The sequence below is a fragment of the Burkholderia sp. Ax-1724 genome, from assembly GCF_011752995.1.
Classification (GTDB): domain Bacteria; phylum Pseudomonadota; class Gammaproteobacteria; order Burkholderiales; family Burkholderiaceae; genus Paraburkholderia.
On record NZ_VWWL01000027.1, the window covers coordinates 57,672 to 105,704 of the forward strand.

Annotated in this window: 48 protein-coding genes (1 of these 48 cut by a window edge); 29 read left to right on the forward strand and 19 right to left on the reverse strand. The window is 65.9% G+C overall.

Annotated elements, in window-relative coordinates; all coding sequences use genetic code 11:
- The 4 genes from F3J19_RS27440 to F3J19_RS27455 form a co-directional block, all read left to right on the forward strand.
- A protein-coding gene (locus tag F3J19_RS27440) for a ribonucleoside-diphosphate reductase subunit alpha (protein ID WP_167048760.1) crosses the window boundary here: on the forward strand, window positions 1-331 show its end. Its footprint begins 2,708 nt before the window's first position; 331 of the gene's 3,039 nt are visible here — the last part of the coding sequence; its start codon lies off the left edge, out of view; it ends in the stop codon at window positions 329-331.
- A 690-nt stretch (window positions 332-1,021) separates the two neighbouring features.
- The gene (locus F3J19_RS27445; RefSeq protein WP_167048762.1) at window positions 1,022-2,266 is read left to right on the forward strand and encodes a ribonucleotide-diphosphate reductase subunit beta; all 1,245 of its coding nucleotides are present in this window, start codon (window positions 1,022-1,024) and stop codon (window positions 2,264-2,266) included.
- 85 nt (window positions 2,267-2,351) lie between these two features.
- Window positions 2,352-2,669: a hypothetical protein gene (locus tag F3J19_RS27450; protein ID WP_167048764.1), complete on the forward strand. Its 318-nt coding sequence runs from the start codon at window positions 2,352-2,354 to the stop codon at window positions 2,667-2,669.
- A gap of 29 nt (window positions 2,670-2,698) precedes the next feature.
- Window positions 2,699-3,331: a histone H1-like DNA-binding protein gene (locus F3J19_RS27455; RefSeq protein ID WP_167048848.1), complete on the forward strand. Its 633-nt coding sequence runs from the start codon at window positions 2,699-2,701 to the stop codon at window positions 3,329-3,331.
- 322 nt (window positions 3,332-3,653) lie between these two features.
- On the opposite strand, the gene F3J19_RS27460 is transcribed toward F3J19_RS27455, so the two are convergent.
- The 10 genes from F3J19_RS27460 to F3J19_RS27505 all read right to left on the reverse strand — a co-directional run bounded on the left by F3J19_RS27460 (window position 3,654) and on the right by F3J19_RS27505 (window position 12,067).
- On the reverse strand, window positions 3,654-4,130 hold the full coding sequence (locus F3J19_RS27460) for a glycine zipper 2TM domain-containing protein (RefSeq protein WP_167048766.1): 477 nt from the start codon (window positions 4,128-4,130) through the stop codon (window positions 3,654-3,656).
- Between the two features lie 25 nt (window positions 4,131-4,155).
- The gene (locus tag F3J19_RS27465; protein ID WP_167048768.1) at window positions 4,156-5,094 is read right to left on the reverse strand and encodes a carbohydrate kinase family protein; all 939 of its coding nucleotides are present in this window, start codon (window positions 5,092-5,094) and stop codon (window positions 4,156-4,158) included.
- A 96-nt stretch (window positions 5,095-5,190) separates the two neighbouring features.
- Complete coding sequence (tpx, locus tag F3J19_RS27470; protein WP_167048770.1) at window positions 5,191-5,691, reverse strand: thiol peroxidase; 501 nt, start codon at window positions 5,689-5,691, stop codon at window positions 5,191-5,193.
- A 69-nt stretch (window positions 5,692-5,760) separates the two neighbouring features.
- Window positions 5,761-7,182, reverse strand: a complete 1,422-nt coding sequence (locus F3J19_RS27475) for a zinc-ribbon and DUF3426 domain-containing protein (RefSeq protein ID WP_167048772.1) — start codon at window positions 7,180-7,182, stop codon at window positions 5,761-5,763.
- A 47-nt stretch (window positions 7,183-7,229) separates the two neighbouring features.
- Complete coding sequence (gene prmA, locus F3J19_RS27480) at window positions 7,230-8,132, reverse strand: 50S ribosomal protein L11 methyltransferase (protein ID WP_167048774.1); 903 nt, start codon at window positions 8,130-8,132, stop codon at window positions 7,230-7,232.
- Between the two features lie 3 nt (window positions 8,133-8,135).
- Window positions 8,136-9,503 carry an acetyl-CoA carboxylase biotin carboxylase subunit gene (gene accC, locus F3J19_RS27485; protein ID WP_167048776.1) on the reverse strand — a complete coding sequence of 456 codons (1,368 nt, stop codon included), beginning with the start codon at window positions 9,501-9,503 and terminating at the stop codon, window positions 8,136-8,138.
- A 116-nt stretch (window positions 9,504-9,619) separates the two neighbouring features.
- Window positions 9,620-10,093, reverse strand: coding sequence for an acetyl-CoA carboxylase biotin carboxyl carrier protein (gene accB / locus F3J19_RS27490; RefSeq protein WP_167048778.1), 474 nt, complete (start codon window positions 10,091-10,093; stop codon window positions 9,620-9,622).
- Window positions 10,094-10,169: 76 nt separating this feature from the next.
- Window positions 10,170-10,625: a type II 3-dehydroquinate dehydratase gene (aroQ, locus tag F3J19_RS27495; protein WP_167048780.1), complete on the reverse strand. Its 456-nt coding sequence runs from the start codon at window positions 10,623-10,625 to the stop codon at window positions 10,170-10,172.
- A gap of 208 nt (window positions 10,626-10,833) precedes the next feature.
- Window positions 10,834-11,394: a TlpA disulfide reductase family protein gene (locus tag F3J19_RS27500; protein ID WP_167048782.1), complete on the reverse strand. Its 561-nt coding sequence runs from the start codon at window positions 11,392-11,394 to the stop codon at window positions 10,834-10,836.
- Window positions 11,395-11,416: 22 nt separating this feature from the next.
- The gene (locus F3J19_RS27505) at window positions 11,417-12,067 is read right to left on the reverse strand and encodes a UDP-N-acetylmuramate--alanine ligase (protein ID WP_167048783.1); all 651 of its coding nucleotides are present in this window, start codon (window positions 12,065-12,067) and stop codon (window positions 11,417-11,419) included.
- Window positions 12,068-12,235: 168 nt separating this feature from the next.
- Here F3J19_RS27505 and mpl point away from each other — a divergent pair, with 168 nt between their 5' ends.
- From mpl to pyrF, 16 genes are all read left to right on the forward strand, one after another.
- On the forward strand, window positions 12,236-13,630 hold the full coding sequence (mpl, locus tag F3J19_RS27510; protein ID WP_167048785.1) for a UDP-N-acetylmuramate:L-alanyl-gamma-D-glutamyl-meso-diaminopimelate ligase: 1,395 nt from the start codon (window positions 12,236-12,238) through the stop codon (window positions 13,628-13,630).
- Complete coding sequence (locus F3J19_RS27515; RefSeq protein ID WP_167048787.1) at window positions 13,627-14,253, forward strand: YqiA/YcfP family alpha/beta fold hydrolase; 627 nt, start codon at window positions 13,627-13,629, stop codon at window positions 14,251-14,253. The genes mpl and F3J19_RS27515 overlap by 4 nt, the downstream gene beginning before the upstream one ends.
- Window positions 14,254-14,385: 132 nt before the next feature.
- Complete coding sequence (locus F3J19_RS27520) at window positions 14,386-16,530, forward strand: RNB domain-containing ribonuclease (RefSeq protein WP_167048789.1); 2,145 nt, start codon at window positions 14,386-14,388, stop codon at window positions 16,528-16,530.
- Window positions 16,527-17,390: a shikimate dehydrogenase gene (gene aroE, locus F3J19_RS27525; RefSeq protein ID WP_167048791.1), complete on the forward strand. Its 864-nt coding sequence runs from the start codon at window positions 16,527-16,529 to the stop codon at window positions 17,388-17,390. Before F3J19_RS27520 ends, aroE begins: the two co-directional genes overlap by 4 nt.
- 5 nt (window positions 17,391-17,395) lie before the next feature.
- Window positions 17,396-18,130 carry a monofunctional biosynthetic peptidoglycan transglycosylase gene (mtgA, locus tag F3J19_RS27530; protein ID WP_167048793.1) on the forward strand — a complete coding sequence of 245 codons (735 nt, stop codon included), beginning with the start codon at window positions 17,396-17,398 and terminating at the stop codon, window positions 18,128-18,130.
- Window positions 18,131-18,517: 387 nt separating this feature from the next.
- On the forward strand, window positions 18,518-19,504 hold the full coding sequence (locus tag F3J19_RS27535) for an IclR family transcriptional regulator (RefSeq protein ID WP_167048795.1): 987 nt from the start codon (window positions 18,518-18,520) through the stop codon (window positions 19,502-19,504).
- Window positions 19,501-20,628, forward strand: coding sequence for a 2-dehydro-3-deoxygalactonokinase (locus F3J19_RS27540; protein WP_167048797.1), 1,128 nt, complete (start codon window positions 19,501-19,503; stop codon window positions 20,626-20,628). The genes F3J19_RS27535 and F3J19_RS27540 overlap by 4 nt, the downstream gene beginning before the upstream one ends.
- Window positions 20,629-20,676: 48 nt before the next feature.
- Window positions 20,677-21,357: a 2-dehydro-3-deoxy-6-phosphogalactonate aldolase gene (locus tag F3J19_RS27545; RefSeq protein WP_167048799.1), complete on the forward strand. Its 681-nt coding sequence runs from the start codon at window positions 20,677-20,679 to the stop codon at window positions 21,355-21,357.
- Entirely contained in the window at window positions 21,354-22,142 is a 789-nt protein-coding gene (locus F3J19_RS27550; RefSeq protein WP_167048801.1) for an SDR family oxidoreductase, read from the forward strand. Before F3J19_RS27545 ends, F3J19_RS27550 begins: the two co-directional genes overlap by 4 nt.
- Window positions 22,143-22,264: 122 nt before the next feature.
- A complete protein-coding gene (locus tag F3J19_RS27555) occupies window positions 22,265-23,263 on the forward strand; it encodes an arabinose ABC transporter substrate-binding protein (protein ID WP_167048803.1) in 999 nt (332 codons plus the stop codon).
- A gap of 97 nt (window positions 23,264-23,360) precedes the next feature.
- Complete coding sequence (gene araG / locus F3J19_RS27560; protein ID WP_167048805.1) at window positions 23,361-24,941, forward strand: L-arabinose ABC transporter ATP-binding protein AraG; 1,581 nt, start codon at window positions 23,361-23,363, stop codon at window positions 24,939-24,941.
- A gap of 53 nt (window positions 24,942-24,994) precedes the next feature.
- The gene (gene araH / locus F3J19_RS27565) at window positions 24,995-26,011 is read left to right on the forward strand and encodes an L-arabinose ABC transporter permease AraH (protein WP_167048807.1); all 1,017 of its coding nucleotides are present in this window, start codon (window positions 24,995-24,997) and stop codon (window positions 26,009-26,011) included.
- A 41-nt stretch (window positions 26,012-26,052) separates the two neighbouring features.
- A complete protein-coding gene (locus F3J19_RS27570; protein WP_167048809.1) occupies window positions 26,053-26,853 on the forward strand; it encodes an SDR family oxidoreductase in 801 nt (266 codons plus the stop codon).
- A complete protein-coding gene (locus F3J19_RS27575) occupies window positions 26,850-27,779 on the forward strand; it encodes an SMP-30/gluconolactonase/LRE family protein (protein WP_167048811.1) in 930 nt (309 codons plus the stop codon). Before F3J19_RS27570 ends, F3J19_RS27575 begins: the two co-directional genes overlap by 4 nt.
- 335 nt (window positions 27,780-28,114) lie before the next feature.
- Window positions 28,115-29,176, forward strand: a complete 1,062-nt coding sequence (locus F3J19_RS27580) for an aldose 1-epimerase (protein WP_167048813.1) — start codon at window positions 28,115-28,117, stop codon at window positions 29,174-29,176.
- Window positions 29,177-29,285: 109 nt separating this feature from the next.
- Window positions 29,286-30,101 carry an orotidine-5'-phosphate decarboxylase gene (gene pyrF / locus F3J19_RS27585; RefSeq protein WP_167048815.1) on the forward strand — a complete coding sequence of 272 codons (816 nt, stop codon included), beginning with the start codon at window positions 29,286-29,288 and terminating at the stop codon, window positions 30,099-30,101.
- A 132-nt stretch (window positions 30,102-30,233) separates the two neighbouring features.
- On the opposite strand, the gene F3J19_RS27590 is transcribed toward pyrF, so the two are convergent.
- The 4 genes from F3J19_RS27590 to thiL all read right to left on the reverse strand — a co-directional run bounded on the left by F3J19_RS27590 (window position 30,234) and on the right by thiL (window position 32,928).
- Window positions 30,234-30,755, reverse strand: a complete 522-nt coding sequence (locus tag F3J19_RS27590; RefSeq protein ID WP_167048817.1) for a cupin domain-containing protein — start codon at window positions 30,753-30,755, stop codon at window positions 30,234-30,236.
- 33 nt (window positions 30,756-30,788) lie between these two features.
- Window positions 30,789-31,289 carry a CinA family protein gene (locus F3J19_RS27595; protein ID WP_167048819.1) on the reverse strand — a complete coding sequence of 167 codons (501 nt, stop codon included), beginning with the start codon at window positions 31,287-31,289 and terminating at the stop codon, window positions 30,789-30,791.
- A gap of 75 nt (window positions 31,290-31,364) precedes the next feature.
- Complete coding sequence (locus F3J19_RS27600; protein WP_205193291.1) at window positions 31,365-31,937, reverse strand: phosphatidylglycerophosphatase A; 573 nt, start codon at window positions 31,935-31,937, stop codon at window positions 31,365-31,367.
- Window positions 31,927-32,928 carry a thiamine-phosphate kinase gene (gene thiL, locus F3J19_RS27605; RefSeq protein ID WP_167048821.1) on the reverse strand — a complete coding sequence of 334 codons (1,002 nt, stop codon included), beginning with the start codon at window positions 32,926-32,928 and terminating at the stop codon, window positions 31,927-31,929. Before thiL ends, F3J19_RS27600 begins: the two co-directional genes overlap by 11 nt.
- A 276-nt stretch (window positions 32,929-33,204) precedes the next feature.
- Here thiL and F3J19_RS27610 point away from each other — a divergent pair, with 276 nt between their 5' ends.
- The 3 genes from F3J19_RS27610 (at window position 33,205) to F3J19_RS27620 (ending at window position 36,935) form a co-directional block, all read left to right on the forward strand.
- A complete protein-coding gene (locus F3J19_RS27610; protein ID WP_167048823.1) occupies window positions 33,205-35,547 on the forward strand; it encodes an NADP-dependent malic enzyme in 2,343 nt (780 codons plus the stop codon).
- A 400-nt stretch (window positions 35,548-35,947) separates the two neighbouring features.
- Entirely contained in the window at window positions 35,948-36,361 is a 414-nt protein-coding gene (locus F3J19_RS27615; protein WP_167048825.1) for a ribonuclease, read from the forward strand.
- A 16-nt stretch (window positions 36,362-36,377) separates the two neighbouring features.
- Window positions 36,378-36,935, forward strand: a complete 558-nt coding sequence (locus F3J19_RS27620) for a barstar family protein (RefSeq protein WP_167048826.1) — start codon at window positions 36,378-36,380, stop codon at window positions 36,933-36,935.
- Window positions 36,936-37,105: 170 nt separating this feature from the next.
- On the opposite strand, the gene F3J19_RS27625 is transcribed toward F3J19_RS27620, so the two are convergent.
- From F3J19_RS27625 to speE, 3 genes are all read right to left on the reverse strand, one after another.
- Window positions 37,106-37,846 carry a 16S rRNA (uracil(1498)-N(3))-methyltransferase gene (locus F3J19_RS27625; RefSeq protein WP_167048828.1) on the reverse strand — a complete coding sequence of 247 codons (741 nt, stop codon included), beginning with the start codon at window positions 37,844-37,846 and terminating at the stop codon, window positions 37,106-37,108.
- A gap of 19 nt (window positions 37,847-37,865) precedes the next feature.
- Window positions 37,866-38,279: a VOC family protein gene (locus F3J19_RS27630; RefSeq protein ID WP_167048830.1), complete on the reverse strand. Its 414-nt coding sequence runs from the start codon at window positions 38,277-38,279 to the stop codon at window positions 37,866-37,868.
- A 157-nt stretch (window positions 38,280-38,436) separates the two neighbouring features.
- Entirely contained in the window at window positions 38,437-39,309 is an 873-nt protein-coding gene (gene speE / locus F3J19_RS27635) for a polyamine aminopropyltransferase (protein WP_167048832.1), read from the reverse strand.
- A gap of 280 nt (window positions 39,310-39,589) precedes the next feature.
- Between speE and tkt the strand changes: the two genes are divergently transcribed.
- Together tkt and gap are read left to right on the forward strand one after the other, a co-directional pair.
- Window positions 39,590-41,611 (forward strand): transketolase, encoded by a 2,022-nt coding sequence (tkt, locus tag F3J19_RS27640; RefSeq protein WP_167048834.1) that lies wholly within the window; start codon window positions 39,590-39,592, stop codon window positions 41,609-41,611.
- Window positions 41,612-41,733: 122 nt separating this feature from the next.
- Window positions 41,734-42,744, forward strand: coding sequence for a type I glyceraldehyde-3-phosphate dehydrogenase (gene gap, locus F3J19_RS27645; protein ID WP_167048836.1), 1,011 nt, complete (start codon window positions 41,734-41,736; stop codon window positions 42,742-42,744).
- Between the two features lie 85 nt (window positions 42,745-42,829).
- Here the strand turns inward: gap and F3J19_RS27650 are convergent, their stop codons facing one another.
- A complete protein-coding gene (locus tag F3J19_RS27650) occupies window positions 42,830-43,525 on the reverse strand; it encodes a FadR/GntR family transcriptional regulator (RefSeq protein WP_167048838.1) in 696 nt (231 codons plus the stop codon).
- Window positions 43,526-43,759: 234 nt separating this feature from the next.
- Between F3J19_RS27650 and F3J19_RS27655 the strand changes: the two genes are divergently transcribed.
- The 3 genes from F3J19_RS27655 (at window position 43,760) to F3J19_RS27665 (ending at window position 46,815) form a co-directional block, all read left to right on the forward strand.
- Window positions 43,760-45,088 carry a C4-dicarboxylate transporter DctA gene (locus F3J19_RS27655; RefSeq protein WP_167048852.1) on the forward strand — a complete coding sequence of 443 codons (1,329 nt, stop codon included), beginning with the start codon at window positions 43,760-43,762 and terminating at the stop codon, window positions 45,086-45,088.
- 172 nt (window positions 45,089-45,260) lie between these two features.
- The gene (gene alc / locus F3J19_RS27660) at window positions 45,261-46,271 is read left to right on the forward strand and encodes an allantoicase (RefSeq protein WP_167048840.1); all 1,011 of its coding nucleotides are present in this window, start codon (window positions 45,261-45,263) and stop codon (window positions 46,269-46,271) included.
- 28 nt (window positions 46,272-46,299) lie between these two features.
- The gene (locus tag F3J19_RS27665) at window positions 46,300-46,815 is read left to right on the forward strand and encodes an ureidoglycolate lyase (protein WP_167048842.1); all 516 of its coding nucleotides are present in this window, start codon (window positions 46,300-46,302) and stop codon (window positions 46,813-46,815) included.
- 162 nt (window positions 46,816-46,977) lie between these two features.
- Here the strand turns inward: F3J19_RS27665 and fur are convergent, their stop codons facing one another.
- A complete protein-coding gene (fur, locus tag F3J19_RS27670) occupies window positions 46,978-47,406 on the reverse strand; it encodes a ferric iron uptake transcriptional regulator (protein WP_167048844.1) in 429 nt (142 codons plus the stop codon).
- A 154-nt stretch (window positions 47,407-47,560) separates the two neighbouring features.
- On the opposite strand from fur, the gene bamE reads away from it, so the two are divergent.
- On the forward strand, window positions 47,561-48,033 hold a 473-nt coding region (gene bamE, locus F3J19_RS27675; protein ID WP_167048846.1), incomplete at its 3' end, for an outer membrane protein assembly factor BamE.

Below are 48,033 nucleotides of genomic sequence, written 5' to 3' on the forward strand. Positions count from 1 at the left end.
TCTGAAGACGACCTACTACCTGCGCACGATGGCGGCGACGCACGTCGAGAAGTCGACGGTCGCGCACGGCGCGCTGAACGCGGTGAGCTCGGGTCACGAAGGCTCGGGCGGCGCAGGCGGCGCGGCGGGCGGTGCAGCCGGCGGCTTCGGCGTGAGCGGCGGTGCGGCGGGTGGCGCAGCGGGGGGCTTCCAGGCTGCGGCTTCGTCGGCGGCTTCGTCGGCGGCATCGGCAGCGGTCGAAGCAGTTGCTTCGGCACCCGAAGCAGAGGGTCCGGTGTGCATGATGCGTCCGGGCGACCCTGGCTTCGACGAGTGCGAGGCTTGCCAGTAGGCGGACGGCAGGCAGCGGGAGCGCTGCTTGCTCAATGCGAGCGAGGTCGTAGGTGATGACCCGCATGCGGCGAGCAGCGCACCGCGCGCAGATGAAGTAGCAGCAGGCCGATGAGCGGCGAGCGGGATCGAAGTCTCGCCGCTCATCGAAGTAGCGAAGCAGCACCGAAGTGAGCAAGACAGTCGGCAGAGCGGTCGGCAACAGCGGACGAAGCGCACGACAGTGCGCGCAACACGGTGTCCGGCGAACGCCTCGCTCGACGAGGCGAGCAAGGAAGCGAGTCAGGAAGCGAGCAACGTCGGCAGCCGCACGCATCGCTCGACACCACATCGAGCTTCACTCGCCAGCGCCGACGCAAGACGGCCAACACAGCTCACCGCCGACGCTCGCGATGAGCGGCTCGCGCAGCATCGATCGATCAACGGATGCCGCGAACGCACTGCGCAATACAGATAGATAGAGCAGCGAAACGTCGTGACGAAACGTTGCTCTTCGAGTTCGCGAAGTACCTCGACAACGCATGTTCAACACGCATTCGATACGCCTCACTCGACGCATCGCACGCAGCATGTCGAACAAAGTGTTGTATGAACGTAGCAACGCGAATCGAAAACAGGAATTTTCATGAACGAACTCTTTTATCGCTCGTGAAAAGATGGTACAAACCGTTCTAAATTGATGGTGACATTTATGCTCAACTGGGATGACGAGATCACTGCCGTAACTCCCTCGAGCGCGACGCAACCGAACGTGTTGCGCAACGCTGCGGGATCGGCTGTCGGTTCGCAAGTCGGAACGCGTTCCGCTCTTCATGCTCCCTCGGCTCAAGAAGTTTTCGCGAACGACCTCGCCGTCGCTCCCGTTACTCATGCCGCCAATCCGGTTCCTAACGTTGCCGCTGCTGCCGCTACTTCCGAAGCGCGCGTCAATGTTGCCGACAAGCGCATCATCAACGGCCAGACCGACGTCAATCAGCTGGTGCCGTTCAAGTACAAGTGGGCCTGGGAAAAGTATCTGGCCGGCTGTGCCAACCACTGGATGCCGCAGGAAGTGAACATGTCGCGCGACATCGCCTTGTGGAAAGACCCGAACGGTCTGACCGAAGACGAGCGCCGCATCGTCAAGCGCAACCTGGGCTTCTTCGTGACGGCCGACTCGCTCGCCGCCAACAACATCGTGCTGGGCACCTACCGCCACATCACGGCGCCCGAATGCCGCCAGTTCCTGTTGCGCCAGGCGTTCGAAGAGGCGATCCACACGCACGCTTACCAGTACATCGTCGAGTCGCTCGGTCTCGACGAGGGCGAAATCTTCAACGCGTATCACGAGGTCTCGTCGATCCGCGAGAAAGACGAATTCCTGATTCCGTACATCCATGTGCTGACCGACCCGGCCTTCAAGACCGGTACGCTCGAAGCAGACCAGACGCTGCTGCGCTCGCTGATCGTGTTCGCCTGTGTGATGGAAGGCCTGTTCTTCTACGTCGGCTTTACGCAGATCCTGGCGCTCGGCCGCCAGAACAAGATGACCGGCGCGGCGGAGCAGTACCAGTACATCCTGCGCGACGAGTCGATGCACTGCAATTTCGGCATCGACCTGATCAACCAGATCAAACTCGAAAACCCGCATCTCTGGACCGCTGAGTTCCGCGCGGAAATCCGCGAGATTTTCCAGCAGGCCGTCGAGCTCGAATATCGCTACGCCGAAGATACGATGCCGCGCGGGGTGCTCGGCCTCAATGCGTCGATGTTCAAGAGCTATCTGCGCTTCATCTGCAACCGCCGTTGCCAGCAGATCGGTCTCGATCCGCTGTACCCGAACGAGGAAAACCCGTTCCCGTGGATGAGCGAGATGATCGACCTGAAGAAGGAACGCAATTTCTTCGAGACGCGAGTGATCGAATATCAAACCGGCGGTGCGCTGACCTGGGAATAAGCCGGGTTCGCATAGCTGATGTATTCATTGATGGGGATGCCGCGGCTCGTGTCGCGGCAACCTGGGTTAGGAGCAGAACGGCCTGATGCAAAGCGTGCCCGGTGCCTTGACGGCCCACAAACATGACAGGCACTTTGCGGACCCTTCAGTGGGATGGGCAAACTTCCCCCCGGAAAAAGCCGCTGGCGTGAGCGCCGGCGGCCCGATCAAGCAATTGCCGGCGTCGCCTTGCGATGCCGACCATATCTGGCGCGCGGTGCCTCGGGGCACGGCGCGCCTTACCGCATTCATTAGCGTAAGCGCGCAGCATCTGCGTACGCCGATGAATAGCCCGCTTCGTAGCGCGCGCCCTGAGAAGCGTCCGCGGGAAGCGGGTTTTGACGAAGGGTGTAGTTTGAACTGACCTCATCTGAAAACCTGAAGGAGAAAATGATGGCAACTGCAAAGAAAGCCGCGGCCAAGAAACCCGCAGCGAAGAAAGCCGCAGCCAAGAAGGCAGCTCCGGCCAAGAAGGCAGCACCGGCTAAGAAAGTCGCTGCCAAGAAGGTCGCAGTGAAGAAGGTTGCGGCGAAGAAGGCAGCGCCGGCCAAGAAGGCGGCAGCAAAGAAAGTCGCGGTGAAGAAGGTTGCGGCGAAGAAGGCAGCGCCGGCCAAGAAGGCGGCAGCGAAGAAAGTTGCGGTGAAGAAGGTCGCAGCGAAGAAGGCAGCACCGGCGAAGAAAGCCGCGGTGAAGAAGGTTGCCGCGAAGAAGGCCGCGCCGGCTAAGAAGGCTGCTGCGAAGAAGGCAGCACCGGCCAAGAAGGCTGCGGCGAAGAAGACCGCTGCCAAGAAAGCCGCGCCTGCGAAAAAGGCTGCCGCGAAGAAAGCTGCACCTGCCAAGAAGGCTGCCGCGAAGAAGGCCGCTGCGCCCGCGAAGAAGGCTGCTCCTGCGAAGAAGGCCGTCGCCAAGAAGGCTGCGCCTGCTCCCGCTGCGCCTGCTGTCTCGAGCGCAGCACCGGCGTCGACGGTGAAGACCGCGCTGAACCCGGCAGCGGCATGGCCGTTCCCGACGGGCAGCCGTCCGTAAGCAGCAGAGGCAATTCGACACATCGCATCATGATGTGTCCGATGACCGGGTCGCGCTCGAGTGTTGAGCGAATCCGGTCAATGTCCCGTTACCGGTTTCCGGTGACGGGATTTTTTTTTGCGCCGTGCTGGGGTTCAGTGATGGCGTGTGCTGACGGTAGCGGCGGTAGATAGGTGCACACAGGCGCACGTAGTGCAGTGCACGTATGCAAAATCCGCGGGCGAAAAAAACACGCACGGACCCGTGAGGGTGCATGCGTGCGAGGGTCGTCGTGGCGGCGCGCAAGTCAGGCGCCGCGGGTCGCCGCGAGGGGCGGGTGGTATCAGTGCGTGACGCGCGTGACGCCGCCGCTCGACAGCAGCCGCACACGGTCGCCGGCGCGGAAGATCTCGCCGGTCGAGGTTTGCGTGATCGCGCGGATGTCGCCGTTGTCGAGCCGCACGGTGATTTCGAGGCCGTCGCGCATCGCGACGTTGTTCTCGATCGCATTGCCGGCCACCGCACCACCAATGCCGCCGACGATGCCGGTGGCGACCGAGCCGCGTCCGCCGCCGAACGCGCTGCCGGCGAGGGCGCCGAGCGCCGCGCCGCCCAGTGCGCCGACGCCGCTCGGCTGACCGTTGTTGGAACTGATGCGTACCGCGCGCACGCTATCGACCGTGCCGAAGCGAACCGTCTGTTCGCGCTGCGCCTGCGAGGCGGTGAAAACGTCTGGAGAACTACTGTTGACCGCGCAGCCCGACATGGCCAGCGAACCGGCGATCAAGGTGGCGACGACCAGGCGACTCGTTGTTCCCATTACCAAACTCCCATAGCTCGCGGTGTCAGGGCAGCTCGTATCCGAATGCCTGCTTGAACCGCTCGTTGATTTCCGCCCGGGTGGGCGCGTAGTTTTGCGGGCCCTGCTGTTCGATCTTCAATGCGCCCAGCAGACTGGCGAGACGTCCCGTGGTGGCCCAGCCCAGACCCTTCTCGATACCGTACAGCAAGCCGCCGCGAAATGCATCGCCGCAACCGGTGGGATCGAGCACTTGCTTTGCCTCGACCGCCGGAATCTCTTCGATGCCGCCGCCGTGATAGATCTGCGCGCCCTTTTCGCCGAGCGTGACGATCAGTGCGTCGACCTTGCTGGCGATCTCTTCGATCGACCAGCCGGTCTTGTTGCTCACGAGCCGGGCTTCGTAATCGTTGACCGCGACATAGGTGGCAAGTTCAATCATGCGCCGCAGCGTCTCGCCGTCGAAGAGCGGCAAGCCCTGGCCCGGATCGAAGATGAACGGCACGCCTTTGGCGGCCAGTTGCTCGGAGTGCTGAACCATGCCGTCGTAGCCGTCCGGTGCCACGATGCCGAGCGTGATGCCTTCTGCTTCGTCGGCGCGGTTGCGATGCGACTGCATCATCGCGCCGGGGTGGAACGCGGTGATCTGATTGTTCTCGAGGTCGGTCGTGATCATCGCCTGCGCCGAGTAGGTGTCGGGCACGACGAGCACGTTCTCGGTCGACAGGCCGAGCTGCGCGAGCCGGTCCAGATAGAGCTGCGCGTCGACCGCGCCGATCGCGCCCATGATGCGTGCGTCGCCGCCGAGCAGATTCAGCGCATAGGCGATGTTGCCCGCGCAGCCGCCGAACTCGCGGCGCATGGTCGGCACGAGAAAGCTCACGTTGAGGATGTGAACCTGCTCCGGCAGGATGTGCTCCCGAAAGCGGCCTTCGAAGGTCATGATGTTGTCGTAGGCGAGCGAGCCGCAGATGAGCGTAGCCAAGGCGAGCGTTCCTGTGAAAAAACGGTGAAAAAGAGGGGCGCCGATGCGACAGCGCCGCGCGGGAAGGCGCGGCGCCGGGCTCGTGCGCGAACGGTTTTACTTCAGCGCGGCGAGTGCTGCGTCGTAGTTCGGCTCGTTCTTGATTTCGCCGACCAGCTCCGCGTGCACGACCTTGTCGTGCTCGTCGATCACGACGACGGCACGCGCCGTCAGGCCGGTCAGCGGGCCGCTCGTCACGTCGACGCCGTACGCCTGCGCGAATTCATGGCCGCGGAACGTCGACGCCGTCACGACGTTTTCGATGCCTTCGGTCGTGCAGAAGCGCGACGCCGCGAACGGCAGATCGCCCGACACGACGATCACAGCGGTGTTGCTGAGCTTCGCGGCGGCTTCGTTGAACTTGCGGGTCGACGTCGCGCAGGTCGGCGTGTCGAGGCTCGGGACGATGTTGAGCACCTTGCGCTTGCCGGCGAAATCGGCGAGCGACAGCGGCTTCAGGTCGCGGCCGACCAGCGAGAACGCGGCGGCCTGCTGGCCCACCGACGGGAACGTGCCGCTTACTTCGATCGGGTTGCCACCCAGCGTGACTTGACTCATGTTGTGCTCCGAAATTGCGTCAGTAATGACAATGGAACGCCCGCTTCTCAGCGGGCGCGTGAAGGTGCGTTACGGATAAAAAATCTGTACGCGGAAATTGGACGCCACCGCATTGCCGGTGTCGAGATGCACGATCATCGTCTGCGTTGCGTGCGCGGGCAGGCCGTCCGCGATCACGGTGCCGGGCGGCACGTAGTCCTGCGGCCACAGCACGCGCCGCACGGCGACGTTGTTCTGCTCGTCGAGCAGCGTGAGTTCGATCGCCGGGTAGGCGAGCGCGATGTTCATGCGGTTGTGCAACGGCATCTTCAGTTCGAGCTTGTGCGGGCCGTCGATCTGCCGCAGATCGGACGGCTCGACGAGCAGCCCCTCGATGTCGTGCGGCGGGCTGACCTGGCAGCCGAGATGCGCACACACCTTCGCGTAGAGGCTCTGCGAGCGCGGCACGTTGACCATCACGGCTTCGCGCTGCCACCACGCGAGTTGCGCAAGCAGCGCGATGACGAGTAGCGTCACGACGACCGCGCCGGCCACGAGCCAGCCGATACGCTTGCTCTCGGCGGGGCGGGTCTCGCGCATGACCGGGAACGGATCGGCGCCGCTGTTGACGGGGTTGACCGAGAACGGCTCGCCGCTCGACGCGGCGGGACCGCGGGGCGGACGGGGGCCGCCTGGCGCGCCGGTGCCCGAGCCGCCTGCTGCTGCTGTTGCCGCGGCTGCCTCGCCGAGGCCGGCGGCTGCGCCGAAATCGGCCACGCCCGAGCCATCGATGCCTGAGCCGATCGCGCCGAAATGCGGTTCGTTATCGGGGATGCCATGCAGAGGCACCGCCGGTTCGCGCAGCGCCGATGGCTCGACACGCCCGGTTTTGTGCCACACGCGCGGCGCTTCGTCGGCGGACGGCGGCACGGGCGCCGCGCGAGGCGCTTCGGCAGGTGGCGGCGCTTCGGCCGGCATGCGCCGCGCCGCGTCCGCAAGCCCGTCGTCTGACGGATAAGCAAACGGATCGGGCGGCGCATCGGCCAGCGTCGGTTCCTGCAGCGTTGGTTCCTGATCTCGCGGCAGCGGCGCAGTGAAGCCGCCGGTGGGCAGTTCCGGTTCGCTGGCGCGACGGGTCGGAGAGGTCGGGGCGGTTGGAGCGGAGGACGGCGCGTTCTTGCCGTTGTCGAGCGGTAGCGGTGCGAGCTGCATGCTGTCCGCGTGATGACGCAGACGGCTATCGAGCGTGCTGCCGGACGCGGAGGCCCACGAGTCCCGCGCTTCGGCGCCGGGGTTTGTCTCAGGTGCGCCGGCCAGCGCCTCGATGGCCGACGCGGCGACCGGTCTGGCGGTGGAGAGGTCGTCGCCCCCCCTGACGTCGAACAGACTGCCCGAGGCGTCGAACACCTCCTGGCAATGCCCGCAGCGCACGAGACCGCGGCGCTGCGCAAGCTGTGCCGGTTGCAGACGGAAGACGGTTTCGCAGAAGGGGCAACGCGTCGCCAGGAGCATATCGAGCCGTTGAGCCTGAGGCCGTTGGTTTGACAATACGCCTTATTCTAATGGCTTTCGCGGCGCGTTCCGGCGAGGCATACCCAGCCCTCGTGTTCGCGCCATACGCCGATATCGATCCAGCGCGCGTAGACCTGCGCGACTTCGTCCGCCTGGCGCGCGAGAATGCCCGACAGCGCGATGCGCCCGCCCGGCTTCACCTTCGACGCGAGCATCGACGCCATCAATTTCAGCGGATTGGACAGGATATTGGCGACCACGACGTCGAACTCGCCGGCGGGACACGCGTCGGGCAAGCCGTAGGCGACCTCGGCGTGGTTGCGCTCGCTGTTGTGGCGCGCCGACTCGACCGCCTGCGGATCGATGTCGATGCCGATCACCGGATTCGCGCCGCACTTCTTCGCGAGAATCGCGAGAATGCCGGAGCCGCAGCCGTAGTCGAGCACCGACTGGCCGGCCTTGACCGACTGCTCGATCCACTCCATGCACAGGCGCGTGGTCGGATGGCTGCCGGTGCCGAACGCGAGGCCCGGGTCCAGTTCGAGCACGAGCGCGTCGGGGTCCGGTGCGTCGTGCCAGGACGGCACGACCCAGATGCGCTCGCCGATCTGGATCGGATCGAACTGCGACTGCGTGAGCCGCACCCAATCCTGCTCCTCGACTTCGCGCACGCTGAACGACGGCGCCGCGTCGAGGCCGATTTCATTGGCCGCCGCGGTCAGCAGCACGGCCGGCTCGTGTTCCGGCGCGAGCAGCGCGATCACGCGCGAGCGCTGCCAGGCCGTGCGATCCGGCGTGAGACCGGGTTCGCCGAAGAGCGGCTGCTCGTCGGGCGTATCGGCGTCGGCGTCTTCGACCGAGACCGACAGCGCACCCAGGTCGAGCAGCGCGTCGGAGAGTTCCTCAGCGTGCTCGCGCGCCAGTTCGGCGACCAGTTCCCGATAGCTCATGACTTACGCTTCTTCCGGCGCGACCTGCTGACGCGCGGCCAACCGGTTTTCGAGGTAGTGAATGCTCGTGCCGCCCTCGACGAACTTCGCGTCGAGCATCAGTTCACGGTGCAGCGGGATGTTGGTCTGAATGCCTTCGACCACCATTTCCGACAGCGCGATACGCATGCGCATGATCGCCTGCTCGCGCGTCGCGCCGTAGGCGATCAGCTTGCCGATCATCGAATCGTAGTTCGGCGGCACGAAATACCCATTGTAGGCGTGCGAGTCGACGCGGATGCCGGGGCCGCCCGGCATGTGCCACGAGGTCAGGCGTCCCGGCGACGGCGTGAACTTGAACGGATCTTCGGCGTTGATGCGGCACTCGATCGCATGGCCGCGGAACTGGATGTCGCGCTGACGGAGCACGAGCTTCTCGCCGGCTGCGATGCGGATCTGCTCCTGTACGATGTCGACGCCGGTGATGAGTTCCGTGACCGGGTGCTCGACCTGCACGCGCGTGTTCATCTCGATGAAGTAGAACTCGCCGTTCTCGTACAGGAACTCGAAGGTGCCCGCGCCGAGGTAGCCCATCTTCTTGCAGGCGTCGGCGCAACGATCGCCGATCCGCTCGATCAGGCGGCGCGCGATGCCGGGCGCCGGCGCTTCCTCGATCACTTTCTGGTGGCGGCGCTGCATCGAGCAGTCGCGCTCGCCGAGCCACAGCGCGTTCCTGAACGAGTCCGACAGCACTTGGATTTCGATGTGCCGCGGGTTCTCGAGGAATTTCTCCATGTAGACCTGCGGGTTGCCGAACGCGCGGCCGGCTTCCTCGCGGGTCATGTTGACCGCGTTGACGAGTGCCGCTTCCGTGTGGACCACGCGCATGCCGCGTCCGCCGCCGCCGCCCGCCGCCTTGATGATGACCGGATAGCCGATCTGGCGGGCGATTTTCACGATCTCCTTCGGATCGTCCGGCAGCGCGCCTTCCGAGCCCGGCACGCACGGCACGCCGGTCTTGATCATGGTCTGCTTGGCGGTGACCTTGTCGCCCATCATGCGGATCGTTTCCGGACGCGGGCCGATGAAGGTGAAGCCGGACTGCTCGACGCGCTCGGCGAAGTCGGCGTTCTCCGAGAGGAAGCCGTAGCCGGGGTGGATCGCTTCGGCGTCGGTGACTTCGGCCGCGCTGATGAGCGCGGGCATGTTCAGATAGCTCAGATTCGAAGGCGCCGGGCCGATGCAGACCGCCTCGTCGGCGAGCTTCACGTACTTGGCTTCCTTGTCGGCTTCCGAATAGACGACGACCGTCTTGACGCCGAGCTCGCGGCAGGCGCGCTGGATACGGAGCGCGATCTCGCCGCGATTGGCAATGAGGATTTTTTCAAACATAGCGGGTTTTCGACTCATCAATGGGCGCCGGGTCGGTCATGACGCCGGCTGCCGCAGAGGATCGGTCGCGCGCCTCGGAACGAGCGGCGCGCGGGCGGCGAATGGTGCGTGCCGCGTTAGCCGACCACGAACAGCGGTTGGCCGTATTCGACCGCCTGGCCGTTTTCGACGAGGATTTCCTTGACCACGCCGGACTTGTCCGATTCGATCTCGTTCAAGAGCTTCATCGCTTCGATGATGCAGATGGTCTGGCCTTCCTTGACCGTGTCGCCGACCTGCACGAACGGATCGGCGCCCGGCGACGGCGCGCGGTAGAACGTGCCGACCATCGGCGACGTCACGACGTGACCCTGCGGCGCGGCGGCGGCCGGTGCCGCCGCCGCGGCTGCCGTGGCGGCCGACGCTTCGCCCGCCGCGGCCGGTGCCGGCGGCGCGAATTGCGGAGCCGCGTACGAGGCGGACGGTTGCACGTAAACCGGCGGCGCATTCTTGACGATGCGGACCTTGCCTTCGCCCTCGGTTACTTCGAGTTCGGAGATGCCGGACTCCGAGACGAGGTCGATCAGAGTTTTGAGTTTACGTAGATCCATCAGGTTGCCCCTTTCAATGCGTAGTGTGCCGGCCCGTGCAAGCGCAGTAGCCGGCTCAAATTGGACGTGTTTGGATTCAGCCGCGCGGCGAGCCGGCCGCGAGCCGGTCGAGCGCGAATTCGAGTGCGTACAGATACCCCTTCCAGCCAAAGCCGTAAATCACGCTTTCAGCCAGGTCGGAGAAATACGAGTGATGCCTGAACGGTTCGCGGCGATGCACGTTCGACAGATGAATCTCGACGAACGGGATGCCGACCCCCGCCAGTGCGTCCCGAATCGCCACGCTCGTGTGCGTGTACGCGGCGGGATTGATCAGGATGAAATCGGTTTTTTCCGCACGGGCCGACTGGATGCGGTCGACCAGCGCGCCTTCGTGATTGCTCTGGAACGACGCCAGCTCGACGCCTGCGTCGGCTGCGCGGTCTGCCAGCGCCTGATCGATCTGCGGCAGGGTCACGTGACCGTAGACCTCGGATTCCCGGGTGCCGAGAAGGGTGAGGTTAGGTCCGTGCAGTACCAGCAGTCGCGTCATGGTCGCTTCTTTTTCCGTGGAATTGCGCGCACTTTAGCGCTGATTAGAGAAACTTGTCTAGTTTCGCGCGCGTACGGAGCGCTTGCCGGCGCGGCGCGTCACCGCGCGGCGGACTCATCTTCACTCAAATCCACGGGATTCTCGCGCATTTTTACTCGTTCCGCGCGAAATCGGGTACTAAAAGGCGGCAGCAAAAGAAACCGGGAATTTACAGCGTATCGAGCGTCTGACGGAGCGCCTTGGGGTCGATCTGTCCCAATTTTGTCGAGCGGATGTTGCCTTTTGCGTCGATCACGACGGTAAACGGCAAGCCGCCCGCGTTGTTGCCGAAGGCGCGCGCAAGGTCGGCGCCGCCGAAACCGGTCACGTAGATCGGATAGGCCACCTTGACCTTCTGCAGGAACGCCTCGATGTTCTTTTCCGAGTCGACGCCCAAGCCGACGAACTGGATGCCTTTCTTCTGGTACTCGCGCTGAATCTGCGACAGCTCGGGCATTTCCTCGACGCACGGCCCGCACCACGAGGCCCAGAAGTTGACGACGACCGGGTGTCCCTTGAGCAGGCTCAGCGACTGCGGCTTGCCGTCGACGCTCGTGACCGGCGCGGCCCACAACTGCTCGACCGCGCTCCGAGGCGTGTCGGACTGCGCGCCGCCCTGCGCCGCGTACGCGGCGTCGGCATCGCGATTGAACCAGTGATTGGCCAGCACTCCGCCGCCTGCGGCGACCAGCGCGACCACCGCGCTTGCCAGAATCCGTCTCGTGTTCATTGTCGCTCTGCTTTGTTTCAGTTCAGTTGGTGAAGGAGGTGATTGCGCCGTCGTCGAGCAGCGCCTGCACGGCCTGCAGATTGGCCCGTGCCGTGCGGCCGCGCGCATCGGCGCGCACCGCGCCGCGCAGATCGTCGGTTTCGTATAGCGCGACGTGGATGCCGACCGGCTCCGCGTCGCGCTCGTCCGGGGGGCGCCAGAGGAAGCTCAGCGTTTCGACGTAGCCACGGCCCGCGAAATGCCGCGTTTCCGACACGTCGTACTGGACGTTCGCGTTCAGCAGATGAATCGCGACTTCCTTCGGGTTGTCGCAGAACACCTGCAGATGCACGTCCGAATGCTCGCCGGCCGTGCCGCCGAGCACCGCGCCGGTCAGATACGGATTGAACGGCGCGAGCCGCTCCATCCAGTCGACCGCGATCACGCGCAGCCGTCGCAGCAGCGCCGGCTGGCTGTCGCCCTGAAACAGCGATTGATACTCGCGGATTTCCGCTTCGATCTGATCGTTGTCCGGCAGCCATTCGCCGGCAACACGACTCTCGCCGACGACCTGCCGGGCCGCTTTGCGCTTCGCGGTGGCGTAGTCCAGACCGTCTTCGGCAATCATGCGGGCAGCCGCGATGGCGATTTCCTCGCGCACGCGCTGCGGATCGAAATGTGATTTGCGGACCATCCGTCCATGATACTAGATCGAGGTTGGCGACGCGGTTCGGCGGGGTGCGGCGAACCGGCTGCGCGAGCCGCGTCGGTTACAATAGGCGTCCTTTGCAGACGGTCGTTCCGGCCGTCCTGCGGCACTCCCATCCCTCGCAAAAAAACGCCCGCGCGGCACGACAGGCTTATGCACATCCACATCCTCGGCATCTGCGGCACCTTCATGGGCGGTCTCGCGGTGCTCGCGCGCAACGCAGGCCACACGGTGACCGGCTGCGACGCCGGCGTCTATCCGCCGATGAGCACGCAGCTCGAGGCGCAAGGCATCGGTCTGATCGAGGGTTACGACGCGGACCAGCTGAACGGCCTGAACGCGGACCTGTTCGTGATCGGCAACGTGGTCTCGCGCGGCAATCCGCTGATGGAAGCGATTCTCGACCGTGGCCTGCCGTACGTGTCCGGTCCGCAATGGCTCGGCGAGCACGTGCTGAACGGCAAGTGGGTGCTGGCGGTGGCGGGCACGCACGGCAAGACCACCACGAGTTCGATGCTGACCTGGCTGCTCGAAGACGCGGGCCTGAACCCCGGTTTCCTGATCGGCGGCGTGCCGCTCAATTTCGGCGTGTCGGCGCGGCTCACCGATTCGAGCTTCTTCGTGATAGAAGCCGACGAATACGACACCGCGTTCTTCGACAAACGCTCGAAGTTCGTCCATTACCGCCCCAAAACGGCGGTGCTGAACAATCTCGAATTCGATCACGCCGACATCTTCCCCGATCTCGCCGCGATCGAAACGCAGTTCCATCATCTGATCCGCACGGTGCCGGGCCTCGGGCGCGTCGTCACGAACGGCCGCGAGGACGCGCTCGAACGCGTGCTCACGCGCGGCTGCTGGAGCGAGGTCGAGCGCTTCGGCGTGCAGGGCGGCTGGGACATGCAGCCGGCCGAGCAGGGCGTGCCCGTCGACGAGCGCTTCGCCGTCTATCACAACGGCGAGCGCGTCGGCGTGGTCGACTGGCAGGTGCAGGGCGAGCACAACCGCATGAACGCGCTGGCCGCGATCGCCGCCGCGCGCCACATCGGTGTGCCGCCCGCGCAGACCGCGAAGTCGCTGTCGGGCTTTCGCAACGTGAAGCGCCGCATGGAAGTGCGCGGCAGCGTCGACGGCGTGACCGTGTACGACGACTTCGCGCACCACCCGACCGCGATCGAGACGACGGTGGCCGGCTTGCGCGCGCGCGTCGGCCGCGACAACACGCGGATTCTCGCGGTGCTCGAACCGCGCTCGAACACGATGAAGCTCGGCGTCATGAAAGCGCAACTGCCGGCGAGTCTCGCCGACGCCGACCTCGTGTTCGGCTACGGCGCGCCGGCCGGCCGCGACGCGCTCGGCTGGAATCTAGGCGAAGCGCTCGCGCCGCTTGGCGGCAAGGCGCAGGCATTCGCCGATCTCGACGCGCTCGTCAAAGCGGTGGTTCACGCCGCGCGCCCCGGCGATCAGGTGCTCGTGATGAGCAACGGCGGCTTCGGCGGCGTGCATCAGAAGCTGCTCGACGGCCTTGCCGCGCGAGGCGCGGCGTGATTCTCTATCTGCACGGTTTCCGTTCGTCGCCGAATTCGTTCAAGGCGCGCGTCATGGCGGCGCGGCTTGCCGAGCTGGGCCGCAGCGACGAATGGTGCTGTCCGATGCTGCCGGTGTCGCCGCTGGAAACGGTCGCGCTCGTCGAGTCGCTGGTGGCCGAGGCCCGCGCGACGGGCGCGATGGCATCCGCCGCGAAGCCGGTGACGGTGATCGGCAGCTCGCTCGGCGGCTATTTCGCCACGCACCTCGCCGAAAAGCACGGCTGGCCGGCCGTGTTGCTGAACCCGGCGGTCGTGCCGCAGCGCGATCTGAGCGCCTATCTCGGCGAGCAGCCGTTGTGGCACGGCGGCGGCAGCATCGTCGTCGAGCCGCATCATCTGGATGAGTTGCGTGCGCTCGGCATCACGTCGATCACGCGGCCCGAACGCTATTATTTGATGGCCGCCACCGGCGACGAGGTGCTCGACTACCGCGAAATGCTCGCGCACTATCCGGGCGCGCGCACGAAGCTGATCGAAGGCAGCGACCATGCGATCAGCGAGTTCGCGCAATACGTCGACGACGTGCTGGCGTTTTGCGACGCCAGCCACGTCGAGCCGCCGGCGCCGCGTGAGGCGGCCTGAATTGACCCCGCGGGCGCGCGTATCGCGCCGCGGACCACTACCACGAACACGTTGCCGTGCCGCGCACGCAGTGACCGATCGCAGAACGGGATCGGGCGCGCCGGCAGATGCAAGTCAGAACGAGAGTATTGAGTGAACGTTTTCTTCGAGGAATCGGGCAGTTTCAAGGCCGGCAGCGTGCTGTCGCGCCAGGGCGATGCGTTTCAGGTCGAGTTGCCGGGCGGGCGGCGCGCGAAGGTGCGCGCGAAGGACGTGCTGATCGAATTCGAGAAGCCGGCCGCGGCCGAATTGATGCAGCAGGCCGACGCGCTTGCGCAGGAGATCGATCTCGATTTCCTGTGGGAATGCGCGCCTGAGGACGAATTCCCGTTCGCGACGCTCGGCGCCGAGTATTTCGGCGAGAGCTTCGGCGCGGCCGAACGCGCGGCGCTCGTGCTGCGCATGCACGGCTCGCCGGTGTATTTCCGCCGCAAGGGCCGCGGCATGTATCAGCGCGCGCCGCAGGAGCAGTTGAAGATGGCGCTCGCGGGTCTCGAACGCAAGCGCCAGCAGGCGCTCGTGCAGGCACAGTACGAAGACGAGCTGAAGGAAGGCCGTCTGCCGGAAGCGTTTACCGGCAACAAGGCGCTTGCGCTGCTCACGAAGCCCGACAAGAACACGATCGAATACAAGGCGCTCGAAGGCGCCGCGGCCGCGCGCGGCATTTCGCAGGCGCGCCTGTTGCTCGAATGCGGCGCGATCGCTTCGCCGCGTGCGCTGCACGAAGCGAAATTCCTCTCCGAGTTTTTCCCGCACGGCACCGGTTTCCCGGCGGTCGCCGCCGCGAACGTGCCCGACGATCTGCCGCAGGCCGACGTCGAAGCGTTCTCGATCGACGACATCACGACCACCGAAATCGACGACGCGTTTTCGGTCGAGCATCTGGCCGACGGTCGCGTGCGCATCGGCGTGCACATCGCCGCGCCGGCGCTCGGCATCCAGCGCGGCGACGAGGTCGACGCGATCGCGCGCGCACGGCTCTCCACCGTCTATATGCCCGGCGACAAGATCACGATGCTGCCCGACAGCGTGGTCGAAACTTTTACGCTCGGCGAGGGCGACTATCGGCCGGCGCTGTCGCTGTATGTGATCGTCAATCGCGAGACGCAGGAGATCGTCGCGAGCGAAACGCGCGCCGAGCGCGTGTTCGTGAAGAACAACCTGCGCCACAACACGCTCGACGAAGTCGTCACCGAAGAGGCACTGGCCGAAGGCGCGGGCGAGTATCCGCATAAGGACGACATCGCGGTGCTGTGGCCGTTCGCCCAGGCGCTGTTCGAAAAGCGCCAGGCCGCGCGCGCCGGCTATGGCTTGCGCCGCGAAGTGCAGCGCAATACCGATTTCAATTTCTACGTCGACGGCGAGCATGTCACGATCACGCCGCGCCGGCGCGGCTCGCCGCTCGACACGATCGTCGCCGAACTGGCGATTCTCGCGAACTCGTCGTGGGGCGCGTTCCTGCACGATCACGGCGTGCCGGGCATCTATCGCACGCAGCGCGCGTTCGGCGCGCCGAGCGGCCCGAAGCGCACGCGCATGCAGACCAACGCCGCGCCGCACGAAGGGCTCGGCGTCACGCAGTACGCGTGGAGCACCTCGCCGCTGCGCCGCTACGTCGACCTCGTGAACCAGTGGCAACTGATCGCCTGCGTACAGCACGGCGTGACCGCGAAGCTGGCCGCGCCGTTCAAGCCGAAGGACGCCGATCTGTTCGCGGTCGTGCAGGGCTTCGACGACACCTACACCGCGTACGCCGATTACCAGCGCCGCATGGAGTACTTCTGGTGTCTGCGCTGGCTCAAGCAGGAGAACCGCAAACAGGTGGTGGCGTCGGTCGTGAAGGGCGACCTCGTGCGTCTCGAAGAAATTCCGCTGCTGCTGCACGTGCCGGGCCTTGGCGTGCATGCGCGCGGCACGCGTTTGCAGATGGAAGTCATGTCGATCGACGAGTTGACGATCGAAGCGTCGGTGCGTCTATTGCACGTGCTCGATGCACCGACCGTGACGAGCGGCGCGGAAGCCGACGAAGCGGACGAGGGCGAGGAAGAACTGCTCGACGCCGCCGACGATAGCGCCGCAAGCGAAGCCGAGGCCGAAGCCGAAGCGGGGCTCCCGGACGACAACCCCAACGGCGAGTCCGCGTCGGCCGAGGCAAACGGCGACGAGAACAACAATGGAAGCGACGGCGCAGCCAACCCCACGGACGCCGAACAACACCTCACGGAGCCGGGACGATGAGCGGCAATCAGACGCGCGACCGCTACGCGGTCATCGGCAACCCTATCGGCCATAGCAAGTCGCCGTTCATCCACGGACGCTTCGCGGCGCAAACCGGCGAGCCGATCGACTACGGTCCTCTGCTCGCCCCGGTCGATGCGTTCGTGCCGCACGTGCGCGCGTTCATCGAGGCGGGCGGGCGCGGTCTGAACGTGACCGTGCCGTTCAAGCTCGACGCGCATGCGTTCGCGACCACGCTATCGCCGCGCGCGGCGGCGTCCGGCGCCGTGAACACACTGCGCGTCGACGCGGATGGCATCTACGGCGACAACACCGACGGCTTCGGCCTCGTGCGCGACATCGAGGTCAATCTCGGCGTGCCGCTGAAGGGCGCGCGCATCCTGCTGCTCGGCGCGGGCGGCGCGGCGCGCGGCGTCGTGCTGCCGATGCTCGACCGCGCGCCGCACACGCTGACGATCGTCAATCGCACGGCGGAAAAGGCCGAGGCGCTGGTCGAGCAGTTCGCGCAGGCCGCGCGCGACGCGCACTGCAATCTGGCGGGCGGCAGCGCGCGCGCGATCGAAGCGGGCCAGTACGACGTGATCGTCAACGCGACGGCGGGCAGCCTCGACGCGTCGCTGCCCGAGTGCGACGAGCGCGCGTTCGGCAACGGCACGCTCGCCTACGACATGATGTACGGCGCGCATCCGACGGTCTTCATGGAGCACGCGGCGAAGCTCGGCGCGCGCGGCGCGGACGGTCTCGGCATGCTGGTCGAGCAGGCCGCCGAATCGTTTTACGTGTGGCGCGGCGTGCGTCCGGACGGCGCGCCGGTGCTCGCCGAATTGCGCGCGCTGCTGACGGCGTCGTCTCCCGCCTGAGCGCGATGACGGCGACGCGGCGCGTGAGCGGTTCGCGGGGCCAGTCCGGCCTGCTGCGCTGGCTCGCCTGGCTGATCGCAGTGTTTGCGATCGCCTGGCTCGCGACGCAGGCGTTCTACTTTGCGCAGATCGCGGTCTGGAACGTCGTCGATCCGCGTTCGACGGCCTTCATGCGCTCGGACGCGTGGCGTCTGTCGCAGGATCGGCCGGACCTCTCGGTGCAGCGCAGCTGGGTGCCGTACGAGCAGATTTCGCGCAATCTGAAGCGCGCGATCATCGCCTCCGAAGACGCGAACTTCGTCAACAACAACGGCTACGAAACCGACGCGATTCTGCAGGCGTGGGAGCGCAACAAGGCGAAGGGCCGCATCGTGCGCGGCGGCTCGACGATCACGCAGCAGCTCGCGCGCAACCTGTTTCTGTCGCGCGAGAAGAGTTACATCCGCAAGGGGCAGGAGCTCATCATCACGTGGATGCTCGAAACGCTGATGGACAAGCAGCGCATCTTCGAGATCTATCTGAATTCGGTCGAATGGGGCAACGGCGTGTATGGTGCCGAGGCCGCCGCGCAGTACTACTACAAGACCTCGGCGAGCAAGCTCACGGCCGCGCAGTCGGCGCGGCTCGCCGTGATGCTGCCGAATCCCCGATATTTCGACGAGCACCGCAATTCCGCCTATCTCGCGCAGCGCTCGCGCGTGATCGCGCGACGCATGGGCTCCGCCGAATTGCCCGAGTGAATCGCCGCGCGCCACTCGTGCGCGAGCGCCCCAAACCCTGTTTTCCCGCAGTCTGAAGCCCGCCGCGCGCGGGCTTTTTTGCGCCTGAAACCCACGCGTGCCAGGCATCGCTAAACACTTGATTGGCAACTAAAATCTCATTATTTGGACTCAACATTCACATATTGGTGATTCCAGAAAGTCGCCCTACAATCCAGCTCAACATGCACCGCGATCCGGAACGCTCAGCGCTCCGGCCACGCCGGTAGCAACAGCAAAAAACTGGAGACGAGGCTCACCATGCAAAGACCGCATCCTTGCGGCGTCGCAGGCATCCCTGCCGCGCACATCCCCGTCCTGTTCTCCAGTCCCGCGCGCTAAGCGCAACACCATCGAAAGCGAATCGCCATGAACAAAGCGATGCCTACCCACGCCGTCAACGTGTCCGAGGACGATCCCGCCGCGAGCGCCACGCCGCGCAAGGCCGACGCGGTCGGCGTTGCCGCCACCGCCAGCGTTGCCGCGAAAGCGTCGCGTCCCGTCGCGCGGCCGGGCACCGTCGACGGACTCGGGCTGCCCGTCACGCTGCTGGAGATCACGCCGCAGCAGGCCGGCACGCAGACGCTCCTGCGCGGGCTCGCGATTCTCGAAGCGGCCGCCGCCGGCGTGCGCGATCTGCGCAGCTTCGGCGCCGCGCTCGGCACGACGCGCAGCACCACGCACCGGCTCGTCAGCAGTCTCGTGCAGGCGCGCTATCTGCGGCAGGTGCAGGGCGGCTATCTGCTCGGGCCGAAGCTGATCGAGCTCGGCACGATCGCGCTCGAACAGATGCCGCTGACCGCCGTCGCGCGTCCGCATCTGGAATCGCTCGCCGAGCAGACGCTCGACACGATCCACCTCGGCGTGCGCGACGGCGACGACGTGCTGTACATCGACAAGATTCCCGGCACGCGCGGCCTCGAAATGCGCTCGCGCGTCGGCCATCGCATGCCGCTCGCGTCGACCGGCATCGGCAAGGCGATGATGCTCGACCTTGGCCCCGACGCGTGGCAGTCGCTGTTCGACGCGTCGCGCCGCGCGCTCGCGGGCGTCAGCTTCAAGCCCGACAACCGCCCCGACGCGCCGACCTTCCTGCAACGCATGACCCACTACGCGGCCGGCGGCTACACCTTCGATCTCGAAGAAAACGAAGCGGCGATCCGCTGCGTCGCGGCGCCGGTGCGCGACGCGTCGGGGGCGATCGTCGCGGCGCTGTCGGTGGCGAGCACGATTCCGTACATGCCGCTCGAACGCATGGACGAACTGATTCCGGTCGTGCAGCGCGAGGCGCGCGCGATCTCGGAAGAACTCGGTTGGCGCGCTCCGCAACCGGCAACCCGCAGGATCAAGCGATGACACGAGCGGGCACCGCCACCGTGGCGAACCACGAACGCGCCGTCGATAGCGGCATCGATAGCGGCGCCGACGCCATCGACTTCGCGCGCGCCGCGCTGATCGCGCTCGACTGGGGCACGACGTCGCTGCGTGCCTATCTGTACGACGCGCAGGGCCGCGTGCTGGCGACGCGCGCATCGACGGCCGGCATCATGAATCTGCCGCGCAGCGCGGCCGAAGGCGGCTTCGACGCTGCCTTCGACGATGCCTGCGGCGCCTGGCTCGCGCGTGCGAGCGGCGTGCCGGTGATCGCGGCGGGCATGGTCGGCAGCGCGCAAGGCTGGCTCGAAGCGCCGTACGTCGATACGCCCGCCAACGCCGACGCGCTCGTGGCCGGCATCGTCCGCGTGAAGGCGGACAATGGCGCGACGCTGCATATCGTGCCGGGCGTGTTGCAGCGCGGCGATCTGCCCAACGTGATGCGCGGCGAGGAGACGCAGATTGTCGGCGCGCTCAGCGAAGACGCGGGCGCCGCGAACGACGCGGCCGGCGATGTGGCTAACACCGTGGCCAACACCGCGGCCAACCCCGCTCGCTCGCTGATCGGCCTGCCCGGCACGCACGCGAAATGGGCGGTCGTGCAGGCGGGACGCATCGAGCACTTCCATACGTTCATGACGGGCGAGGTATTCGCCGCGCTGCGCGAGCACACGATTCTCGGCCGCACGATGGTGACGCCCGACCGTCCGGATACCGAAGCATTCCTGCGCGGCGTGAGCATCGCGCGCGAAAACGGCCAGGCCGGCCTGCTCGCGACCGTGTTCAGTACGCGCACGCTCGGCCTCACCGCTCAGTTGCCGAGCGAAGCGCAGCCCGACTATCTCTCGGGCCTGCTGATCGGGCACGAGCTGGCCGGCCTCGACGCGGTGCTCGCGCAGCAGCAGGATTCGCTCGCGCGCCAGAGTCTGCGGCTGATCGGCAACGAGGCGCTGTGCGAGCGCTATCGCCTCGCGCTCGCGCAATTCGGCTGTCAGCGGGCGCAACTGGTCAAACATGCAACCGAGCGCGGCCTGTGGCGCGTCGCGAGCGAGGCGGGGCTCGTCGATCCGTCCGCCCGCGCAGCAAGCACAGCGAGCGCAGGCTAACGGGACGACCGACCGGCGACGCGACCGCACATCCAACAAGGAACCGACATGCAACCCCACATCAACCTGCCCGCGCCGTACATGCCGCACGCGGGACTGATCGCCGCGTTCGAAGCCTGTCCGCTGATCGCGATCCTGCGCGGCGTGACGCCCGCCGATGCGGCCGATCACGGCCAGGCGCTCTACGAAGCCGGTTTTCGCATCGTCGAAGTGCCGCTCAATTCGCCGCAGCCGTTCGACAGCATCGCCGCGATCCGCAAGGCGCTGCCGGCCGATGCGATCGTCGGCGCGGGCACGGTGCTGCATCCGGTATTCGTCGACGAAGTCAAAAAGGCCGGCGGCGAACTCATCGTGATGCCGCATAGCGACCCCGAGGTCATCCTCGCCACGAAGGCGCGGGGCCTCGCGTGCGCGCCCGGCGTCGCGACGCCGACCGAGGCGTTCATCGCGCTGAAAAACGGCGCGGACGTGCTGAAGATGTTCCCCGCCGAGCAGCTCGGCAGCCATGTCGTGAAGGCCTGGCGCGCGGTGATCGCGGCGCAGGTGCCGCTCGTGCCGGTCGGCGGCATCACGCCGGACAACATGGAGCCGTTCCTGAGCGCGGGCGCGAACGGCTTCGGGCTCGGCTCGGCACTCTACAAGCCGGGCCAGAGCGCGGCCGTGACCGCCGCGCATGCGAAGGCGTACCTCAACGGCTTGCGGAGCGCCCGCGCGGGCGCGAAGAAATGAACCGGCTCGCCGGCAAGGCCGCTCTCGTGACCGGCGCCGGACGCGGCATCGGCGCGGCGATCGCGCTCGCGTTCGCGCGCGAGGGCGCGGCGGTCGTGCTGGCCGAGCTCGACCTCGACGCGGCGCAGCGCACGGCCGCGCGGATCGACGCCGAAGTTGGCAGCGGCGCCGGTGCACGCGTGCTCGCGGTGCAGACCGACGTGACGCAGGCGGCCTCGGTGCAGCATGCGGTGAGCGTTGGCGAACGCGCTTTCGGCGCGCTCGACGTGCTCGTCAACAACGCGGGCATCAACGTGTTCTGCGATCCGCTGACGATGACCGACGCCGACTGGCGGCGCTGCTTCGCGGTCGATCTCGACGGCGTCTGGAACGGCTGCCGCGCGGTGCTGCCGGGCATGGTCGAGCGCGGCTCGGGCAGCATCGTCAATATCGCCTCGACGCACGCGTTCAAGATCATTCCGGGCTGCTTTCCGTACCCGGTCGCGAAGCACGGCGTGATCGGCCTCACGCGCGCGCTCGGCATCGAGTACGCACCGCGCAACGTGCGCGTGAACGCGATCGCGCCCGGCTACATCGAGACGCAATTGACGCACGACTGGTGGAACGGGCAGCCCGATCCGGCGGCGGCGAAACAGGCGACGCTCGACCTGCAGCCGATGAAGCGCATCGGCCGCCCGGAAGAAGTGGCGATGACCGCGGTGTTCCTCGCCTCGGACGAGGCACCGTTCATCAACGCGAGCTGCATCACCGTCGATGGCGGGCGCTCGGCGCTATATCACGACTGAAACCGTCTCGCCGCAACGGGACGGACCGAACCCGGACGACGCGCTGGCCGCGTGTGTCAGACCGGTACAAGAAGACGCGGCCGATTACCTTCTCGTTATCAATTAGTCAGGAGACACGCATCATGAAACGTAGAATTTTCCTCACGCTGGCAGCGGCGGCGGCGGGTGTGCTCTTCAACGCACCGGTCGTGCAGGCCGCTGATCAGGTCAAGATCGGCTTCCTCGTGAAGCAGCCGGAAGAGCCCTGGTTCCAGGACGAATGGAAGTTCGCCGAGATCGCCGCCAAGGAGAAGGGCTTCACGCTCGTGAAGATCGGCGCGCCGTCGGGCGAGAAGGTGATGAGCGCGATCGACAACCTCGCCGCGCAGAAGGCGCAGGGCTTCGTGATCTGCACGCCCGACGTCAAGCTCGGGCCGGGCATCGTCGCGAAGGCGAAGGCCGACGGCCTGAAGATGATGACGGTCGACGACCGTCTCGTCGACGGCGCGGGCAAGCCGATCGAGTCGGTGCCGCATATGGGCATCTCGGCGTACAACATCGGCAAGCAGGTCGGCGACGGCATCGCCGCCGAAATCAAGAAGCGCGGCTGGGACATGAAGGACGTCGGCGCGATCGACGTGACCTACGAGCAGCTGCCGACCGCGCATGACCGCACCACCGGCGCGACCGACGCGCTGGTCGCCGCGGGCTTCCCGAAAGCGAACGTGATCGCCGCGCCGCAGGCGAAGACCGACACCGAAAACGCCTTCAACGCCGCCAACATCGCGCTCACGAAAAACCCGCAGTTCAAGCACTGGGTCGCTTATGCGTTGAACGACGAAGGCGTGCTGGGCGCGGTGCGCGCCGCGGAAGGCCGCGGCTTCAAGGCCGACAACATGATCGGCATCGGCATCGGCGGCTCGGACTCGGCGTTGAACGAGTTCAAGAAGCCGCAGCCGACCGGCTTCTACGGCACGGTCATCATCAGCCCGAAGCGCCACGGCGAGGAAACCTCGACGCTGATGTACGACTGGATCACGCAAGGCAAGGAACCGCCGAAGCTCACGCTGACGACCGGCATGCTGGCGACGCGCGACAACGTCGGCGAAGTGCGCGAGAAGATGGGCCTCGCGGCGAAGTAAGCGTGGTGCTTGCTGTGAGATGAAGTACGCCGCCGGCGCGCCGTTTTTCCTGCCATCGGGCAGGGCGGCGTGCCGGCGGCAGGACATAGGAGGCGAAGTGTCAGCGACGCTACGTTTTGACAATATCGGCAAGGTTTTTCCAGGCGTGCGCGCGCTCGACGGTGTGTCCTTCGACGTTCACGCGGGCCAGGTTCATGGCCTGATGGGCGAAAACGGCGCGGGCAAATCGACGCTGCTGAAGATACTCGGCGGCGAGTACCAGCCCGATTCGGGCCGCGTGATGATCGACGGCAACGAGGTGCGCTTCGCGAGCGCGGCGGCCTCGATCGGCGCCGGCATCGCGGTGATTCACCAGGAACTGCAATACGTCCCCGACCTCACGGTCGCGGAAAATCTGCTGCTCGGCGCGCTGCCGAACTCGCTCGGCTGGGTCAACAAGCGCGAGGCGAAGCGCTTCGTGCGCGAACGCCTCGAAGCGATGGGCGTCGCACTCGACCCGAACGCGAAGCTGCGCAAGCTGTCGATCGCGCAGCGGCAGATGGTCGAAATCTGCAAGGCGCTGCTGCGCAACGCGCGCGTGATCGCGCTCGACGAGCCGACCAGCTCGCTCTCGCATCGCGAGACCGAAGTGCTGTTCAAGCTCGTGCGCGATCTGCGCGCCGACAACCGCGCGATGATCTACATCTCGCACCGCATGGACGAGATCTACGAGCTGTGCGACGCCTGCACGATCTTCCGCGACGGCCGCAAGGTCGCCTCGCATCCGACGCTCGAAGGCGTGTCGCGCGACACGATCGTGAGCGAGATGGTCGGGCGGGAAATTTCGGATATCTACAGCTATTCGGCGCGGCCGCTCGGCGAGGTGCGCTTCGCGGCGAAGGCGATCGAAGGCCATCCGCTCGCGCAGCCGGCCAGCTTCGAGGTGCGGCGCGGCGAGATCGTTGGCTTCTTCGGACTCGTGGGCGCGGGGCGCAGCGAACTCATGCACCTCGTGTACGGCGCCGAGCACAGGAAGGGCGGCGAACTGCTGCTCGACGGCAAGCCGATCAAGGTGCGCAGCGCAGGCGAAGCGATCCGGCACGGCATCGTGCTGTGTCCGGAAGACCGCAAGGAAGAGGGCATCGTCGCGATGGCGACGGTCGCGGAGAACATCAACATCAGTTGCCGCCGCCACTATCTGCGCGCGGGCATGTTTCTCGACCGCAAGAAGGAAGCGGAAACCGCGGACCGTTTCATCAAGCTGCTCAAGATCAAGACGCCGAGCCGCCGCCAGAAGATCCGCTTCCTGTCGGGCGGCAACCAGCAGAAGGCGATTCTGTCGCGCTGGCTCGCCGAGCCCGATCTGAAGGTCGTGATTCTCGACGAACCGACGCGCGGCATCGACGTCGGCGCGAAGCACGAAATCTACAACGTGATCTATCAGCTCGCGGAGCGCGGCTGCGCGATCGTGATGATTTCGTCGGAATTGCCGGAAGTGCTCGGCGTCTCGGACCGGATCGTCGTGATGCGCCAGGGCCGCATTTCCGGCGAGCTTGCGCGCAAGGATGCGACCGAGCAGTCGGTGCTGAGCCTCGCGCTGCCGCAAAGCTCGACCGCGCTGCCTGATGACATAAACGCGAACGCGAGCACGAACGCAAACGCAAGCGCCGCCAACCAGGGCGGGTCGCGCGCGGCCTGAACCTTATCTGGACGCAAGTCCACAACCCGTGAGGAACGGGAGGAGTATCGAACATGCAAGCCAGAGAAAACCTCGCGCAGCAGGCCGCCAAGAGCGCGGCCGATGCGCTGATTCCACAGCCCGGCGACAAGGCGAAGTGGTGGCAGCAGATCACCGAGTACAGCCTGATCGTGATCTTCGTCGTGATGTTCATCACGATGTCGCTGACCGTCGATCACTTCTTCTCGATCGAGAACATGCTCGGCCTCGCGCTGTCGATCTCGCAGATCGGCATGGTCGCCTGCACGATGATGTTCTGTCTCGCGTCGCGCGACTTCGACCTGTCGGTCGGCTCGACCGTCGCGTTCGCCGGCGTGTTGTGCGCGATGGTGCTCAACGCGACCAACAGCACGTTTATCGCGATCGTCGCGGCGGTCGCGGCCGGCGCGGTGATCGGCTTCGTCAACGGCGCGGTGATCGCCTATCTGCGCATCAACGCGCTGATCACGACGCTCGCGACGATGGAAATCGTGCGCGGCCTCGGCTTCATCGTCTCGCATGGCCAGGCGGTCGGGGTGTCGTCGGATACGTTCATCGCGTTGGGCGGTTTGACGTTCTTCGGCGTGTCGCTGCCGATCTGGGTCACGCTGCTCTGCTTCATCGTGTTCGGCGTGATGCTGAACCAGACCGTGTACGGCCGCAACACGCTCGCGATCGGCGGCAATCCGGAAGCGTCGCGGCTCGCCGGTATCAACGTCGAGCGCACGCGCGTCTACATCTTCCTGATCCAGGGCGCGGTGACCGCGCTGGCCGGCGTGATCCTCGCGTCGCGCATCACCTCGGGGCAGCCGAACGCGGCCGAAGGCTTCGAGCTGAACGTGATCTCGGCGTGCGTGCTCGGCGGCGTGTCGCTGCTCGGCGGCCGCGCGACGATCTCCGGTGTCGTGATCGGCGTGCTCATCATGGGCACGGTCGAGAACGTGATGAACCTGCTCAATATCGACGCGTTCTATCAGTACCTCGTGCGCGGCGCGATCCTGCTCGCGGCCGTGCTGCTCGACCAGTTGAAGAATCGCGGCGCGCGCGACTGATTCGCTTTCACCTCATCTCACGCTCATAAAGGAACCGAACGATGTCGTCTCCGGCCAATGCAAACGCGAGCCTCGCGGATACCGCCTACGCGCGCTATCCGAGTCTCGCCGATCGCACGGTATTGATTACGGGCGGCGCGACCGGCATTGGCGCATCGTTCGTCGAGCACTTCGCGGCGCAGGGCGCGCGCGTCGCATTCTTCGATATCGATACGGGCGCGGGCGAAGCGCTTGCCGATCGGCTCGGCGATTCGCAGCACAAGCCGCTGTTTCTCGCCTGCGACCTGACCGATGTCGACGCGCTGCAAAAAGCGATCGCCGACGTGAAGGCCGTTTTGGGCCCGATCCAGGTGCTCGTCAACAACGCGGCGAACGACCGGCGTCACCAGATCAGCGAGGTGACGCGCGAGTCGTTCGACGCGGGCATCGCCGTGAATATCCGCCATCAGTTCTTCGCGGCGCAGGCCGTGATGGAGGACATGAAGGCCGCGCGGAGCGGCTCGATCATCAACCTCGGCTCGATCAGCTGGATGCTGAAGAACGGCGGCTATCCGGTGTACGTGATGTCGAAGTCGGCGGTGCAGGGTTTGACGCGCGGCCTCGCGCGCGACCTCGGCCACTTCAATATCCGCGTCAATACGCTGGTGCCGGGCTGGGTGATGACGGACCGGCAGAAGCGCCTCTGGCTCGACGACGAGGGCCGCCGGCAGATCAAGGAAGGCCAGTGCCTCGACGCCGAGCTGATGCCGGCCGACCTCGCGCGCATGGCGCTGTTTCTCGCCGCCGACGACAGCCGCATGATGACCGCGCAGGACGTCGTCGTCGATGGAGGCTGGGCATGAGCGCCGCACCGGATGTGCAACGCGCCACGCTGCTGCTCGACGCGAAGTGCGAGCTGGGCGAAGGCGCCACCTGGTGCGCGCAAAGCGGCCGCCTCTACTGGACCGACATCGAAGGCGCGCAACTGTGGCGCTACGATCCGGCCACCGGCCGCAGCGAGTCGTTCGGGATGCCCGAGCGACTCGCGACGTTCGCGCTGTGCGCGAATCCGCGCTACGTGCTGGTCGGTCTCGCGTCGCATCTCGCGTTTTTCGATCTGGAAAGCGGCACGACGCAGCGTATCGTCGATGTCGAAGCGGACCTGAACACGCGCCTGAACGATGGCCGCTGCGACCGGCAAGGACGCTTCGTGTTCGGCACCAAGGACGAGAGCGGCACGCTGCAGCGAGTGGCGGGCTTTTACCGGCTCAATCGCGATCTGTCGCTCGAACGCCTGCCGTTGCCCGCGCCGGCGATCTCGAACAGCATCGCGTTCAGCCCCGACGGCGCGACGATGTATTACTGCGATTCGCCGACGCGTGAGATTCGCGCGTGCGACTATCGCGCGGACGGCAGCATCGCCAACGATCGCGTGTTCACGCGCCTGACCGACGCGCACGGCTTGCCCGACGGTTCGAGCGTGGATAGCGAGGGCGGCTTGTGGAACGCGCAGTGGGGCGGCGCGCGCGTGGTGCGCTATGGTCCCGACGGCGTGGAAACCGAGCGCGTCGAGGTGCCGGCCACGCAGCCCACCTGCGTCGCGCTCGGCGGTTCGGCGTTGGGTCAGGCAGGCGGTCAGGCCGCGCTCGACACGCTGTACATCACGAGTGCGTATGCCGAGCTCGATGCGGCGGCGCGCGCGGCCGATGCGTTCGCGGGCGGCGTATTCGTCGCGACGCTGGCGTGGCTCGGCGTGCCCGAGCCGCTGTTTCAGGGTTCGCCGGCATAGCGTGCAACGATGCGGTGCCGGCCGCGCGCCGGGGCCGTGCCCGTGAAGGCGGAGTCGCAGCGGAAGTCGGCGTCGCGGTGCCGGTGCGGTGCGCGGGTTCGGTGCGTAGTTCGGAACGTAGCGAGCCTGCCCGCGCTGCCGTGGCGAACCGCGGTTGGAATCAGAACAGGCAGTAGCGGCAATAAATCGGCAATGAAGCAGCAATAAAGCAGCAAGCAGCAACAAATCGGCAGCATGTAGTTCGTTCGGACCCGAGGCGACCCAGTCATAAAAAATCGCCCGCAGCATCCGTCAGCCCTGACGGCAATGTCCCACGCCTCTCGATGGAGCCAGATATGACTGTTGCGAATCTCGTTTCAGCCTCATCCCCTACCTCGCAGACCCGGCGCTCGCGCCTCGCCGCGGCGGCCAATCCCGTGCTGGCGGGGCCGAGCACGTCGGCGGTGGCGGTCGGCGAAGGCAGCGCCGGCGATATCGCCTGCGTCACGCTCGCCAACGCGCATTTGCGGCTCGACGTTGCGCCGACGCTCGGCGGCGGCGTGACCCGCTTCGACTGGCGCGACGACGGCGCGCTCACGCCGATCTTCCGGCGCTGCCGGCATGTCGGCGCCGACACGCAGCCGAACCAGCTGGCCTGCTATCCGCTGCTGCCGTACTCGAACCGGATCGGCGGCGGCCATTTCAGCGTGGCGGGGCGGCGCGTCGACGTGCCGCGCAACCGCGCCGACGAGCCGCTGCCGATTCACGGCGACGGCTGGCTCTGTGCCTGGCAGGTGCTCGACGCGGACCGCGAACACGTGCGTCTCGCGCTTGACCGCAGCGACGGCAAACCCTACGCGTTCCGCGCGACGCAAACCTATACGCTCGACGGCCCGACGCTCGTCGTCGAACTCGAAATCGAAAACGCCGGGCGCGAGACGCTGCCGTTCGGGCTCGGCGTGCATCCATTCTTCGTGCGCGACGCGGACACCGAACTGTCGGCGGCGGCCGGCGGCCTGTGGCTGTCGGGCGACGACTGGCTGCCGGTGCGCCACGTGCCGGCGCCGCCCGCGTGGCAGTTTGGCGTTGCATATCCGCTGCCGGAGACGATCGTCAATCATGCGTTCACGGGCTGGAGCGGCCAGGCGGCCGTGGTGTGGCCGAAGCGCCGGCTGTCGCTGAACATCGCCGCCGACACCGACTACTACGTGCTGTACACACCGCCCGGCGAAGACTTCTTCTGCTTCGAGCCGGTCGATCACCCGATCAACGCGATGAATCTCGCCGGCGGCGCGAGCGAACACGGCATGACGCTGCTCAAGCGCGGCGAGCGCCTGACGCGCCTGTTCCGCTTTACGGTCGAGCGCACGGGCTTGCGCTCGATGCCGGGCGGGCGCCGGGCGCGGCGTCGGCAATAAGGGGGCGGCGGTTGCGCCGCGACCGGGCACGGGCGCTATCGCGGGCGTCACACAATCCGCAGGTAAAATACGCGCCTCTTCCGATTACCGGCTCGCCGCGAGACCCACCATGTCCCATTTCATCCAGACACTCAACGACGCCTGGCGGCGCACCAACTCGCTGCTGTGCGTCGGCCTCGATCCCGAGCCCGGCAAATTTCCGGGCGCGCTCGCGGGCCGGTCCGATGCGATCTTCGAGTTCTGCCGCACGATCGTCGATGCGACCGCGCCGTACGCGTCGTCGTTCAAGCCGCAGATCGCCTACTTCGCCGCGCATCGCGCGGAAGACCAGCTCGAACAGCTGATCGCCCATATCCACGCGAATCATCCGGGCTTGCCGGTGATTCTCGACGCGAAGCGCGGCGACATCGGCAGCACCGCCGAGCAATACGCGCGCGAGGCGTTCGAGCGCTACCGGGCCGACGCGGTGACGGTCAATCCGTACATGGGTTTCGATTCGCTCGAGCCGTATCTCGAACACGAGGGCAAGGGCGTGATCGTGCTGTGCCGGACCTCGAACGCGGGCGGCTCCGATCTGCAATTCCTCGAAACGGGCGGCCGTCCGCTGTATCAGGTCGTCGCGCACCTGGCGGCGGACAAGTGGAATGCGAGCGGCCAGCTCGCGCTCGTGGTCGGCGCGACGTTCCCGAAGGAAATCGAGGTGGTGCGCGGGATTGTCGGCGAGATGCCGCTGCTGATTCCGGGCATCGGCGCGCAGGGCGGCGACGTGCAGGCGACCGTCACTGCCGGGCGGACCGCGAACGGCACGGGGATGCTCATCAATTCGTCGCGCGCGATCATCTACGCGGGCAAGGGCGAAGACTTCGGCGAGGCTGCGGCGCAGGCCGCGAAGACAACGCGCGACCGGATCAACGCGTTCCGCTAAGGCGCGAGGGGCAGTTTGGGCTGGGCGCGAGGGACGGAAGCGTGGGCCAGAAGCGCGGCCTACAATCTTGGGCCAGAAGGGCGACCCAGATGTATAGGCCGGAAGCCGCAAGGGCTGCTTCCTGAAAAACCGTCAGGCCGCCGGCGCGAGCCGCCCGATCAATGCCGCATGTTGCGGATGCCGCGCCTTCAGTGCCTCGGCGTCCGCGAGTTCGAACTCGCTGAATTCGAAGCCCGGCGCGACCGTGCAGCCGGCGAGCGCGAACGTCGCCGGGTCGGCGCACTCGGCCGCGAACCACAAGCCGGCCGGCACCACTGCCTGAAACACGGTGCCGGGATGCGTGAGCGGATTGCCGAGCCGATGCGTGACGAGCCCGCCGTGGCCGTCGAGCACGTGGACGTTCAGCGGCGCGCCGGCGTAGAAATGCCAGATTTCGTCGGAGCGGATGCGGTGCCACGCCGAATGCGCGCCGTCGCACAGCAGGTAGTAGATCGCGGTCGAGGCCGAGCGCGTGCCGCCTCGCTCGGCCGGCTCGCCGTCGCGCAACACGCGAGCGGCCGAGCGGTAGGTTTCCGAGAAAAATCCGCCTTCAGGATGCGGCTTCAGATCGAAGCGGCGGATCAGTTCGTTCGTCACCGCCCGCGAATTGCTCATATCTCGCCCGTCAGTTCGCCGTTGGCGCGAGGCTCAGTGCTCGCGCTCGTCGAGCAGCGCGAGCACGCCGCGCAACGCGTGGGCCGCGGCCTGCACGCGAACCTGCTCGCGATCGCCCTTGAAAATTTTCGTTTCGACCGAGGTATGCAGCCGGTTGCTCCAGCCGAACGAGACCATGCCGACCGGCTTGGTCTCGGTGCCGCCGCCGGGCCCCGCGACGCCGGTAATCGACAGAGACACCTGTGCGCGGCTGTTGCGCAGCGCGCCCTCGGCCATCGCGCGCGCGACCGGTTCGCTGACCGCGCCGTGCTTGTCGATCAGTTCGGCCGGCACGCCGATCATTTCGCTTTTCGCCTGGTTCGAATAGGTGACGAAGCCGCGCTCGAACCAGCCGCTGCTGCCGGAAATGTCGGTAATCGCGGTCGCGACCATGCCGCCGGTGCAGGATTCGGCGGTGACGAGCATCAGGCGCTCGTCGCGTAGACGATTGCTCACGCGGATCGCAAGCTGATGAACGACGGAATCGGTAGGCATGGCGTCAATCCGGAAAACGGCGCCGGCGGTGAGGCGCGGCAAGGGGCGATGGCCGGGCGGCGGTCGGACCGAAGTTCAAACCGACATGCGCCACAGCGCGATCACGAGCAACGTAAAAAATGCGGCGATCAGGTCGTCGAACATGATGCCAAAGCCACCTTTCAGACGGCGGTCGAAATAGCCGATGGGCGGCGGCTTCACCATGTCGAAGAAACGGAAGATGACGAATGCCCACACCTGGCCGGTCACGGTGGCCGGCGTGACCATCAGCAGCACGAGCCAGAACGCGACGATTTCGTCCCACACGATGGCCGACGGGTCTTCGACGCCGAGCCGCCTCGCCGTAAAGCCGCACACCGCGATGCCGCCGACGAAGCCCGCGACGATCAGCACGCCCCATTCGATGACGGTCAGATAGCGGCTCAGGACGACGAACGAGGCCCACGCGAACAGCGTGCCGACCGTGCCCGGCGCGACCGGCGAGAGGCCGCTGCCGAAACCGAGCGACAGGATATGCAGCGGATGCGACAGCATGAAGCGCGCGGTGGCGCGGCGCGGTTGCGGCCTCGGCGTGCGCGGTTCCGGCGCCCGCGGCTGCGGGCTGCCGGAGAGGTCGTCGGCGGGGCCGAGCGGGTGGTCATTCTGCATGAAAGTGATCGAAACCTTGCAACGTCAGAGTGAGCGGCGCGCCGGCCGCATTGCGCCACGCGATGGCCGGGCGGTCGGTGGTTGCGTCGAGAGCGCTTATTGTACCGATGCGGGTGACCGGCACGGCGGCCTTCTGCGCGGCGGCTTCGACCGCCGCGCGCGCGGTGGCGGGCGCGGTGAAGCAGAGCTCGTAGTCGTCGCCGCCCGCGAGCGTGCAGCGCCGCTGGATCTCGGGAGCGAGACGGCGCAGCGCGTCGGAGCGCGGCACCGCGTCGACGTCGACGCTCGCGCGCATCGACGAGCGTTCGAGAATGTGCATGAGATCGCCCGCGAGGCCGTCCGACAGGTCCAGCGCCGCATGCGCGATGCCGCGCAGTGCGAGGCCGAGCGCGACGCGCGGCTCGGGGCGCTCGAGGGCGTGGCGAAATGTCGCGGCGTCGCTGGCATGGGCCGTCCACTCGCCGCGCAGCACGCCGAGCCCGGCGCGGGCGTCGCCGAGCGTGCCGGAAATCCAGATGTCGTCGCCGGGCCGGGCGGCGTCGCGGCGCAGCGCGGCGTGCGGCGGCACGCTGCCGAATACGGTGAGGCACAGATTGAGCGGCCCGCCCGTCGTATCGCCGCCGATCAGTTCGCAATCGTGACACTCTGCAAGTGCGAAAAGCCCGTTGCTGAATGCGGCGAGCCACGGTTCGTCGGCTTTCGGCAGAGAGAACGCGAGTGTGAACGCCTGCGGCTGTGCCCCCATCGCGGCGAGATCCGACAGGTTGACCGCCAGCGCCTTGTGACCGAGTGCCTCGGGGTCGACATCGGCGAAGAAATGGCGGCCTTCGACCAGCATATCCGTCGAAATCGCCAGCATCTCGCCGGGACGCGGCGCGAGCAGCGCGCAATCGTCGCCGATGCCGAGCGCGCTGCCCGTGACCTTGGACGAGCGCAGGTTGGCAGCGCGGCGGGCGAAGAAACGGTCGATCAGCGAGAACTCGGAAAGCATGATGGCGGAAGATGGAAGAAGAATACTTCTGGAAGGCAGTGGTTTGGCGGTTTTTGGCGGTGTATTTCAGTCAGGTCGCATACGCGGCGCGCCCGGCGTGAGTGCTACTTGTGGCTTTCGTTTCGTATCACTGCACGTCGGCGCGTGGCTGGCCTCTGGCGTTCCGCTCACCTCTTTCATCAGACGGGCAAGGCAGGCCGCATCGGCCTTTCACGCCGTTTCAGTCGCGGCTGTCGTGCCCGCATTGAAGGAATGCCGTAGGCAATTGGGGCTACAATGCCGTCGAACATCTATTCTAATCTGCACTTCTTCGAAGCCCGCCTTATGTCGAATCCCGTCAATACCAAACTCCGCGAAGCCGCTCTCGATTACCACGAGTTTCCGACTCCCGGGAAGATCGCGATCGCCCCGACCAAGCAGATGCTCAACCAGCGCGACCTCGCGCTGGCGTATTCGCCGGGCGTCGCGTTCGCGTGCGAGGAAATCGTCGAAAGCCCGCTGAACGCCGCGCGCTTCACCGCGCGCAGCAACCTGGTCGGCGTCGTCACGAACGGCACCGCGGTGCTGGGTCTCGGCAACATCGGGCCGCTCGCCTCGAAGCCGGTCATGGAAGGCAAGGCCGTCCTGTTCAAGAAGTTCGCCGGCATCGACGTGTTCGATATCGAGATCAACGAGAACGATCCGCACAAGCTCGTCGACGTGATCGCCGCGCTCGAACCGACGTTCGGCGGCATCAACCTCGAAGACATCAAGGCGCCGGACTGCTTCATCGTCGAGCGCGAATGCCGCAAGCGCATGAAGATTCCGGTCTTCCACGACGACCAGCACGGTACCGCGATCGTCGTCGCGGCGGCCGTCACCAACGGTCTGAAGGTGGTCGGCAAGGACATCAAGCAGGTCAAGCTGGTCGCTTCCGGTGCGGGCGCCGCGGCGCTCGCCTGCCTGGACCTGCTCGTCGACCTCGGCCTGCCGCTCGAAAACATCACCGTGACCGATCTCGCGGGCGTGGTCTACAAGGGCCGCACCGAGCTGATGGACCCGGACAAGGAACGCTTCGCGCGTGAAACCGACGCCCGTTCGCTTGCCGAAGTGATCGACGGCGCGGACATTTTCCTCGGTCTGTCGGCCGGCGGCGTGCTCAAGCAGGACATGGTCAAGAAGATGGCCGACAAGCCGCTGATTCTCGCGCTCGCGAACCCGACGCCGGAAATCCTGCCGGAACTGGCGCTCGAAGTGCGCCCGGACGCCGTGCTGTGCACGGGCCGCACCGACTACCCGAACCAGGTGAACAACGTGCTGGTGTTCCCGTTCCTGTTCCGCGGCGCACTCGACGCGGGCGCGACGACGGTGACGCGGGAAATGGAAATCGCCGCGGTCAACGCGATCGCCGAACTGGCGCGCCAGGAGCAGAGCGACATCGTGGCGACCGCGTACGGCATCGAGGACCTGTCGTTCGGGCCGGAATACCTGATTCCGAAGCCGTTCGATCCGCGCCTGATCGTCAAGGTCGCGCCGGCGGTGGCGAAGGCCGCGATGGAGTGCGGCGTCGCCGAGCGTCCGATCGAGGACATGGAGGCGTACCAGCAGCATCTGCAGCAGTTCGTCTACCACAGCGGCACGACGATGAAGCCGATCTTCCAGCTCGCGCGTGGCGTCGAGCCGGAAAAGAAGCGCATTGTGTTCGCGGAAGGCGAAGAAGAGCGCGTACTGCGCGCAATGCAGATCATCGTCGACGAAAAGCTCGCCAAACCGATCCTGATCGGCCGTCCGGCCGTGATCGAGCAGCGTATCGCACGCTATGGCCTGCGCCTTGTCGCGGGGCAGGACTACACGGTCGTCAACACCGATCATGACGAACGTTACCGCGACTTCTGGCAGGAATACGCGAAGATGATGTCGCGCAAGGGCATCACGGCGCAGATGGCCAAGCTCGAAATGCGCCGCCGCACCACGCTGATCGGCGCGATGATGGTGAAGAAGGGCGAGGCGGACGGCATGATCTGCGGCACGGTCAGCACGACGCACCGCCACCTGCACTTCATCGACCAGGTGATCGGCAAGAAGCCGGGCGCCAAGGTCTACGCGGCCATGAACGCGCTGGTGCTGCCGAACCGGCAGATTTTCCTCGTCGATACGCACGTGAACGTCGATCCGACGCCGGCCGAGCTGGCCGAGATCACGATCATGGCCGCCGAGGAAGTGCGCCGCTTCGGCATCGAGCCGAAGGTCGCGCTCGTGTCGCATTCGAACTTCGGTTCGAGCAACGCGCCGACCGCGCAGAAGATGCGCGATACGCTCGACATCCTGCGCGAACGTGCGCCGGAGCTGCAAGTTGACGGCGAAATGCACGGCGACGTCGCGCTCGACGCGAACCTGCGCCGCGAAGTGCTGCCGGATTCGACGCTCGAAGGCGACGCGAACCTGCTGGTGCTGCCGAACATCGACGCAGCCAACATCTCGTACAACCTGCTGAAGACGGCGGCCGGCAACAACATCGCGATCGGCCCGATGCTGCTCGGCGCGGCCCAGCCGGTGCACGTGCTGACGCCGTCGGCAACGGTGCGCCGGATCGTCAACATGACGGCGCTGCTGGTCGCCGACGTCATCGCAACCCGCTGATTCCCGCTTCGGCGGGACATGGCGCCACCTGTGCGCCATGAAAAAAAAGGCGTGCCCGCAATGGGCACGCCTCAGGGCAAGCAGGGGATAGCCACCCCGAAAAAGATATGACACAGCCTTCCGGCCGTGCCAATTCCAAGGCTCTTCAATCGTGCTGAGAACGTAGACGGATGGCCTGCCGGGTCGTCCGCGTTTTCCTCATTTGCACGATCAGGCTAAGTTTAGCCTGACTAAGCTCAATATTTTGTCAAATGTTGTCAAGGCCCGCGCCGCCGGGTTTCCCGCGCGGCCGCAGGGGCCGGGTTTGCCCGTCGAACGTTGATTCCAAAGGCTATTAGCGATACCCTTACGACTTTCATGGTCGTCAAACTCGTGATCTGACAGCGGGGAAGCCTGATAGATGGCACGCAACCGGTTGTGGATAAAAGGCGTGCTGATCGGTGCCGCCGCGCTCTGCGCGTGGCCGGGTTGCGTGCCTCATGCATGGGCGCGCGATTATTCGGCGCCAGCCGCGGCGAGCGTGGAAGTCGGCACCATCGCGCTGGCGCAATTGCCGCGCGAGGCGGTCAATACGTTGAACCTGATTGCCGCTGGCGGGCCTTACCCGTATGAGAAGGACGGCATCGTATTCGGCAACTACGAGCGGGTGCTGCCGGCCCATCGGCGCGGCTATTACCACGAATACACCGTTCCCACGCCTCGCGCGCGTAACCGCGGGGCGCGCCGCATCGTCTGCGGAGGTCCGCCACGGCGAACCGACAATTGTTATTACTCGGACGACCACTACACCAGTTTTAATCGTATTGTTGAATGACATCGGGAAGAACGGCATGAGCGACAACATCTACGCGCACGACTCCGGAGTCGCGACGGATCTTTTCGCGGCCGGCGACGGCAATTTGTTCCAACGCGTCATGAAGATGCGCGCCGGCGAGGGCCGCGACGACCAGAGCGAAGCTGGCGCGACGGTTTCATCGAACGAGGAGCCCATGAGTCTTTTCCAGACCGTGAGACCGAACATCGTGCAGTCGATCCGCGCGTTCCGCGTGCAGGATCTCGCCGACGAGGCCACCCAGCTGGGCCAGCATTTCCTCTATGCGTATTGCGCGAACGCGGCATCGAAACAGGAAGTGCTCGAAACCATCGCGACCTCTTTCCTGTTTCCCAAGCACTTCGGCAAGAACTACGACGCGCTCTACGATTGCCTGACCGACCTCGTGCAAAAGGCCGGCGCGCAGCCCGGCTTCGTGATCGTGCTCGAACAGTTGCCGGTCGCGCAGAAATTCGACAAGGAAGGGCGCGAAACGCTGCTCGACGTGTTCCGCGAAGCGTCCGAATTCTGGGCCGAGCGCAAGGTGGCGTTCCGGGTGTTTTACTCGTTTGCGTGATTTGCCCGACGTCCGCTTGCATTTGGAAGCAGTTTCGCGGTTGAAGTACGACAAAGGCCCGCCAGTTGGCGGGCCTTTGCTTTTGGGGCATGCATGTCGGCTCGCGTGGGGTCGTGCCGCTTCGCGCCGGTTCGTGACGCGGAAAAACGCGCGAGGCGCGGTGCAGTGCCTTACCAGCCGCCCCAGCGGGCGGCCAGCGCCGATAGAACGGCCATGCCCGCGGTCTCGGTGCGCAGCACGCGCGGCCCGAGCCCGACCGCGCTGAAGCCGTGAGCGGTCGCCGCGGCTTCCTCCGCCGCGGAAAAACCGCCTTCGGGGCCGACCAGCACGGTCACGCGGCCTTTGGGCGTTGCCATGGGCAAGGCGGAAAAGTTGATGCTCGCGCGCGGCGACAACAGGATGCGCAATTCGCCCTCTTCGGGCTCGCGCGGCAGCGTGGCGAGCCAGGTGGCGATTTCGCGCACGCGCCCGACTTCCGGCAGCCGGTTGCGCCCGCACTGCTCGCACGAGGCGCGCACGATGCCTTCCCAGTGCTGATGCCGCCGCTGCGCGCGGTCGCCGCTCAGACGCACGACGCTGCGCGTGGTGGTCAGCGGCACGAAGCTCGACACGCCGAGTTCGACGGCCTTTTCGAGCAGCCAGTCCATCTTGTCGCCGCTCGCAATGCCTTGGGCGAGCGTCAGGTGATACGGCGTTTCGGTTTCGATTGCGCGGAATTCGCGAATTTTCACGCGAGCCGAGCGGCGTTCGACTTCGACCAGTTCGGCGCTGTATTCGCCGCCTTCGCCGTTGAACAGCACGATCGAGTCGCCCGGCTGCAGACGCAGCACGAGCACGTGGCGCACGACATCGTCGGGAAGCTGGAGGATGTCGTCAGGATGCAGGGGAATACCGACGAAAAAGCGGGGCATCAAAAAAATACTCATCGATTCAGGAAAGGTGGCGGGCGAGCGCCCAACGGTAGCCGTCCGGATCTTCGACCTGGGCGAAGCGGTCGCCCCAGAACTGATCCTGCGGCTCGCTCAGCGATTTTGCGCCGGCCGCGAGTGCCCGCGCATAAACCGCGTCGACGTCCTCGACATAGACATAAAACGATTGCGGGGCGATGGCGCCCGCGCTTCGCGGCGTTTTTGCGACCGAGCCGAATGCCCCTTCCGGCGCGAACATTACAATCAGCTGGCCTTGATAGGTCATCTCGACATGCATGACCATGCCGTCGTCCTGGACACTATCGCGGACCTCGAAGCCGAACGCGGCGGAATAGAACGCGGTCGACGCGTGCGCATCGCGCACCGTCAGATAGGGGGTGAGCCAGGGCACGCCGGCGGGGCGGGGGGCGGTCATCGAATTCTCCGGATCTCGGGTTTCGCGGGGCGCATGCTGCGGATCGACGTCAACATGGGCGTATCGATACGCGTACTGCACACATGCTGCGTATATTGCGCACCGGCATCGCGGTCCAGCCGAACCGTCGCATTGTGCCCACGCTTCAATCTGATGGCTATAAGACACAACCTAGTTTATCGCGCACCGATCGCGCTGCCGAGAATAGCCCCGCATGCAAAGCCGGATCGTAGTGCCTGAGCGCATCGATCCGGCGCGCGGCGAGGCGGTCGGCGAGCGTGCCGGCGGTGAGGGCGGCCGGGTCGAGCGTGCCGCTCGCGACGGCCATCATCCATAGCGAGCCGTAGAGCGGCACGAAGGTGCTCATCGTGCGCACGGTCGCGAAGGCGCCGCGCAGATCGCCGAGCAGGCCGGCAATGCGCGGCGCGTGGAAATACGGCGAGCCGAGATGCAGCGACAGCGCGGCGTCCGCGCTCATCACGCGCTTGAGTTGCGCGTAGAAGGCGGGTGTGTAGAGACCGGCGGCGGGGGAGTCGGGCGGCGTCAGGTCGAACACGACGAGATCGAAACGCGTGCCCTCAGCCGTGGACATGGCCGCAGCCACGTACTGCGCGGCGTCGCCGATCACGAGTTCGACGCGCGGATCGTCGAACGCTCCGCCGTGCACGTCCGGCAAATGCTCGAGCGTGAGGCGCACGACCTCGGCATCGAGTTCGGCCACGACGATCCGCTCGATGCCCGGATGCCTGAGCAACTGCCGCGCGGCGCCGCCGTCGCCGCCGCCGAGCACCAGCGCCGCGCGCGGGTCGGGATGCGCGAGCGCGGCCGGGTGCACCATGCATTCGTGGTAGATGAATTCGTCGGCGGCGGACGTCATCGGCCGGCCGTCGAGCGTGAAGAGGCGTCCCAACTGCGGCGTGTCCCAGATCTCGATCGTCTGATAAGGAGACGCGACGCGCTCGATCAGGCGCGCGTTCGCAAAGCCGTAGACGGCGTCGGGACTCGGCTGGAACAGCAGGGGCGGATTCACGGCGGACGGGCTCGGGTTCGGACGTGGCGGGGTGGACGATGAAATTGTAAAGGGCGCCTTCGGCTCGTGCCCGTGGCGCGTGCATCGGAGCGCGCGGCTCGCGGGCTTTCGCGTCGGGGGGCGGGTTAACCTTCTGTTAGAATGTGACGCTTTCAGCCTTGTCCGTTTGCTCTGCCCGTTTCGCGTCTCCTGGCGCCGCATCGTGCGCCGTAGCGAACCGGCCGCCGAGCTTCCGGGCCTCAAGCGCGCTCCGCTTTCTGACTCTGTCTCCGGACTCGACATGACGACCCCGTCTCCCGCACCCACTTCCCTGATGGCAAACGCAATCCGTGCGTTGTCCATGGACGCCGTTCAAAAGGCGAACTCTGGCCACCCCGGCATGCCGATGGGCATGGCCGAAATCGGCGTCGCCCTGTGGTCGCGTCATCTGCGCCATAACCCGACGAACCCGCAATGGGCTGATCGCGACCGCTTCGTCCTGTCGAATGGTCATGGCTCGATGCTGCTGTACTCGCTGCTGCATCTGACCGGCTACGATCTGCCGATGGAAGAGCTGAAGAACTTCCGCCAGCTTCATTCCAAGACGCCGGGCCACCCGGAATACGGCATCACGCCGGGCGTCGAGACGACCACCGGCCCGCTCGGCCAGGGTCTCGCGAACGCGGTCGGCATGGCGCTCGCCGAGTCGCTGCTCGCTACCGAATTCAACAAGCCCGACGCGAAGATCGTCGATCACCACACCTACGTGTTCGTCGGCGACGGCTGCCTGATGGAAGGCATCTCGCACGAAGCCTGCTCGCTCGCGGGCGTGCTGAAGCTGAACAAGCTGATCGCGTTCTACGACGATAACGGCATCTCGATCGACGGCGAAGTGGTGCACTGGTTCCACGACGACACGCCCAAGCGCTTCGAAGCCTACGGCTGGAACGTGATCCCGAACGTGGTCGGCCATGACGTCGACGCGGTGGACGCGGCGATCAAACAGGCCAAACAGTCGGACAAGCCGACGCTGATCTGCTGCAAGACCGTGATCGGCGAAGGCGCGCCGACCAAGGCCGGCTCGCACGACTCGCACGGCGCGCCGCTCGGCGACAAGGAAATCGCGGCGACGCGCGAGGCGATCGGCTGGAAGTGGGAGCCGTTCGTGATTCCGCAGGAAGTCTATGCGGCATGGGATGCGAAGGAAGCGGGCGCGCGCTTCGAATCTGACTGGGACAAGGCGTTCGCGGCCTACGCGGCGAAGTACCCGGCGGAGGCGGCCGAGTTCAAGCGCCGCAGCGCGAAGCAGCTGCCGGCCGACTGGAAGGAGAAGGCCCAGGCGATCATCGCCGGCGCCAACGAACGCGCGGAAACCGTGGCGACGCGCAAGGCCTCGCAACAGGCGATCGAAGGCCTGTCGACCGTGCTGCCCGAACTGCTCGGCGGTTCCGCCGACCTGACCGGCTCGAACCTGACCAACTGGAAGGCCGCCAAGCCGGTGCGCGTGAATGCCGAAGGCCGTGCCGCCGGCAACTACGTGAACTACGGCGTGCGCGAATTCGGCATGAGCGCCGCAATCAACGGCGTCGCGCTGCATGGCGGCTTCAAGGCGTTCGGCGGCACGTTCCTGACGTTCTCGGACTACAGCCGCAACGCGCTGCGCGTCGCCGCGCTGATGAAAGCACCGTCGATCTTCGTGTTCACGCACGACTCGATCGGTCTCGGCGAAGACGGCCCGACCCATCAGTCGATCGAGCACGTCGCGAGCCTGCGCATGATCCCGAACCTGCACACGTGGCGTCCGGCCGACACGGTCGAAACCGCGGTGGCGTGGACTCACGCGGTCGAGCAGGAAGGCCCGTCGTGCCTGATCTTCAGCCGTCAGAACCTGCCGTTCTCGGAGCGCACCGACGCGCAGATCGCCAACATCGACAAGGGCGGCTACGTGCTGCGCGACTGGCAAGAGGAAATCGTCGCGCGCAAGATCATCCTGATCGCCACCGGCTCGGAAGTCGAACTCGCGCTGAAGGCCGTCGAGCCGCTCGCGCGCGAAGGCATCGCGGCACGTGTCGTGTCGATGCCGTCGACGACCGTGTTCGACCGGCAGGATGCCGAGTACCGCGAACGCGTGCTGCCGCACGGCGTGCGCCGCGTCGCGATCGAAGCGGGCGTGTCGGATTTCTGGCGCAAGTACGTGGGTCTCGAAGGCGGCGTGGTCGGCATCGACACGTTCGGCGAATCGGCCCCGGCTGGCGTGCTGTTCAAGCATTTCGGCTTTACCGTCGAGCACGTGGTGGCGACGGCCAAGGCCGCGCTCGGCTGATCCGGCGCAGGCTCGGCACAAGCGTTGCCGCCGCGCCCCATGCGGCTGCGCGGCAACGCACCGAACTGCACGCCCGATCAGGCGAACATAAACGGATTTTTTTAGCCATCAGGAGATAAATCATGACGATTCGCGTCGCAATCAACGGCTACGGCCGGATCGGCCGCAACACCCTGCGCGCCTTCTACGAAAACGGCAAGAAGCACGATCTCGAAATCGTCGCCATCAACGATCTGGGCGATGCGAAGACCAACGCCCACCTGACGCAGTACGACACCGCGCACGGCAAGTTCCCGGGCGAAGTGTCGGTGGACGGCGACTATCTCGTCGTGAACGGCGACAAGATCCGCGTGCTGGCGAACCGCAACCCGGCCGAGCTGCCGTGGGGCGAACTCGGCGTCGACGTCGTGATGGAGTGCACGGGCTTTTTCACGACCAAGGAAAAGGCCAGCGCGCACATCAAGGGCGGCGCGAAGAAGGTCATCATCTCGGCGCCGGGCGGCAAGGACGTGGACGCGACGGTCGTCTACGGCGTGAACCACAACGTGCTGAAGGCATCGGACACGGTCATTTCGAACGCCTCGTGCACGACCAACTGCCTCGCGCCGCTGGTCAAGCCGCTGAACGACAAGATCGGCCTCGTGAACGGCCTGATGACGACGATCCACGCGTACACGAACGACCAGGTGCTGACCGACGTCTATCACGAAGACCTGCGCCGCGCGCGTTCGGCCACGCATAGCCAGATCCCGACCAAGACCGGCGCTGCGTCGGCGGTCGGCCTCGTGCTGCCGGAACTGAACGGCAAGCTCGACGGCTACGCGATCCGCGTCCCGACGATCAACGTGTCGGTCGTCGACCTGTCGTTCATCGCCGCGCGCGACACGACGGTCGAGGAAGTCAACGCGATCATGAAGGAAGCGTCGCAAGGCGCGCTGAAGGGCATCCTCGGCTACAACGACGCGCCGCTCGTGTCGGTCGACTTCAACCACAACCCGGCTTCGTCGACGTTCGACGCGACGCTGACCAAGGTGTCGGGCCGTCTCGTGAAGGTGTCGAGCTGGTACGACAACGAGTGGGGCTTCTCGAACCGCATGCTGGACACGGCGGTGGCGCTCGCGAACGCGAAGTAAGGGCTAAGTAAGCAGCAAGCGGTGTCGTCACTGACGCTGTATGCAAAAGCCGCTCCTTGGAGCGGCTTTTTTTCGTCCGCGGTTTTTACGCCGATGACGGGGTCGGGAAATAGACGCCCGCGCGTTGCGCGGCGTTCGCAATATGCGTTTCGATGGCCTTGCCGGCGCGCAGCGAATCGCGCGCCTGCAGAGCGTCGAGAATCGCGCGGTGCTCGGTGTACGTGGACAGCACGAGCTCGCGCCGATAGAACGGCATGCGCTGGCTTTCCTTCATGATCTCCGCGCTGCTGCGCAGGATCGATTCGATCGCCGCATTGCCGGCAATGCTGACGATCCGCATATGGAACTCGTAGTCGAGGCGCGCGGCCTCGTCGAGTTCCTCGCAGGCGAGCGCGGTTTGCATTGCCGCGACGTTTTCTTCGAGCCAGGCGAGGTCGCTGTCGCTGACCGCGAGCACCGCCATGCGCGCGACGAAGCCTTCGAGCGCGTAGCGCATCTGATAGGTGTCCGGCAGCGACGACTGCTCGGCGAAGCGCCACGATTGCGCCGCTTTCGCCTCGGTGCTTTCGACGTACACGCCCTTGCCGGGGCGGATCACGAGCAGCCCGAGCGCTTCGAGTGTCGAGAGCGCTTCGCGCAGCGATGCGCGGCTGATCGACAGTTCATCGGAAAGCTGGCGCTGCGCCGGCAGCAGACTGCCCACTGGATAGACGCCCCCTTCGATTCGCTCGCGAATGGTCGCGATGGCGGCGTCGGTGACGGTGTGCGGGACGTTTTTCATGATGGCTCACTCGATGGCGCGGTCTGACCGGTATTCTAGTACGCGATCAGGGCGGGCGTTGCATGCCACGGCGGCGTTCCGCAATCCGCCCCTAAACCGCTTGAGAAACAACGGGTAAACACTGTTCGATCAATCCTTGACGTGAGTATATCGGCTTCCTACTATTCGCCATAACAGTACTGGTCGGACCAGTCTGAACAGATGCCACCGAGACACCGTTATCAGGAGGAAGCCGTGCTGAAATTCTTCAATTCGCTGTTTGGCCGCGTCGTCATCGCGCTCGTGGCGGGCGTCGTGCTCGGCGCGCTTTATCCGCAGTTTGCCCAGTCGTTGCGCCCGCTCGGCGACGGCTTCCTCAAGCTCATCAAGATGGTGATCGGGCCGATCGTGTTCTGCGTCGTCGTGAGCGGCATGGCGCACGCGGGCGACCTGCGCAAGGTCGGGCGCGTCGGCCTGAAGGCGGTGGTCTACTTCGAAGCGATGACGACGATCGCGCTCGTGATCGGCGCGCTGCTCGCCTATGCGACGCGTCCCGGCGCCGGCATGAACGTGAACCTCAATGCGCTCGATGCGGCCTCGCTCGCGACCTACACCGAGCATGCGAAGAGCCTGAAGGACACCGCGGGCTTCCTGCTGAAGATCATCCCCGAGACGGCCTTCAACGCGTTCGCGACCGGCGACATCCTGCAGATTCTCGTGTTCTCGGTGCTGTTCGGCTCGGCGCTGTCGCTGCTCGGCAAGCGCGCGCAACGCGTGAGCGGGCTGATCGACGAACTCTCGCAGGTATTCTTCCGCGTGATGGGCTTCATCATCAAGCTCGCGCCGCTCGGCGTGCTCGGCGCGATCGCGTTCACGACCGGCACCTACGGCGTGGCGTCGCTCAAGCAGCTCGGCATGCTCGTGCTGGTGTTCTACGCGAGCTGCGCCGTGTTCGTCGTGGTCGTGCTCGGTGCCGTGATGCGGCTCGCGGGCTTCAACATCTTCAAGCTGATCGGCTACCTGCGCGAGGAACTGTCGATCGTGCTCGGCACCGCGTCCTCGGATGCCGTGCTGCCGCAGATCATGCGCAAGCTCGAATGGATGGGCGTCAAGGATTCGACGGTCGGCCTCGTGATTCCGACCGGCTACTCGTTCAATCTCGACGGCTTCTCGATCTATCTGACGCTCGCGGTCATCTTCATCGCGCAGGCCACCAACACGCCGCTGTCGATCCACGACCTGATCGTCGTCGTGCTGGTGTCGCTCGTGACCTCGAAGGGCGCGCATGGCATTCCGGGCTCGGCGATCGTGATTCTCGCCGCGACGCTCTCCGCGATTCCGGCGATTCCCGTGCTCGGCCTCGTGCTGATCCTGCCGGTCGACTGGTTCGTCGGCATCGCCCGCGCGCTCACTAACCTGATCGGCAACTGCGTCGCGACGGTGGTGGTCGCCGTGTGGGAAAACGATATCGACAAGGCGCGCGCGCATCGCGTGCTGAACCGCGACGCGGCGCTGCGCTACGTGCCGGCCGTCGACGACGGGCTCGCCGAGCCCGGTGCGGCCGAACACGCACCGGCCGTTTGAGGCGCGTGCTTCCGACGACGCGACGCGGCGCGACTCGCGCAATCGAACGAGCCGCTGCTATCGCCTGCGCAACTTCCCTGATTTCACGCGCCGGCGGATGCAGGCAATCCGCCGGTTGTTACCGGGCTTTCCCCCGCATTTTCACCGAACTTTCCGTTATCCGACCGACATCATGGCGACTCCGATCCTCGACCCGAATGCTCCCGCCTTCACGCGCCGCTACATGAACCTCTCCGATCCGCGCCTCGGCGCCAAGGCGCTGCTCGCCAGCGACGAATTCTTCGCGCCGAAAGAGCGCATGCTCGACCCGCAGCCGGCGGTGTTCATCCCCGGCAAATACGACGACCACGGCAAGTGGATGGACGGCTGGGAAACGCGCCGCAAGCGCACGACCGGCCACGACTACTGCGTGATCCGCCTCGCGCGGGCCGGCGTCGTGCATGGCATCGATCTCGATACGAGCCACTTCACCGGCAATTTCCCGCCGGCCGCGTCGATCGACGCGTGCTACGCCGAAGGCGACCTGCCACCCGATAACGCCGACTGGCAAACGCTCGTGCCCGCGACGACGCTACAGGGCAACCAGCATCACTACGTCGAGGTGAGCGACGCGCGCGCATTCACGCATCTACGCGTGAACCTGTATCCGGACGGCGGGCTTGCGCGTCTGCGCGTGTACGGCCAGCCGCAGCGCGACTGGACGCGCGTCGAGCGCGGCACGCTGCTCGATCTCGCCGCGATCGAAAACGGCGCGTATCTCGTCGCCGCGAACAACCAGCATTTCGGGCCCGCCTCGCAGATGCTGATGCCGGGCCGCGGCGTCAACATGGGCGACGGCTGGGAAACGCGGCGTCGCCGCGAGCCGGGCAACGACTGGGCGATCGTCGCGCTCGCGCGGCCCGGTGTGATCCGCAAGATCGAAGTGGACACCGCGCACTTCAAGGGCAATTTCCCGGACCGCTGCTCGCTGCAGGCCGCCTCGGTGACGGGCGGCACCGACGATTCGCTCGTCACGCAGGCGATGTTCTGGCCGGTGCTGCTCGGCGAGCAGAAGCTGCAGATGGATCACGTGCACACGTTCGCGGACGGGCTCGCCGCGCTCGGTCCCGTCACGCACGTGCGCTTCAACATCTTCCCGGACGGCGGCGTGTCGCGCCTGCGTCTGTGGGGCGAGATCGCTTAACGTAACGTAACGGAATGGAGCGGCACGCATGAAGACCTTGCAGATGGAGCGCCTGACGCGCGCGGCCTTCGCCCCGTTCGGCGACGTGATCGAACTCGACGGCGCGCGTCATTTTTCGATCAACGGCGGCACGACCGAGCGCTATCACGACCTCGCGCGCGTCGACGTGACGGAGCAGGGCGGCCGGCCGCTCGTCAACCTGTTTCGCGCGCAGCCGCGCGCGCTGCCCGTCGACGTCACGATGATGGAGCGGCATCCGCTCGGCAGCCAGGCTTTCATTCCCTTGCGCGCGTGCCGCTATCTGGTGGTGGTCGCGCCGGCGGGCGAATTCGATCCGGCGCGCCTGCGCGCGTTCTGGACCGATGCCTGGCAGGGCGTCAATTATGCGAAGGGGGTTTGGCACCACCCGCTGCTCGCGCTCGACGAAGTCAGCGATTTCGTCGTGGTCGACCGTGGTGGCGAGCAGCCGAATTGCGATGAATTGCAGCTCGCCGAACCGTGGCGGCTCACGTTCGAAACGAACCTCGAACTGGTGGCCGAATGACGGTCGAATAGCAGCCGCAGCCGCAGCCGCAGCCGCAGCCGCAGCCGCAAGACCGCGCGCCGCAAGACCGCGCGCCGCATGAAAAAAGACCCGGCAGATTCGTATCTGCCGGGTCTTTTTTCGATCTGCCCAGCCACTTACCGCCACGTGGCCGGCGACGCATCAATGCTTGCGATGCGGGCAGTTCTCCTTCGTACACGCCCCATACAGCGCCAGTGCGTGTTCCTGCAGCTTGAAGCCGCGTTCCCTCGCGATGGACTGCTGACGGCTTTCGATTTCCGGGTCGAAAAATTCTTCGACGAGGCCGCAATCGAGACACACGAGGTGATCGTGGTGCGACCCTTCGTTCAGTTCGAACACCGCCTTGCCCGATTCGAAATTGCTGCGCGAAAGCAGGCCGGCCTGCTCGAATTGCGTCAGCACGCGATACACGGTCGCGAGACCGATATCGAGTTCCTCGTGCAGGAGGTTGCGGTACACGTCTTCGGCGGTCAGGTGACGCACCGGACTGTGCTGGAAAATCTCAAGGATTTTGAGGCGCGGAAGGGTCGCCTTGAGCCCGATATTCTTGAGATCGGTTGGATTGGTCATGACAAGGGATCCCTAGAGTACAATGCTAGGCTCTCATAGTAATGTGTTTTTGCCGTTCTGGTCATCTTCGATGGAATGAAGCGCGGCTCGCAAGCGGGCCCGCACGGTGAGTGAAATGATTTCAAAATCTCAATTGATCTACCGGGGGAGCCGCATGCGGGGTACCTTGATCGCTGTTGCGACTGTCGCGGTTCTTGCCGGATGTTCCACCTACGACAGCGTGACCCAGCGCATCGCCCAGAGCATCACGCCGTATCGGATTACGGTGGTGCAAGGTAATTTCGTCTCGCACGAAATGGCCGGGCAGATGAAGGCCGGCATGACGCGCGCCCAGGTGCGCCAGTTGCTCGGCACGCCGCTCCTGACCGACATGTTCCACGCGGATCGCTGGGATTACGTGTTCTATTTCAAGCGCGGCTCGACCGCCGTGGTGCAGCAGCGCGACTTCGTGGTGTTCTTCTCGGGCGACCTCGTGACCCACTGGACGGGCGGCGAAGATCTGCCGACCAACCTCGAATTGCTGGCCGAAATCGACGGCGATCGCAGCGGCCGAAGGGCGCATGCGGCGGCGCCGTCAGCGGCGAGCGCCGCGGCGGCCGCAAGCGATGCGGCCGCGGCCAGCGCGCC

Coding starts and splice junctions, on each gene's coding strand:
- F3J19_RS27475 (WP_167048772.1), bottom strand. CDS start 7,182: ATGCTCCTGGCGACGCGTTGCCCCTTCTGCGAAACCGTCTTCCGTCTG.
- F3J19_RS27455 (WP_167048848.1), top strand. CDS start 2,699: ATGGCAACTGCAAAGAAAGCCGCGGCCAAGAAACCCGCAGCGAAGAAA.
- F3J19_RS27620 (WP_167048826.1), top strand. CDS start 36,378: ATGAGCGACAACATCTACGCGCACGACTCCGGAGTCGCGACGGATCTT.
- F3J19_RS27500 (WP_167048782.1), bottom strand. CDS start 11,394: ATGAACACGAGACGGATTCTGGCAAGCGCGGTGGTCGCGCTGGTCGCC.
- F3J19_RS27555 (WP_167048803.1), top strand. CDS start 22,265: ATGAAACGTAGAATTTTCCTCACGCTGGCAGCGGCGGCGGCGGGTGTG.
- F3J19_RS27665 (WP_167048842.1), top strand. CDS start 46,300: ATGAAGACCTTGCAGATGGAGCGCCTGACGCGCGCGGCCTTCGCCCCG.
- F3J19_RS27575 (WP_167048811.1), top strand. CDS start 26,850: ATGAGCGCCGCACCGGATGTGCAACGCGCCACGCTGCTGCTCGACGCG.
- F3J19_RS27625 (WP_167048828.1), bottom strand. CDS start 37,846: ATGCCCCGCTTTTTCGTCGGTATTCCCCTGCATCCTGACGACATCCTC.
- F3J19_RS27650 (WP_167048838.1), bottom strand. CDS start 43,525: ATGAAAAACGTCCCGCACACCGTCACCGACGCCGCCATCGCGACCATT.
- F3J19_RS27460 (WP_167048766.1), bottom strand. CDS start 4,130: ATGGGAACAACGAGTCGCCTGGTCGTCGCCACCTTGATCGCCGGTTCG.
- F3J19_RS27505 (WP_167048783.1), bottom strand. CDS start 12,067: ATGGTCCGCAAATCACATTTCGATCCGCAGCGCGTGCGCGAGGAAATC.
- F3J19_RS27595 (WP_167048819.1), bottom strand. CDS start 31,289: ATGCCTACCGATTCCGTCGTTCATCAGCTTGCGATCCGCGTGAGCAAT.
- pyrF (WP_167048815.1), top strand. CDS start 29,286: ATGTCCCATTTCATCCAGACACTCAACGACGCCTGGCGGCGCACCAAC.
- accB (WP_167048778.1), bottom strand. CDS start 10,093: ATGGATCTACGTAAACTCAAAACTCTGATCGACCTCGTCTCGGAGTCC.
- araH (WP_167048807.1), top strand. CDS start 24,995: ATGCAAGCCAGAGAAAACCTCGCGCAGCAGGCCGCCAAGAGCGCGGCC.
- F3J19_RS27545 (WP_167048799.1), top strand. CDS start 20,677: ATGCAACCCCACATCAACCTGCCCGCGCCGTACATGCCGCACGCGGGA.
- gap (WP_167048836.1), top strand. CDS start 41,734: ATGACGATTCGCGTCGCAATCAACGGCTACGGCCGGATCGGCCGCAAC.
- F3J19_RS27610 (WP_167048823.1), top strand. CDS start 33,205: ATGCCGTCGAACATCTATTCTAATCTGCACTTCTTCGAAGCCCGCCTT.
- F3J19_RS27630 (WP_167048830.1), bottom strand. CDS start 38,279: ATGACCGCCCCCCGCCCCGCCGGCGTGCCCTGGCTCACCCCCTATCTG.
- accC (WP_167048776.1), bottom strand. CDS start 9,503: ATGTTTGAAAAAATCCTCATTGCCAATCGCGGCGAGATCGCGCTCCGT.
- mpl (WP_167048785.1), top strand. CDS start 12,236: ATGCACATCCACATCCTCGGCATCTGCGGCACCTTCATGGGCGGTCTC.
- F3J19_RS27590 (WP_167048817.1), bottom strand. CDS start 30,755: ATGAGCAATTCGCGGGCGGTGACGAACGAACTGATCCGCCGCTTCGAT.
- tpx (WP_167048770.1), bottom strand. CDS start 5,691: ATGAGTCAAGTCACGCTGGGTGGCAACCCGATCGAAGTAAGCGGCACG.
- tkt (WP_167048834.1), top strand. CDS start 39,590: ATGACGACCCCGTCTCCCGCACCCACTTCCCTGATGGCAAACGCAATC.
- aroE (WP_167048791.1), top strand. CDS start 16,527: ATGAGCGGCAATCAGACGCGCGACCGCTACGCGGTCATCGGCAACCCT.
- F3J19_RS27540 (WP_167048797.1), top strand. CDS start 19,501: ATGACACGAGCGGGCACCGCCACCGTGGCGAACCACGAACGCGCCGTC.
- F3J19_RS27600 (WP_205193291.1), bottom strand. CDS start 31,937: ATGCAGAATGACCACCCGCTCGGCCCCGCCGACGACCTCTCCGGCAGC.
- F3J19_RS27570 (WP_167048809.1), top strand. CDS start 26,053: ATGTCGTCTCCGGCCAATGCAAACGCGAGCCTCGCGGATACCGCCTAC.
- prmA (WP_167048774.1), bottom strand. CDS start 8,132: ATGAGCTATCGGGAACTGGTCGCCGAACTGGCGCGCGAGCACGCTGAG.
- mtgA (WP_167048793.1), top strand. CDS start 17,396: ATGACGGCGACGCGGCGCGTGAGCGGTTCGCGGGGCCAGTCCGGCCTG.
- aroQ (WP_167048780.1), bottom strand. CDS start 10,625: ATGACGCGACTGCTGGTACTGCACGGACCTAACCTCACCCTTCTCGGC.
- F3J19_RS27450 (WP_167048764.1), top strand. CDS start 2,352: ATGCAAAGCGTGCCCGGTGCCTTGACGGCCCACAAACATGACAGGCAC.
- F3J19_RS27550 (WP_167048801.1), top strand. CDS start 21,354: ATGAACCGGCTCGCCGGCAAGGCCGCTCTCGTGACCGGCGCCGGACGC.
- fur (WP_167048844.1), bottom strand. CDS start 47,406: ATGACCAATCCAACCGATCTCAAGAATATCGGGCTCAAGGCGACCCTT.
- F3J19_RS27615 (WP_167048825.1), top strand. CDS start 35,948: ATGGCACGCAACCGGTTGTGGATAAAAGGCGTGCTGATCGGTGCCGCC.
- F3J19_RS27535 (WP_167048795.1), top strand. CDS start 18,518: ATGAACAAAGCGATGCCTACCCACGCCGTCAACGTGTCCGAGGACGAT.
- alc (WP_167048840.1), top strand. CDS start 45,261: ATGGCGACTCCGATCCTCGACCCGAATGCTCCCGCCTTCACGCGCCGC.
- thiL (WP_167048821.1), bottom strand. CDS start 32,928: ATGCTTTCCGAGTTCTCGCTGATCGACCGTTTCTTCGCCCGCCGCGCT.
- F3J19_RS27580 (WP_167048813.1), top strand. CDS start 28,115: ATGACTGTTGCGAATCTCGTTTCAGCCTCATCCCCTACCTCGCAGACC.
- F3J19_RS27445 (WP_167048762.1), top strand. CDS start 1,022: ATGCTCAACTGGGATGACGAGATCACTGCCGTAACTCCCTCGAGCGCG.